Origin of the sequence: Flavobacterium johnsoniae, assembly GCF_001879205.1 — a bacterium.
Lineage (GTDB): Bacteria > Bacteroidota > Bacteroidia > Flavobacteriales > Flavobacteriaceae > Flavobacterium > Flavobacterium johnsoniae_A.
Window position 1 is genome coordinate 633,269 of the sequence record NZ_MLFK01000009.1, and the last position, 57,671, is coordinate 690,939.

At 35.3% G+C, this 57,671-nt stretch carries 39 protein-coding genes, 4 tRNA genes and 3 rRNA genes (2 of these 46 running past the window's edge); 15 read left to right on the forward strand and 31 right to left on the reverse strand.

Features of this window, described 5'->3' with window-relative positions; all coding sequences use genetic code 11:
* The 5 genes from BKM63_RS18765 to BKM63_RS18785 form a co-directional block, all read right to left on the reverse strand.
* On the reverse strand, positions 1 to 28 hold the 5' end (the start) of the coding sequence (locus tag BKM63_RS18765; protein ID WP_071638081.1) for a M48 family metallopeptidase. The gene continues 782 nt to the left of window position 1, outside the view; the window shows 28 of its 810 coding nt (coding positions 1-28); the start codon lies at positions 26 to 28; its stop codon lies off the left edge, out of view.
* 83 nt (positions 29 to 111) lie between these two features.
* The gene (locus tag BKM63_RS18770; RefSeq protein WP_071638082.1) at positions 112 to 2,511 is read right to left on the reverse strand and encodes a glycoside hydrolase family 31 protein; all 2,400 of its coding nucleotides are present in this window, start codon (positions 2,509 to 2,511) and stop codon (positions 112 to 114) included.
* A gap of 199 nt (positions 2,512 to 2,710) precedes the next feature.
* Complete coding sequence (gene glgB / locus BKM63_RS18775; RefSeq protein WP_071638083.1) at positions 2,711 to 4,615, reverse strand: 1,4-alpha-glucan branching protein GlgB; 1,905 nt, start codon at positions 4,613 to 4,615, stop codon at positions 2,711 to 2,713.
* A 56-nt stretch (positions 4,616 to 4,671) separates the two neighbouring features.
* Positions 4,672 to 5,952 carry a glucose-1-phosphate adenylyltransferase gene (locus BKM63_RS18780; RefSeq protein WP_071638174.1) on the reverse strand — a complete coding sequence of 427 codons (1,281 nt, stop codon included), beginning with the start codon at positions 5,950 to 5,952 and terminating at the stop codon, positions 4,672 to 4,674.
* The gene (locus tag BKM63_RS18785) at positions 5,942 to 7,369 is read right to left on the reverse strand and encodes a glycogen synthase (protein WP_071638084.1); all 1,428 of its coding nucleotides are present in this window, start codon (positions 7,367 to 7,369) and stop codon (positions 5,942 to 5,944) included. The genes BKM63_RS18780 and BKM63_RS18785 overlap by 11 nt, the downstream gene beginning before the upstream one ends.
* 113 nt (positions 7,370 to 7,482) lie before the next feature.
* Between BKM63_RS18785 and BKM63_RS18790 the strand changes: the two genes are divergently transcribed.
* Both BKM63_RS18790 and BKM63_RS18795 read left to right on the forward strand, forming a co-directional pair.
* Entirely contained in the window at positions 7,483 to 8,349 is an 867-nt protein-coding gene (locus tag BKM63_RS18790; protein WP_071638085.1) for an alpha/beta hydrolase, read from the forward strand.
* 47 nt (positions 8,350 to 8,396) lie between these two features.
* On the forward strand, positions 8,397 to 9,047 hold the full coding sequence (locus BKM63_RS18795; RefSeq protein ID WP_071638086.1) for an endonuclease III domain-containing protein: 651 nt from the start codon (positions 8,397 to 8,399) through the stop codon (positions 9,045 to 9,047).
* On the opposite strand, the gene BKM63_RS18800 is transcribed toward BKM63_RS18795, so the two are convergent.
* The 10 genes from BKM63_RS18800 to BKM63_RS18845 all read right to left on the reverse strand — a co-directional run bounded on the left by BKM63_RS18800 (position 9,048) and on the right by BKM63_RS18845 (position 17,186).
* Entirely contained in the window at positions 9,048 to 9,482 is a 435-nt protein-coding gene (locus BKM63_RS18800; RefSeq protein ID WP_071638087.1) for a nuclear transport factor 2 family protein, read from the reverse strand.
* A gap of 14 nt (positions 9,483 to 9,496) precedes the next feature.
* Positions 9,497 to 9,949 carry a DUF1569 domain-containing protein gene (locus tag BKM63_RS18805; RefSeq protein ID WP_071638088.1) on the reverse strand — a complete coding sequence of 151 codons (453 nt, stop codon included), beginning with the start codon at positions 9,947 to 9,949 and terminating at the stop codon, positions 9,497 to 9,499.
* 162 nt (positions 9,950 to 10,111) lie between these two features.
* Positions 10,112 to 10,197, reverse strand: a tRNA-Leu gene (locus BKM63_RS18810).
* A gap of 6 nt (positions 10,198 to 10,203) precedes the next feature.
* Positions 10,204 to 10,276, reverse strand: a tRNA-Phe gene (locus BKM63_RS18815).
* A gap of 69 nt (positions 10,277 to 10,345) precedes the next feature.
* Positions 10,346 to 10,455: ribosomal RNA gene (rrf, locus tag BKM63_RS18820) — 5S ribosomal RNA — on the reverse strand.
* Between the two features lie 160 nt (positions 10,456 to 10,615).
* Positions 10,616 to 13,499: ribosomal RNA gene (locus BKM63_RS18825) — 23S ribosomal RNA — on the reverse strand.
* Positions 13,500 to 13,656: 157 nt separating this feature from the next.
* A tRNA-Ala gene (locus BKM63_RS18830) sits at positions 13,657 to 13,730 on the reverse strand.
* A 107-nt stretch (positions 13,731 to 13,837) separates the two neighbouring features.
* Positions 13,838 to 13,911, reverse strand: a tRNA-Ile gene (locus BKM63_RS18835).
* A 121-nt stretch (positions 13,912 to 14,032) separates the two neighbouring features.
* Positions 14,033 to 15,546 (reverse strand): 16S ribosomal RNA (locus tag BKM63_RS18840).
* The 16S, 23S and 5S rRNA genes sit together here with 4 tRNA genes alongside, the layout of an rRNA operon.
* Positions 15,547 to 16,502: 956 nt before the next feature.
* Positions 16,503 to 17,186 carry a DUF4294 domain-containing protein gene (locus BKM63_RS18845; RefSeq protein ID WP_071638089.1) on the reverse strand — a complete coding sequence of 228 codons (684 nt, stop codon included), beginning with the start codon at positions 17,184 to 17,186 and terminating at the stop codon, positions 16,503 to 16,505.
* Between the two features lie 81 nt (positions 17,187 to 17,267).
* On the opposite strand from BKM63_RS18845, the gene BKM63_RS18850 reads away from it, so the two are divergent.
* The 6 genes from BKM63_RS18850 (at position 17,268) to BKM63_RS18875 (ending at position 25,992) form a co-directional block, all read left to right on the forward strand.
* On the forward strand, positions 17,268 to 18,356 hold the full coding sequence (locus BKM63_RS18850) for a M42 family metallopeptidase (RefSeq protein ID WP_071638090.1): 1,089 nt from the start codon (positions 17,268 to 17,270) through the stop codon (positions 18,354 to 18,356).
* A 62-nt stretch (positions 18,357 to 18,418) separates the two neighbouring features.
* Positions 18,419 to 19,099: a response regulator transcription factor gene (locus tag BKM63_RS18855; RefSeq protein ID WP_071638091.1), complete on the forward strand. Its 681-nt coding sequence runs from the start codon at positions 18,419 to 18,421 to the stop codon at positions 19,097 to 19,099.
* Positions 19,096 to 20,457: a HAMP domain-containing sensor histidine kinase gene (locus tag BKM63_RS18860; RefSeq protein ID WP_071638092.1), complete on the forward strand. Its 1,362-nt coding sequence runs from the start codon at positions 19,096 to 19,098 to the stop codon at positions 20,455 to 20,457. The genes BKM63_RS18855 and BKM63_RS18860 overlap by 4 nt, the downstream gene beginning before the upstream one ends.
* 87 nt (positions 20,458 to 20,544) lie before the next feature.
* Positions 20,545 to 21,792 carry a TolC family protein gene (locus tag BKM63_RS18865; RefSeq protein WP_083572282.1) on the forward strand — a complete coding sequence of 416 codons (1,248 nt, stop codon included), beginning with the start codon at positions 20,545 to 20,547 and terminating at the stop codon, positions 21,790 to 21,792.
* A 12-nt stretch (positions 21,793 to 21,804) separates the two neighbouring features.
* Positions 21,805 to 22,890: an efflux RND transporter periplasmic adaptor subunit gene (locus tag BKM63_RS18870; protein ID WP_071638093.1), complete on the forward strand. Its 1,086-nt coding sequence runs from the start codon at positions 21,805 to 21,807 to the stop codon at positions 22,888 to 22,890.
* Positions 22,891 to 22,893: 3 nt separating this feature from the next.
* On the forward strand, positions 22,894 to 25,992 hold the full coding sequence (locus BKM63_RS18875; RefSeq protein WP_071638094.1) for an efflux RND transporter permease subunit: 3,099 nt from the start codon (positions 22,894 to 22,896) through the stop codon (positions 25,990 to 25,992).
* A gap of 255 nt (positions 25,993 to 26,247) precedes the next feature.
* On the opposite strand, the gene BKM63_RS18880 is transcribed toward BKM63_RS18875, so the two are convergent.
* The 6 genes from BKM63_RS18880 to BKM63_RS18905 form a co-directional block, all read right to left on the reverse strand.
* Complete coding sequence (locus tag BKM63_RS18880) at positions 26,248 to 26,628, reverse strand: ankyrin repeat domain-containing protein (protein ID WP_071638095.1); 381 nt, start codon at positions 26,626 to 26,628, stop codon at positions 26,248 to 26,250.
* A 317-nt stretch (positions 26,629 to 26,945) separates the two neighbouring features.
* Entirely contained in the window at positions 26,946 to 28,073 is a 1,128-nt protein-coding gene (locus BKM63_RS18885; protein WP_071638096.1) for a glycoside hydrolase family 26 protein, read from the reverse strand.
* Positions 28,074 to 28,105: 32 nt separating this feature from the next.
* A complete protein-coding gene (locus BKM63_RS18890; RefSeq protein ID WP_071638097.1) occupies positions 28,106 to 29,059 on the reverse strand; it encodes a phosphoribosylaminoimidazolesuccinocarboxamide synthase in 954 nt (317 codons plus the stop codon).
* 226 nt (positions 29,060 to 29,285) lie between these two features.
* Positions 29,286 to 30,110: a Cof-type HAD-IIB family hydrolase gene (locus BKM63_RS18895; protein ID WP_071638098.1), complete on the reverse strand. Its 825-nt coding sequence runs from the start codon at positions 30,108 to 30,110 to the stop codon at positions 29,286 to 29,288.
* A gap of 138 nt (positions 30,111 to 30,248) precedes the next feature.
* A complete protein-coding gene (locus tag BKM63_RS18900; RefSeq protein ID WP_071638099.1) occupies positions 30,249 to 30,611 on the reverse strand; it encodes a DUF1801 domain-containing protein in 363 nt (120 codons plus the stop codon).
* Between the two features lie 199 nt (positions 30,612 to 30,810).
* Positions 30,811 to 31,761 carry a PhoH family protein gene (locus BKM63_RS18905; protein WP_071638100.1) on the reverse strand — a complete coding sequence of 317 codons (951 nt, stop codon included), beginning with the start codon at positions 31,759 to 31,761 and terminating at the stop codon, positions 30,811 to 30,813.
* A 325-nt stretch (positions 31,762 to 32,086) separates the two neighbouring features.
* Here BKM63_RS18905 and BKM63_RS18910 point away from each other — a divergent pair, with 325 nt between their 5' ends.
* The 6 genes from BKM63_RS18910 (at position 32,087) to BKM63_RS18935 (ending at position 38,472) form a co-directional block, all read left to right on the forward strand.
* Positions 32,087 to 32,914 carry an SAM hydrolase/SAM-dependent halogenase family protein gene (locus BKM63_RS18910; protein ID WP_071638101.1) on the forward strand — a complete coding sequence of 276 codons (828 nt, stop codon included), beginning with the start codon at positions 32,087 to 32,089 and terminating at the stop codon, positions 32,912 to 32,914.
* A 290-nt stretch (positions 32,915 to 33,204) separates the two neighbouring features.
* Positions 33,205 to 33,501, forward strand: coding sequence for a putative quinol monooxygenase (locus BKM63_RS18915; RefSeq protein ID WP_071638102.1), 297 nt, complete (start codon positions 33,205 to 33,207; stop codon positions 33,499 to 33,501).
* A gap of 306 nt (positions 33,502 to 33,807) precedes the next feature.
* The gene (gene gldF, locus BKM63_RS18920; RefSeq protein ID WP_071638103.1) at positions 33,808 to 34,533 is read left to right on the forward strand and encodes a gliding motility-associated ABC transporter permease subunit GldF; all 726 of its coding nucleotides are present in this window, start codon (positions 33,808 to 33,810) and stop codon (positions 34,531 to 34,533) included.
* On the forward strand, positions 34,533 to 36,218 hold the full coding sequence (gene gldG / locus BKM63_RS18925; RefSeq protein WP_071638104.1) for a gliding motility-associated ABC transporter substrate-binding protein GldG: 1,686 nt from the start codon (positions 34,533 to 34,535) through the stop codon (positions 36,216 to 36,218). The genes gldF and gldG overlap by 1 nt, the downstream gene beginning before the upstream one ends.
* Positions 36,219 to 36,324: 106 nt before the next feature.
* Positions 36,325 to 37,443: a DNA polymerase III subunit beta gene (gene dnaN, locus BKM63_RS18930; RefSeq protein WP_071638105.1), complete on the forward strand. Its 1,119-nt coding sequence runs from the start codon at positions 36,325 to 36,327 to the stop codon at positions 37,441 to 37,443.
* 399 nt (positions 37,444 to 37,842) lie between these two features.
* Positions 37,843 to 38,472, forward strand: a complete 630-nt coding sequence (locus BKM63_RS18935) for a DsbA family oxidoreductase (RefSeq protein ID WP_071638106.1) — start codon at positions 37,843 to 37,845, stop codon at positions 38,470 to 38,472.
* 88 nt (positions 38,473 to 38,560) lie between these two features.
* Here BKM63_RS18935 and BKM63_RS18940 read toward each other — a convergent pair whose 3' ends face one another.
* The 10 genes from BKM63_RS18940 to BKM63_RS18990 all read right to left on the reverse strand — a co-directional run bounded on the left by BKM63_RS18940 (position 38,561) and on the right by BKM63_RS18990 (position 57,487).
* Complete coding sequence (locus BKM63_RS18940; protein WP_071638107.1) at positions 38,561 to 39,460, reverse strand: ROK family protein; 900 nt, start codon at positions 39,458 to 39,460, stop codon at positions 38,561 to 38,563.
* 24 nt (positions 39,461 to 39,484) lie between these two features.
* Positions 39,485 to 40,948, reverse strand: a complete 1,464-nt coding sequence (locus BKM63_RS18945) for a glycoside hydrolase family 125 protein (RefSeq protein ID WP_071638108.1) — start codon at positions 40,946 to 40,948, stop codon at positions 39,485 to 39,487.
* A gap of 4 nt (positions 40,949 to 40,952) precedes the next feature.
* Positions 40,953 to 43,235 carry a GH92 family glycosyl hydrolase gene (locus BKM63_RS18950; protein WP_071638109.1) on the reverse strand — a complete coding sequence of 761 codons (2,283 nt, stop codon included), beginning with the start codon at positions 43,233 to 43,235 and terminating at the stop codon, positions 40,953 to 40,955.
* 95 nt (positions 43,236 to 43,330) lie between these two features.
* A complete protein-coding gene (locus BKM63_RS18955; RefSeq protein ID WP_071638110.1) occupies positions 43,331 to 45,607 on the reverse strand; it encodes a GH92 family glycosyl hydrolase in 2,277 nt (758 codons plus the stop codon).
* A 175-nt stretch (positions 45,608 to 45,782) separates the two neighbouring features.
* Positions 45,783 to 47,774, reverse strand: a complete 1,992-nt coding sequence (locus BKM63_RS18960) for a beta-mannosidase (RefSeq protein ID WP_083572283.1) — start codon at positions 47,772 to 47,774, stop codon at positions 45,783 to 45,785.
* 447 nt (positions 47,775 to 48,221) lie between these two features.
* Entirely contained in the window at positions 48,222 to 49,736 is a 1,515-nt protein-coding gene (locus BKM63_RS18965; RefSeq protein WP_071638111.1) for a SusD/RagB family nutrient-binding outer membrane lipoprotein, read from the reverse strand.
* 11 nt (positions 49,737 to 49,747) lie between these two features.
* Positions 49,748 to 52,840 (reverse strand): SusC/RagA family TonB-linked outer membrane protein, encoded by a 3,093-nt coding sequence (locus BKM63_RS18970; RefSeq protein ID WP_071638112.1) that lies wholly within the window; start codon positions 52,838 to 52,840, stop codon positions 49,748 to 49,750.
* A 311-nt stretch (positions 52,841 to 53,151) separates the two neighbouring features.
* Positions 53,152 to 54,162, reverse strand: coding sequence for a LacI family DNA-binding transcriptional regulator (locus BKM63_RS18975; RefSeq protein ID WP_071638113.1), 1,011 nt, complete (start codon positions 54,160 to 54,162; stop codon positions 53,152 to 53,154).
* A 649-nt stretch (positions 54,163 to 54,811) separates the two neighbouring features.
* Positions 54,812 to 56,584 (reverse strand): MutS-related protein, encoded by a 1,773-nt coding sequence (locus tag BKM63_RS18985; RefSeq protein ID WP_071638115.1) that lies wholly within the window; start codon positions 56,582 to 56,584, stop codon positions 54,812 to 54,814.
* Positions 56,585 to 56,653: 69 nt separating this feature from the next.
* Complete coding sequence (locus BKM63_RS18990) at positions 56,654 to 57,487, reverse strand: universal stress protein (RefSeq protein WP_071638116.1); 834 nt, start codon at positions 57,485 to 57,487, stop codon at positions 56,654 to 56,656.
* A gap of 183 nt (positions 57,488 to 57,670) precedes the next feature.
* Between BKM63_RS18990 and mnmE the strand changes: the two genes are divergently transcribed.
* Position 57,671, forward strand: partial view of a tRNA uridine-5-carboxymethylaminomethyl(34) synthesis GTPase MnmE gene (gene mnmE, locus BKM63_RS18995; protein WP_071638117.1) — a 1-nt sliver only. It continues 1,400 nt past the right edge of the window; just 1 of its 1,401 coding nucleotides falls inside the window; only part of the start codon is in view: it crosses the right edge, with 1 base visible at position 57,671; the stop codon falls past the right edge of the window.

Genomic DNA, 57,671 nt, shown 5'->3' on the forward strand with positions numbered 1-57,671 from the left:
AAATTCCTAAGAATAAATATTTTTTCATATTTTAAGCTATTTTAAAACAAAAATACAATTATTAAAAAATAATATTTTACACAATACGTCAAAAAAATATCAAAATTATGCTTATTCTCCAATAATGTGAAGTTCATTAAACTCTTTATCGACGATTAAAAAATTATTTAGTTCGAAACCAATTTTATCAAATTCAATTTTTTCATTGTCGATTTCAATTTCAGTTACTTTAAAAGGCAGTCCGATTAAATTAATCTTGTATTTGCTGTATGGTGTATCGTATTTTCCTTCTTTATGAAGCTGAATTATAAGTTCTTTTTCTTTTCCAATTGTTCTAAAAGATAAAAAGCTGTAACGTCCTTTTTTGTAATCGTAACCATCTTGAGCATCTTCATATACAACAGATTTTTCTTTTCCGTTTTTAAAATAAACATCAAGTGTAAGTTCATCAAACTCTAATTCGCCTACATACTGCTGCACGGGATATTTTGGAATAATAGCACCTGCTTTTACAAAAACCGGAATTTCATCAAATTTAGTATCAATCCAAATCTCTCGGCCGCCAACAAACAAATCATTTGTCCAGTAATTATACCATTCACCTCTAGGAATATACATACGTCTGCCTACTGCATTTGGTTCAAGAATTGGGCACACTAAAATCTGATTTCCAAAGATGAATTCATCATTGCGGTAATGTGTTTGTGTATCGTCCTGATCATAATAAACCAAAGGTTTTAACATAGGCAGTCCTTCTTCAATATATTGCCAAAACATGGTATACAAATAAGGCAATAATTGATAACGAAGACTGACAAATTTCCTGGTGATGTTGATTACTTCTTCATCAAAAGCCCAAGGCTCCTGGTTTCCGTGATCTCCGGAAGAATGCGTTCTACAAAACGGATGAAAAACGCCCAGCTGAATCCAGCGCGCATACAATTCGCCTGTTGGCTGCTCGGCAAATCCTCCAATATCAGAACCTGTAAATCCCATTCCGGAAATTGACATTCTCTGTACCTGAATATTAGCAATCCATAAATGTTCCCAAGTTGCGACGTTATCCCCTGTCCATGATGATGTATAACGCTGTGCTCCGGAATATGCTGATCTTGTAATAACAAATGGACGTTTAGGATACGTAAAACGTTTTACTCCATGGTAAGTTGCCCTTGCCATTTGTGTGCCGTATATATTATGGGCTTTTCTGTGACTGCAGGGATTTCCGTCGTAAACGTGTCGAACATCCATTGGGAAAGTTTTATTTGGAACCTCCATAACGGCTGGTTCATTCATATCGTTCCATACTCCTTTAACCCCAATATCTGCAACCAATTCTTTAAATAATCCGGCCCACCATTCTCTTACTACGGGATTTGTATAATCTGGAAAATTACATTCTCCCGGCCACACTTTACCTTTCATATAAGGTCCATCAGCTCTTTTGCAGAAATAATCTTTTTCTAAAGCTTCTTTATAAACCCAGTAATCTTTATCTATTTTAATTCCGGGATCAATGATTACAACTGTTTTAAAACCATCTTCGGCTAATTCAGCCACCATTCTCTTTGGATCTGGAAAATAATTCTTATTCCATGTAAAACATCGAAATCCCTCCATATAATCAATATCGAGATAAATGGCGTCACAGGGAATTTTAAGTTCTCTAAACCTGGATGTAATTTCTTTTACTTTACTCTCCGGATAATAACTCCATTTACATTGATGATATCCCAAAACCCAAAGCGGCGGTAATTCCGGTTTCCCGGTCAAATCAGTATATGTTGTCACGACATCCTGCATTTGCGGACCGTAAATGAAGTAATAATTCATTTCTCCGCCTTCAGCCCAAAAACTGGTGACATTTCGTCTTTCCTGACAAAAATCAAAGAAAGTTCTAAAAGTATTATCGAAAAAAATACCGTAAGATTGTTTGTTGTGTAAACCAATATAAAAAGGAACTACCTTATAAAGAGGATCTTGCTCTTTTTGATAAGCATATTGGTCTGTGGCAAAATTTTCTACTCTTTTGCCTTTTAAATTCATTTGTGTGGCTTTATCTCCAAGACCGTAATAACATTCTCCATCTTTAGAGAACTTGCTCATTTTTACGATATTGCCGCCATATTCATAGCTTTCCTCCCAATGAAAACCAAGTTCATCTTCCAGAATTAAAAAATCATTTAAATCGTAAATGGCAAGACGAAGATCTGCTTTTTGGATTTTACATATAACTTTACTGGTTCTTATCTGGAAATAGGTTTCTTCTTCTGTTAATTCAAGAAAATTATAACCGTGAAGCTGTGTTTTATCTATGGCATACGAAAAATCGTTACTGAAGTATCCTTTAGTCGTGAAGCGAAATCGAATTAAACTGTCTCGAAGTATAGTAACTTTTAAGATTACTTTGTTATCAGTATTAAAAAAAATCGAATCGCCTTCATGCTCATAAGAGACAATTTTTGATGGATATAAATCGCCCTTGTATTCTAATGATGTGTTTGTAATCATATCGCTAATGAATTAATTATATAACGCAAATGTCTATTCCAAACATACGAAAAAAGTTAGTAAAGCCCTATGAATAAAAGGTTTATTCACGAAAACGTTTTTTCTGAATAACTTTATATTTACACAGCCAAAAAACTGCAAATCGATAATTTATACTCGATAATTTAACAAAATGGCACTTTACTGTAATTGTCTATTTTTAAGAGAAAGAATAAACGGTAACACTTAAAGGAGGTAAAATTAATTCAACAGAATAATCACGACTATCATAAGATATTGATTCAACTTTTAATGATTTTCCATTTCCAACGCCTCCACCACCATAAATAACGGCATCACTATTAAAAATTTCTTCTAATTTTCCCTGCTTCGGAATTCCAATTCTATAATTCTCTCTGATAACCTGCGTAAAATTGCAAACCACAATTAGATTTTCATCTTGATTATTTCCTTTACGGATAAAAGATAAAACCGCATTTTGATGATCTGAATAGTTTATCCATTCAAAACCGTCTCCTGTAAATTGCTTTTCATACAATGCAGGATGTGCTTTATAAAGCTGATTTAAATCTGTTATCAATCTCTTTATTCCCGCATGAAAATCATACTGCAGCAAATGCCAGTCTAAACTTTGTTCGAAATTCCATTCGCTGGTTTGTCCAAATTCGGCTCCCATAAACAATAATTTTGTTCCCGGGTGAGTAAACATATAACCGTATAATAATCTCAAATTAGCAAATCGCTGCCATTCGTCGCCCGGCATTTTATAAATAAGAGATTTTTTTCCATATACTACTTCGTCGTGAGAAAACGGAAGCATAAAATTTTCGGTAAAAGCATAGGTCATTGAAAAAGTCAAATCATTCTGATGGTATTTTCGATAAACCGTTTCTTTTTGAAAGTATTTTAAAGTATCGTGCATCCAGCCCATCATCCATTTCATCCCGAAGCCTAAGCCACCTGTAAATGTTGGTCTTGATACCATAGGAAAAGAAGTACTTTCTTCTGCAATAGTCTGTACTCCATCAAAATTAGCATAGATTACTTCATTAAATTCTTTAAGAAAGCTTATACTGTCCAGATTTTCTCTTCCTCCAAAAATATTAGCTTCCCACTCCCCTTCATTTCTTGAATAGTCGAGATATAACATTGAGGCCACAGCGTCAACTCTTAATCCGTCAATATGATAATTCTGGAGCCAGAAAACGGCGTTGCTGATTAAAAAAGCACGGACTTCATTTCTTCCATAATTAAAAACCAAACTTTTCCAATCAGGATGATATCCTTTTCGGCGATCCGGATGCTCGTATAAATGGGAACCATCAAAATAACCCAAACCGTGTGCATCATCAGGAAAATGCGATGGAACCCAGTCGAGGATTACACCAATCCCTTCCTGATGCAGTTTATCAACCAAAACCATAAAATCCTGGGGTTTTCCAAAACGCGAAGTCGGCGCGAAGTATCCTGTGAGCTGATACCCCCAAGAAGGATCATAGGGATATTCCATAATAGGCATAAACTCTACATGTGTAAAACCGGTTTCTTTAACGTATTGAACCAAATCATCTGCCAGTTCTAAATAACTCAAAAAACGATTATGTTCCCCTCTTTTCCAAGATCCTAAATGAACTTCGTAAACTGAATAAGGTTTATCTAAAGCATTATATTGCTGGCGATGCTGCATCCAGTTTTCATCTTTCCACTTATAATCCAAATCCCAGACTACAGATGCTGTGTGAGGCGGTTTCTCGCAGTATAAAGCAAACGGATCTGCTTTTTCGGTTACAATTCCGTCAATATTCGATTGGATTTTATATTTATAAAGCGATCCTTTTGAAATCTCAGGAATAAATCCCTCCCAAATTCCCGAAGAATCCCAGCGAACATTTAGGAGATGTTCTCCTTGTTTCCAGTAATTAAAATCGCCTACAACTGAAACAGAATGTGCTGTAGGTGCCCAAACGGCAAAGTAAACCCCTTTAACTCCATTAACTTCAATTAAATGCGCTCCTAATTTTTCATATAATTTGAAGTGTTTTCCAGCTTTGAATAAATCTATATCAAAATCTGTAAATAGAGAATGTGTAATTACTTTTGTCATATTTGGTTTTTAAGGCAATAATTGAAAATTGGAATTTGAAGTTTTATTATTTGATTTTATTCAATTCTAAAATTGTCAGATAACGTAACTCCTTTTTTAATTACAACAATTCCATCTTTTATGCTGTATAATTCGTTGGTAAAATTATCCAGATGTTTACCGCCGCAAATATGAACATTGTTTCCAATTCGTACATTTTTATCGACCAAAGCATTTTGGATAAAACAATTTTCGCCAATACCAACATGAATTTTATTTATACCGCTCTCATAATTTAGTTCATCAAGGTCCTGATAGAAATCATTTCCCATTACATAACAGTTCTCTAAAACAGTACCTTCACCAATTCTGGAACGAATACCAATTACAGAGCTTTTTATTTCTTTGGCATTAATAATACAGCCTTCTGAAATTAAAGATTGATTGATGATGGAGTTTCTAAATTTTGATGGAGGCAGTAATCTTGGTCTTGTAAAAATTTTATTTTCATTATCAAACAAATTAAACTCTGGAATATCAGCTGTTAAACCAATGTTAGCCTCAAAAAATGATTCTATATTTCCAATATCTGTCCAATAACCTTCGTATTGATAGCTTAATATTTTATGCTTTCCAACGGCTTGCGGAATGATTTCTTTTCCAAAATCTTTTGTTTCCTGATTGGCCATTAATTCTTCCAATAACGATTTATTGAAAATATAAATTCCCATTGAAGCAAGATATTTTTTCCCTTTTTCCTGCATTTGTTCGCTCACTTCAGATTCCCATTCAGGCAATAATGAAGCGTCAGGTTTTTCTATAAATGCGTGGATGTTATTTTCATGGTCGGTTTTTAGAATTCCAAATTCCGGTGCGTCTTTGGCATTGACAGGTAAAGTGGCAATCGAAATTTCAGCGTCGGCAGCAATATGCGCTTCAAGCATTTCATTAAAATCCATTTGATATAACTGATCCCCCGAAAGAATTAAAGCATGATCGAAATCGTGTTTTAAAAAATGCGACATACATTGTCTCACAGCATCAGCCGTACCCTGAAACCAGGTTGGATTATCGGGTGTTTGCTCTGCAGCCAAGATATCAACAAATGACTGACTGAAAATACTAAAATTAAAAGTGTTTTTGATATGTGCGTTTAAAGATGCGGAGTTAAACTGTGTCAAAACAAATATTTTAAATATATCAGAATTGATACAATTAGAAATTGGAATATCGACCAAACGATATTTTCCTCCAATCGGAACAGCTGGTTTTGATCTTGTTTCTGTTAACGGAAACAAACGTGATCCCTGTCCTCCTCCTAAAATAATAGCAACTACGTTTTTCTTTTTAAATTTCATTTTTCTCAATTATTAGGTTGTATATCTCGATATATTCTTGGCAAACACTTTCCCAGGAATGGTCTGCTTCCATTCCTCTTTTTAAAACTTTATTGAAATTTATTTTATCATCATACAATTTAACTGCACGATTTATTGAATAACAGATATCTCCAACCGAAGCCTGATCATGGCAGATTCCGTTTCCTTCATCTCCAAAATCAATAACAGTATCTCTTAAACCTCCCGTTCTCCTGACAATCGGAATTGTTCCGTAGCGCATAGCATACATTTGATTTAAACCACAGGGCTCCACTCTGGAAGGCATTAAAATATAATCCGAACCTGCGTAAATCAAATGTGCCAATTCTTCATTATAACCTATAAAAACATTGTAATTTCCTTTATAATCATTGCGCAATTGTGTTAATTGCGATTCAATTTCTGTATTTCCAGAACCCAGAATTAAAATATTAATATTCTCAAAATTTTCAGATAATGCTAAAGCTGAAGCCTGAGGAAGCAAATCTCCTCCTTTTTCTTCAAACAAACGTCCAATAAAACTAAACAAAGGTTTAGAAGGATCAAGTTCAAATTGCTCGCATAATCTTTCTTTATTTTTTTGTTTCCCAGTTTCAAAGCCCTCTATTGAGTAGTTTTCCGCAATCATCTGATCTTTTAACGGATTCCAGACTTCGATGTCAATTCCGTTTAAAATTCCTTTCGATTTATTTCGAACAGAATTAAACAGAGATTCTAAGCCATTCGCACTCTGATTAATTTCATTTAAATAACTCGGAGAAACCGTAGTAACGGCATGAGCGCATTTTACACCAACAGCTAGTGAATTTATTGAATTGTTCCATTCTAGAAATCCAACGTGCTTTAAATCAAATTCTGGCAGATAATGCAGTTTATCAAATCCAAACCAGCCCTGATATAAACCATTATGAATCGTTATAATCGTCCTTAAATCTTGTAAGCTTTCATATTTATATGCAAACTGAGTCAGAAACGGAATTAACCCGGTGTGATGATCATGGCAGTTAATTATATCTGGTACTTTATTTCGAGCAACGATCCAATCTAGGGCGGCGATCTGAAAAGATAAAAACCGTTCAATATCATCTTCGTAACCGTACACATTTTGACGATTGAATAATTCATTTATTTCTATAAGGTACAACTCATAGCCTAATTTGTCTGTGCTTTCTTTTAAGATACTAAACGGAAAATTGAAATTTCCTAACTTAACCGTTCCCCAATGGACACAATCAAAATTATTTTCCCTTTTAAATTTTGTATCATACGCGGGAACCACAACCCTAACATGATGTCCTGCATTACTTTGGTATTTGGGTAAAGCTCCAACCACATCGGCTAAACCGCCAACTTTTGCCATTGGATAACATTCTGCACTAATATGAAATATTTCCATTCAGAAATTTATTTGTGATTATTTTCAGGAGCAATCATTAATATGCTACTTTTATGTTTTTTAAATTTAGCAAAAAATAAGCAAAGTTCTGCTTTAAAATAAGTTTTATTAAAATGGCAAAAAAGGCAATTAATCCTACTAAATCATTAAAAATTCCACAGATTATTATAATATCTGCCAAAATTTGTGCTTTTATCTCTACGAAGCTGGTTACAAAATTTGCTGCAAGAATATTTACCACTCCCATAAAACATAAAGTTCCAAAAAGAGAGTTTGAAATGGATCGCAAAAGCTCTCAAAAAACTATCTACATTCCCGCCATAGACAAAAGTGTTGTTACCTATGAATATGGAAAAAGTAACCGCAAAATATTATTAGTTCATGGCTGGTCAGGCCGAGGAACACAGCTTTTCAAAATAGCCGATGAACTTTTATTGAATGGTTTTTCAACGGTTAGTTTTGATGCACCTGCACACGGAAAATCCGAAGGAAAAACAACAATAATGTCTGAGTTTATTGCTTCCATTCTTGAAATTGAAAAACAATTTGGACCTTTTGAAATTGCAATTGGACACTCATTAGGAGGAATGTCTGTTTTAAATTCAGTCAAAGATGGACTTAAAGTAAATAAAGCCATTATTATTGGAAGCGGTGATATTGTACAGGATATTTTAGATGAATTTACTTTTAAATTAGGTCTAAAAAAAGAAATCAGCAATCATCTAAGAGATTTTTTTGAAGAAAAATATAAAGTAAAAATGGATGATTTTTCGGCTTATCGTGCTGCACAAAAAATTAAAATTCCAGTTTTAGTAGTACATGATCATGATGATCCCGAAGTTTTGGTTAAAGCAGGAATACATATTCATCAAAATTTGGAAAATGGAACTTTGTTTTTGACTGAAGGTCTTGGACACAGGAAAATATTAGGAAATCAAAATGTAATTAAAAAAACATTAGAATTCATTAAAAACAATTAACTTTATAATAGTTAACAACTTAATTATCAAACATAAAGAAAACCAAAATGGATTTATTTGGAGAAACATTAAACTGGGAAACTAGATTAAAACCCATTTTACAGCAATATAAAGGAAAAAAGCATCCTCTTGATTATCAAAATACTTATCAACTATTGGTAATGGTTGTTCTTTCAGCTCAAGATTCTGATGCCAATATCAATAATATTGCTCCAGTTTTATTTGAAAAATATCCAACTTTAAAAAGCCTTTCTAAAACAGATTTAGAAACATTTATTCCTTATATAAGTAAAGTACGTAATCATTCAACTAAAGCACAATGGCTTTTAGAAATTGCGAAGACCATTCAAAATGATAAAGACATTCCATTAACAATGGAAGGATTGACAGCATTAAAAGGTGTTGGAAGAAAATCTGCTAATGTTATTTTAAGAGAAACAAATCAACCAGCAGAAGGAATAATTGCTGACTTACATGTAATACGTGTTGCGCCAAGAATTGGAATAATAAAAGAATATAAGGACGGGAACAAAGTTGAAAAAGAATTGATGCAGGTACTGCCTAAAAAAATCTGGTCTGAGATTGGAATGGCAATTTCTTTTTTAGGAAGAGAAATATGCAGGCCAAAACCTAAGTGCAAAGAATGCCTGCTGACCGATATATGCTTATACTACAATACTGTTGTACTTCCACAGTAATTATTTCCGTCTTGTATCTATCAAGTAAATTATTTTCCAGGATTTTTTTTCTTTAAATAGTGTAAATGTATTTACTCCGGTGTGACTTAATTTATCATTAAGATAAAACTCATAAGGAGCCCAAACATGAGCCATTGTGCCATCAATCTGAATATTATAACTCAATATTTTTTCCTCAAATTTTATATTAGACGGAATAGAAGCAATAGATTTGTAAAATTCTTTTGCAGTTTCGTCAGACAATTTATTCCCTTTAGTAGAACTTTCACTTATAGATTGCAGAATCATCTTATCAGCACAAACTGATTTTATTTTTATTGAATCTCTTTGATGAAAACCTTCAAAAAACATTTCGATACTTTTTTGCACTTCCTGTTTCTGCGCAGTCGAAGTTAATCCCAGACATAAAAAAAATAAAACAAAGTAAGTTTTCATATAAATGATTTTAGTTACACCCCAAATTGTCGAAAATGATGATCCAAATGCTTTGCAAACATATTATTCCACTCCTTTGATGTTAATTTCCCAAAAGAAAGAGATTCTTTACCATCAAATTCTTTTTCCCCTAATTCTTGTGTCTTAGAAATATAAGAAATCAACCTATTTTTTTCCAGTTCAAAATTACAATCTCCTTTGATAATAAATTGTGGCGCTGTGCTAAGATTTCTTGGATAAGGAGTTTCGCTTACTACTTTCTTTTTAGCTAATAGTTTCAGAAGAAGTTTTATAAAAGCATTTGGTTTAGAATGGATATTATCATAAACCATTTCATATGTAACATTACAATGCGCCAGCATTTGGTCAACAGACATTTTACCCCAAAGTGGCTGAGAATCTGGTTTAAGCTCATTCATTCTATTGATAAACTGTTCGCAATCTTCCTTAAGAAAAACATTTTGCATGGATGAAAATAATATTTAAGATTAAATAAAGACGTAAAAATATAAAATTTCTGATTAAAAGATTTTTAAGCAACAAATATTTTACATCATTGTCTTCAAAAAGTATTATTTCAGTTTAGATCAAAAAAAAACTTCAATTAGCAAAGCCAATTGAAGTTTTAGTACTCAGAGCGGGACTTGAACCCGCACGAACATTGCTGTTCACTGGATTTTAAGTCCAGCGTGTCTACCAATTTCACCATCCGAGCATTATGTGGTACCTCCAGGGATCGAACCAGGGACACATGGATTTTCAGTCCATTGCTCTACCATCTGAGCTAAGGTACCTTATTTACCTAACAAATAAGTAAATGTTTGAATAAAAAACCCTATTCGTTGGAATAGGGTTTTTCAAAAGAAAGGCGACGACATACTCTCCCACATAACTGCAGTACCATCTGCGCAGGCGGGCTTAACTACTCTGTTCGGGATGGGAAGAGGTGAGCCCCGCCGCAATAACCACCTTAAGAAGTTATAATTGCTTTGGGCAATCTGTTTTAATTAACAATTGATAATTCACAATTCATAATTAAAACCAATATCTTAACATACTGAGATAAAGAAAAGTATTTTTATTTAGTATTTCTAGAAAGTTTCTCCCCCCGACTTGCATCGGGGGAAAAGGGTGTACATAAGCTTACGGATTATTAGTACTACTCGACTATGACATTACTGCCTTTACATCTATAGCCTATCAACGTGGTCATCTTCCACGATCCTTAAAAGAAATCTCATCTTGTGGTGGGTTTCGCGCTTATATGCTTTCAGCGCTTATCCCTTCCAAACGTAGCTACTCTGCGGTGCCCCTGGCGGGACAACAGATACACTAGAGGTTTGTCCAATTCGGTCCTCTCGTACTAGAATCAGATCCACTCAAATTTCTAACGCCCACAGTAGATAGAGACCGAACTGTCTCACGACGTTCTGAACCCAGCTCGCGTGCCACTTTAATGGGCGAACAGCCCAACCCTTGGGACCTTCTCCAGCCCCAGGATGTGACGAGCCGACATCGAGGTGCCAAACCCCCCCGTCGATATGAGCTCTTGGGGGAGATCAGCCTGTTATCCCCGGCGTACCTTTTATCCTTTGAGCGATGGCCCTTCCATGCGGAACCACCGGATCACTATGCTCTACTTTCGTACCTGATCGACCTGTATGTCTCTCAGTCAAGCTCCCTTATGCCATTGCACTCTACGCACGGTTACCAAGCGTACTGAGGGAACCTTTAGAAGCCTCCGTTACTCTTTTGGAGGCGACCACCCCAGTCAAACTACCCACCAAGCAATGTCCCCCACAATATGGGGTTAGGCCTCAGATAAACAAAGGGTTGTATTTCAACAATGACTCCACAACGCCTGGCGACGCCGCTTCATAGTCTCCAACCTATCCTACACATCATTTATCCAAGGTCAATACTAAGCTATAGTAAAGGTGCACAGGGTCTTTTCGTCCCACTGCGGGTAAACGGCATCTTCACCGTTACTACAATTTCACCGAGCTCATGGCTGAGACAGTGTCCAGATCGTTACACCATTCGTGCAGGTCGGAACTTACCCGACAAGGAATTTCGCTACCTTAGGACCGTTATAGTTACGGCCGCCGTTTACTGGGGCTTCAATTCAATGCTTCTCCGAAGATAACATCTCCTCTTAACCTTCCAGCACCGGGCAGGTGTCAGGCCCTATACTTCATCTTACGATTTTGCAGAGCCCTGTGTTTTTGATAAACAGTCGCCTGGACCTCTTCACTGCGGCCCTGATTGCTCAGGGCGACCTTTCTCCCGAAGTTACAGGTCTATTTTGCCTAATTCCTTAGCCATGAATCTCTCGAGCACCTTAGGATTCTCTCCTCAACTACCTGTGTCGGTTTACGGTACTGGTACTAATTACCTGAAGTTTAGAGGTTTTTCTTGGAAGCCCTTAGGCGCACTATCTCTTTGTCCGAAGACTCCGAGTACTATCGTATTTCACCAGTCTCTGCGGATTTGCCTGCAGAGCCTATAGCTAGGTACTTTAACGAACTATTCCGTCAGTTCGCGGCGCTTTCATCACTCCGTCACCCCATCACAGTAATTAGTAGTACGGGAATATTAACCCGTTAGCCATCGACTGTCCCTTTCGGGTTCGCCTTAGGACCAGACTAACCCACAGCTGATTAGCATAGCTGTGGAAACCTTAGTTTTTCGGTGTGCGGGTTTCTCGCCCGCATTATCGTTACTTATGCCTACATTTTCTTTTCTAACCAGTCCAGCCCTCCTTACGAAAAACCTTCAACCCTGTTAGAATGCTCCCCTACCACTTAGAGTAATCTCTAAATCCATAGCTTCGGTAATATGCTTATGCCCGATTATTATCCATGCTCGTCCGCTCGACTAGTGAGCTGTTACGCACTCTTTAAATGAATGGCTGCTTCCAAGCCAACATCCTAGCTGTCTGGGCAGACAAACCTCGTTCTTTCAACTTAGCATATATTTGGGGACCTTAGCTGATGGTCTGGGTTCTTTCCCTCTCGGACTTGGACCTTAGCACCCAAGCCCTCACTGTTAGTGAACATTATACAGCATTCGGAGTTTGTCAGGAATTGGTAGGCGGTGAAGCCCCCGCATCCAATCAGTAGCTCTACCTCTATATAACTTTATAACTAACGCTGCACCTAAATGCATTTCGGGGAGTACGAGCTATTTCCGAGTTTGATTGGCCTTTCACCCCTACCCACAGGTCATCCGAAGACTTTTCAACGTCAACCGGTTCGGTCCTCCACTGTGTGTTACCACAGCTTCAACCTGCCCATGGGTAGATCACACGGTTTCGCGTCTAACACTACTGACTAAAGCGCCCTATTCAGACTCGCTTTCGCTGCGGATCCATGGCTTAACCACTTATCCTTGCCAGCAACGTTAACTCGTAGGCTCATTATGCAAAAGGCACGCCGTCACCCCACGAAAGGGCTCCGACCGCTTGTAAGCGTATGGTTTCAGGATCTATTTCACTCCGTTATTCACGGTTCTTTTCACCTTTCCCTCACGGTACTGGTTCACTATCGGTCTCTCAGGAGTATTTAGCCTTAGCGGATGGTCCCGCCAAATTCAGACAGGGTTTCACGTGCCCCGCCCTACTCAGGATACCACTATCTATTACATTTATTACCCATACGGGGCTATCACCCTCTTTGGCGTCACTTTCCAGTAACTTCCGGTTCTGCATGCATAAAATCTCGTGGTCCTACAACCCCAGCAATGCCGTAACATCACTGGTTTGGGCTAATCCGCGTTCGCTCGCCACTACTTACGGAATCACTTTTGTTTTCTTCTCCTCCGCCTACTTAGATGTTTCAGTTCAGCGGGTTTGCCCACCTATCGGTGTACTATGTCTTCAACATAGTGGGTTGCCCCATTCAGGTATCTGCGGATCAATCGGTGTGTGCCCGTCCCCGCAGCTTTTCGCAGCTTATCACGCCTTTCATCGCCTCTGAGAGCCTAGGCATCCCCCATACGCCCTTATTTTGCTTATTGTACCAATCATAAAATCAATTATGACCGTTTTTTTTTGTTCTTTACAATAAATTATAAAAAACGCTTTCTACTTTTTATTATTTTCTTATCTCAATATGTCAATGAACTTTATATGCTTCGCGCTTTACGCACTAGGCCTCAGGCTTACAGCCTTTTGTGGAGAATAACGGAGTCGAACCGTTGACCTCCTGCGTGCAAGGCAGGCGCTCTAGCCAGCTGAGCTAATCCCCCATTTTAAATCTTAGATTTTAGAATTCAGATTTTAGATTTCTAATTCTTCTCTAATTTCCTTTGGTGAATCCCAGCTTCCAGAATTTCCTTTTTCTTAAGTAATTTAGTAGTCCCGGGCAGACTCGAACTGCCGACCCCTACATTATCAGTGTAGTACTCTAACCAGCTGAGCTACGAGACTCTGTTTTACTTAAAAATTTATTATTTGAACTAACAGCAAGAGTAATATTATCCCTAAATCCTAAAACCAATAGAGCATCTTTTTCCCCGGCGTGTGTTTCCACTAACACTCAGGGCTCTAGAAAGGAGGTGTTCCAGCCGCACCTTCCGGTACGGCTACCTTGTTACGACTTAGCCCTAGTTACCAGTTTTACCCTAGGCAGCTCCTTGCGGTCACCGACTTCAGGCACCCCCAGCTTCCATGGCTTGACGGGCGGTGTGTACAAGGCCCGGGAACGTATTCACCGGATCATGGCTGATATCCGATTACTAGCGATTCCAGCTTCACGGAGTCGAGTTGCAGACTCCGATCCGAACTGTGACCGGCTTTATAGATTCGCTCCTGGTCACCCAGTGGCTGCTCTCTGTACCGGCCATTGTAGCACGTGTGTAGCCCAAGGCGTAAGGGCCGTGATGATTTGACGTCATCCCCACCTTCCTCACAGTTTGCACTGGCAGTCTTGTTAGAGTTCCCGACTTGACTCGCTGGCAACTAACAACAGGGGTTGCGCTCGTTATAGGACTTAACCTGACACCTCACGGCACGAGCTGACGACAACCATGCAGCACCTTGTAAATTGTCTTGCGAAAGTTCTGTTTCCAAAACGGTCAATCTACATTTAAGCCTTGGTAAGGTTCCTCGCGTATCATCGAATTAAACCACATGCTCCACCGCTTGTGCGGGCCCCCGTCAATTCCTTTGAGTTTCATTCTTGCGAACGTACTCCCCAGGTGGGATACTTATCACTTTCGCTTAGCCACTGAGATTGCTCCCAACAGCTAGTATCCATCGTTTACGGCGTGGACTACCAGGGTATCTAATCCTGTTCGCTCCCCACGCTTTCGTCCATCAGCGTCAATCAATTAGTAGTAACCTGCCTTCGCAATTGGTATTCCATGTAATCTCTAAGCATTTCACCGCTACACTACATATTCTAGTTACTTCCTAATAATTCAAGTTCAGCAGTATCAATGGCCGTTCCACCGTTGAGCGATGGGCTTTCACCACTGACTTACTAAACCGCCTACGGACCCTTTAAACCCAATGATTCCGGATAACGCTTGGATCCTCCGTATTACCGCGGCTGCTGGCACGGAGTTAGCCGATCCTTATTCTTACGATACCGTCAAATTCCTTCACGAAGGAGTGTTTCTTCTCGTACAAAAGCAGTTTACAATCCATAGGACCGTCATCCTGCACGCGGCATGGCTGGATCAGGCTTGCGCCCATTGTCCAATATTCCTCACTGCTGCCTCCCGTAGGAGTCTGGTCCGTGTCTCAGTACCAGTGTGGGGGATCTCCCTCTCAGGACCCCTACCCATCGTAGCCTTGGTAAGCCGTTACCTTACCAACTAGCTAATGGGACGCATGCTCATCTTTCACCGTTGTGACTTTAATTATATCTCGATGCCGAAACATAATACTATGAGGTATTAATCCAAATTTCTCTGGGCTATCCCTCTGTGAAAGGCAGATTGCATACGCGTTACGCACCCGTGCGCCGGTCTCTATATCCGAAGACATATACCCCTCGACTTGCATGTGTTAAGCCTGCCGCTAGCGTTCATCCTGAGCCAGGATCAAACTCTTCATCGTATATTTTTATATTATATTGCGATGCTTTATTCTAGTGGTCTTTTTCGAATCAAACGATTCTATTACTCTTTATTATTTGTTCTGAGATCTCTCTCAAAACGGCTGTCAATTCAATATGTCTACGAACGTGCTTCTTTTTGTTTTCGCTTGTGTTTCAAAGCGGGTGCAAAACTAAAACTTTCTTTTTAAATGTGCAAGAAAAAATTAAAAAAAATTGAAACTTTTTTTCAGCCTCTATTTCTTATTTTTTCTTATCACTATATCAAGGAACTTTCCGTGTTTTGCGGGGTGCAAATGTAACATCCGTTTTCCATTCTCACAAGCTTTTTTTAATCTTTTTTTGAAAAAATTTCTTCATCCAAATCTTATAAGCTTGTCAGTATTTCAGGGAACGTCTGTCGCTGTTGCGGGTGCAAAAGTACCACCTTTATTTACATTTACAAGCCTTTTTTTTATATTTTTTCCATCTTTTTTATAAATCGCTGGTTATGCGTTTTTTACAACCCAAAGTTTTTTTGAGTCTTTTTGCGTTATGTTTGTTTTGGCGTGATTTTACCGCTGAGACACCAAGACATGATCTTCTTCGAACCTATTGCACAAAGAACACTGGACTGGATTTTATTGAGATTTTCTTCCGCTCTCACCTATCCTTCCTTGTTTGTTCTTCTCAAAACATCCATTGCTCTCTGGGTTTTATTCTGAAAACCCACACGCCTGGCTCCGACAAAAGCGGAGTAAGCTCCCTGTTAAAATGACAAATTTGAAATTCCAGATTCCAAAACTGCATCAAAAGGCTTCAGCTTAGCTCAGCCTGACAATAGAAATTTTCTGCTTATATATTATAGTATAGTTTTCTACTTATAGGATAGGCTTATTTTCCACATATATATAGGTACAAAAAACAAACCCGACAGATTTTGAAAACTGTCGGGTTTGTATATTTAATATAAGGTATACTATTTTTTATTAAGTTCTTTAGCTTTTGTTTCCCAATGCGCCATAAGGTTATTGTAATTAACCGGGGCGGCTGGAGGCTGATTTATCAAGCGGCCTGATTCAAATCCTCTAATCAGGATTGTTTCTATTAAATAATCTTCGTTGACTTCGTAAGGTTTGTATTCAGTCTTTAAACTTATATCAAAGAGATTGGCTGTTGTATTTGATACAAACGCCTTGAAACCACTTTTTAAAGTTCTTATTAACTCATAAGTTGTTTTTCCTGTTTGACGATGTACCAATTTAACCAAAATCTGTCCCTGCTTTCTGGAAAGTTTTTTAAGTCTGTCCTCAAATTCATTATTAAGATAGTCTTCAACGATTTTGAAATACTTCTTTTTTTCGCGATTCGTTTTTAATCGCGCCATTCCATTATTTAAGGCGGTTAATCTATCTGCAGCTAATCTTGCATAAGGATAGACTTTATAAACCCTGTTCTGCAGAATCTGGAACTGCTTCATTTCTTCGGCATTCATCTTCTCTCCTTTTGAAATAATAATCTCAGGCAACTGAATCGTATCATTCAGAATAGAATCTTGCTCGGTTAGGATATAACCCATTTCCTGATTTTCTTTTGGAGTAACTTGGGCTTGACTTGTAAATGAAATCAATAATAAAAATAAAATGCAACAGGTAAATCTCATGGAGTCTTAATTTAAATGTAAAATTATATATTTATACACAACTCTAATACCAAATTTATAAATTAGCGAAAAAATATTTTTATGAGTACAAAATCTATCTTAAACGAAACTTCTATAGCTTTTCTGGAAAGCTACCTAAATAATGCTTCGCCGACGGGTTATGAAAGCGAAGGACAAAAACTTTGGATGAATTATCTGCAGCCTTATGTGGATACTTTTATTACGGACACCTACGGCACAGCGGTGGGAGTTATTAACCCTGATGCTCCTTTTAAAGTTGTTATTGAAGGACATGCTGATGAAATTTCATGGTATGTCAACTATATTACTGATGACGGTTTACTATATGTAATTAGAAATGGAGGTTCAGATCATCAAATTGCGCCATCAAAAAGAGTAAACATACATACTAAGAACGGAATTGTAAAAGGTGTCTTTGGCTGGCCGGCTATTCATACTCGTTTACGCGATAAAGAAGAAGTGCCTAAATTGAGTAATATTTTTATTGATTTGGGTTGTGAAACAAAAGAACAGGTCGAAGCAATGGGTGTTCATGTGGGGTGTGTAATTACCTATCCTGATGAATTTATGATTTTAAATGAAAATAAATTTGTTTGTCGCGCAATAGACAACAGAATGGGCGGTTTTATGATTGCCGAAGTTGCCCGTTTACTTCACGAAAACAAAAAAACACTTCCTTTTGGTTTATATATTGTAAACTCTGTTCAGGAAGAAATTGGTCTTCGTGGTGCAGAAATGATTGCGCATACTATTAAACCAAATGTTGCCATTGTTACTGATGTATGCCATGATACTAATACTCCTATGATTGATAAAAAAGTAGAAGGCGATTTAAAAATGGGCAAAGGTCCTGTAATTGCTTATTCTCCTGCAATTCAAAATAAACTTCGCGATTTAATTGTAGATACTGCCGAAGAAAATAAAATTCCATTCCAGCGTCATGCAACATCAAGAGCTACAGGAACAGATACTGATGCTTTTGCTTATAGCAATGGCGGTGTCGCATCTGCATTGATTTCACTGCCGTTGCGCTATATGCATACTACAGTGGAAATGGTTCATAGAGATGATGTTGAAAATGTGATTCAGCTTATTTATGAGTCTCTATTGAAAATTGAAAACAATCAGACGTTTTCTTATTTCAAATAAAAATATTAAATTCATAAATCGGGCTGTTAAATAAACAGCCCGATTTATAATCAAAGTATAATATGAAAATTTTACTGCTCGAAGACGATTTTACTTTGTCTAAAGAAATCTCCACATTTTTTACCACTAAAGAATTCGAGTGTATACCTTATTATGACGGCTCGCTGTTATTAAAAAAATACTTTCCTTATGAATATGACTTAATTATTCTGGATATAAATGTTCCCGGAACAAACGGAATCGAGGTGTGCAAAGGTATTAGAGAGGTTGATAAAAAAACACCAATTATTATGCTGACGGCTTTTAGTGAAATTGAAGACAAACTCGCTTCGTTTGATAATGGTGCCGACGATTACCTGGTGAAGCCTTTTCATTTTGAAGAATTGTACGCCCGAATTTCGTCCTTACTAAGAAGAAAAGAGATTCCGCAGCAAATAGAAAAGAAAATTCTAATTGAAGATTTAGAAATCCTGGAAGAGGAAATGAAAGTTTTTCGTTCCGGAGAAGAAATTAAGCTTACTCCAAAAGAGTTTAAATTGATTTTAATTTTGGCTCATGCCAAAGGAAAAGTTTTATCTAAACAGTTTATTGCCGAAAAACTCTGGGATTATCATATTGAAACTAATCAAAATACAATTGAAGTTTATATTAATTTCCTCAGAAAAAAAATTGACAAGGATCACGAAACAAAACTTATCCGTACTAAAATTGGTTACGGCTATTATTTAAGTAACGAAGAATGACATTAAAAAACAGAATATCCCTTTTAGTTAGTTTGCTTTTTACAATCTTGTTTGGGCTGGCTTCTACTGTGATATTTGTTTTGTATTCTAATTTTAGAAAAGAAGAATTCAGGGATCGTTTAGAAATAAAAGCGCTTTCCAACATTAAGCTATTAGTAAATGTCAAGGAAGTTGACGAAGAATTACTTAAAATAATCGATCAGAATTCGATCAATAAATTATACAATGAGAAAACGTTAGTGTTTGATTCTCATTTTAAGCTTATCTACAGCAGTATAGATGATGCCAAAATCAATTGGTCTGTTGAAGACTTAAAATACCTTAAAAAACATAAAACTTTCTTTAAGCAGCAAGGAGATTATGAAGTGTATGGTGTTTTCTATGACACCAACGAAAAAGATTTCTACGCATTAATTTCGGCTACAGATGACTACGGAAAAAGAAAACTTCTTTTTTTAAGATATACCCTGATTGTATCTTATATTTTCTTTACTTGTCTCTGCTGGGTTTTAACCTCATTTATGGTTAAAAAGGCAATGAATCCGTTGAGTTTATTTCATCAAAAAATAAAGAACATCAACGAAAACAATCTTGATACCCGTATTGCATCAAAAAACAACAAAGACGAAATAGATTTGATTGCCAACGAATTTAATTTCATGATGGACCGAATCGAGATTTCGTACCAAAAACAAAAAGAATTTACTGCTCACGCTTCACATGAACTTCGCACTCCGTTATCGAGAATAACAGCTCAAATAGAAAACACAATTTCAGATCCAGAAACGTCACTAAAGGGAAAAAACTTTTTAAAAACCATTTTGCACGATATCAATCATTTAACTGAATTGATTAGTTCATTATTGATTCTATCGAAAATTGACAACAATAGAAACAGTGAATATGACGGCGTTCATAGAATGGACGAAATTCTGTTCTCGGCAATTGAAAACTTAAAGAAAAGTTATCCCGAGTTCACCATTTTATTTGAGATAGAAGAAAGTGAAAATCTCGACACAACCCTAGAAATTAAAGGTAACAAAAACCTGCTGGAGATTGCCATTAGTAATGTTTTAAAAAATGCCTGCATTTATTCAGATGACAAGCAAGCTTTGGTAAAAATAAGCACTCAGCAAGACCGCCTGGTTATTTCTGTCTTAAACAAAGGAAGAACTTTAAGCGAAAGCGAACAGCAAAATCTTTTTCAGCCTTTTATGCGAGGAAAAAACTCTAAAGGGAAATCGGGTTTTGGATTGGGACTTCCAATTATAAACCGAATCCTAACTTTGCACAAAGCTTCCATAACTTACAGTGTACCAGAAGAAAATGCAAATTTATTCCAATTATTCTTTCATTAATATTTTATTTTAAGCTAATTTTAAGGTAGATTTTAAGCCCTCTTAAAGTCTGGTGATAGCATATTTGTATAAAATAAAAATGATACAATGAGAAAACTATATGCATTTTTGCTACTTGTACTGCTTAATCAGGTAGTTATGGCTCAAAAAACAGTCACTCTTCAGGATTGTGAGAGCCAATTTCTTAAAAACAATCTTTTTTTGCTAGCCTCTCATTATAATATTGATGCTGCAAAAGCCATGACCATTCAGGCCCGAATTTGGGATAATCCAACTATTACTGCAGAATTAAATGCCTATAACCCCGAAAGAAATAAGTATTTTGACATTGGTAAAGAAGGTCAAAAAGCTTTTGGAATTGAGCAATTAATATATTTAGGCGGCAAAAAACGCAACGAAGTAAAACTGGCTCAGACCAATGAACAACTAGCCGAGCTTCAATTTAATGATTTACTAAGGACATTAAAACTTCAATTACGCCAAAGTTTCTATACCGTTTATTATAATACCAAAAGTCTTGAAATAACTGATAAACAACTTGTTCATATTGAAGACCTGATAAACTCCTACTCTATTCAGGCCCAAAAAGGAAACATTCCGTTAAGAGATGTGGTACGTTTACAATCGCTGTATCTTAATTTTAAAAACGAACGAATGGAAGTCGTTAATAGCAGCATCGAGGAACAAGCAAGTTTGAAATTACTTTTAAACTCAACTGAAACCATAATTCCAGATGTTTCTAAAGATGATTTCAATAAATACTTAAAAATAATTCCTTTTGATCTAAAATCTTTTGAAGACGAAGCCATTGCCAATCGTCCGGATTATTTAGCAAAACAAAAAGAAATTGAGGCAAATGAACTCAATGTAAAGTGGCAAAAATCACTTTCTATTCCAGATATTACACTGGGTGCCAATTACGATCAGCGAAGCGGCGCTTTCAATAAAGAAGCTAATGTTTCTGTTGGAATTCCGCTTCCTCTTTGGAATAAAAATAAAGGAAATATCAAAAATGCCCAAGCAGTTCTGGCACAATCAAAAGTTGAAAAACAAAACTTTAACCTGCAATTAGAAACAGAAATTACATCGGCCTGGAATAAATGGGATGAATCCCGTAAAAATTATGCCGTTATAAAACCAACTGTTAACTCAGATTTTGAAGCTGTTTACAATGGAATCCTGACGAATTTTCAAAAAAGAAACATCAGTCTGTTAGAATTTACCGATTTCATGGAAAGTTATAACCAGGCTAATATTCAGGTCAATGAATTAAAGAAAAAGCTGGCCTTATCAGGAGAAGAACTAAACACTACCATCAACAAGGATTTATTTTAAAACGAAATAATAATGAAACATAAACTAATTATAGGAATTGCAATTGTGGGTTTATCACTTACAAGCTGCAAAAAAGAAGTAGAAAATCCTCAAACTAATACTTCTTTCTCTTTAAGCGACAGCATGCTGAAAACAACCACTACAGCTGTTGCAGAAAACCAAACCTTAAAAAACGAACTGAGTTTTTATGGAAAAATCACAGCCGACAATAATAAATTAATAGACGTTTACCCTCTTGTAGGCGGTAATGTAATCAAAGTAAATGTTGAACTTGGTGATTATGTAAAAAAAGGCCAAGTGCTGGCCACTATAAAAAGTACCGATATTGCTGATTTTGAAAAGCAGTCTATTGATGCAAAAAGTGATTTACTGGTTGCGAAAAACAATCTTAAAGTAGCAACGGAATTATTTGACGGAAAATTAAATTCTGAGAGTGATGTACTGCAGGCTAAATCTGAAGTAAATAAAGCACAGTCTCAATTAAGCAAAATTCAGGAAACCTATAAAATTTACAACATAAAAGCAGGTTCAATTTATGAAGTTACGGCTCCAATAAGCGGGTTTGTTATTCAAAAAAGCATCAATCAGGATATGCTTTTACGTTCTGACCGTTCTGAAAATATTTTTGATATTGCCGAAATCAGTGAAGTATGGGCAATGGCCAACATTAATGAAATCGACATTAACAAAATTAAACTTGGGATTGATGCCAGCATTACTACTTTAAGTTATCCGGATAAAGTTTTTAAAGGAAAAGTAGATAAAATTTTCAACGTAATTGATCCGGAAACAAAAGCAATGCAGGCACGTATTAAACTTCAAAACCCGGGATTTTTGCTAAAACCTGATATGAACGCTAATATTAAATTATCATACAACGAAGATAAATCAATGATCGCCATACCAAGCAAGGCGATAGTTTTTGATAAAAGCAAAAATTTCGTGATGATCTTTAAAGACCGTCATAATATCGAAACAAGACAAGTTGAAGTTTATCGAGTAGTTGGTGATACCACTTACATCTCCAGCGGTTTAAAGGAAAATGAAAAAGTCATTACCAATAATCAATTATTTATTTATCGCGCTTTAAACGATTAACACATGAACAAATTCATACGAAATATAATTGCTTTTTCACTTAAGAATAAAGCATTTACCTTTTTTTGGGTTGGATTATTGGCTGTTGCCGGATTTATTTCTTTCAAAAATATGCCAATTGACGCTTTTCCGGATGTAACAAATACCCAAATTATTATCATTACACAATGGAATGGTAAAAGTGCCGAGGAAGTTGAACGTTTTGTTACTACGCCTATTGAGATTTCAATGAACTCCGTTCAGAAAAAAACAAGCGTACGAAGCATTACGATGTTTGGTTTATCTGTAATCAAAATTATTTTTGATGATGGTGTTGATGATACTTTTGCCCGTTTTCAGGTTAATAACCTATTGAAAAATGTAACACTTCCGGAAGATGTTGAGCCAGATGTACAGCCTCCATACGGACCAACGGGTGAAATCTTCAGATATATTGTAAAAAGCGACAGCAGAGACAGCCGCGAATTATTAACATACCAAAACTGGGTGATTGATAAACAATTGCGTGCCGTTCCCGGAGTGGCAGATTTAAACGTTTTTGGTGGTCAGACAAAAACTTATGAAGTTGGAGTTGATCCGGTAAAATTAGCCAAATACAATATTACACCGCTTCAGGTTTATAATGCAGTCGATGCCGGAAATATAAATGTGGGCGGCGATATTATCGAAAAGAACGGACAAGCATTTGTAGTTCGAGGCGTGGGGCTTATCAAATCGAGAAAAGATATTGAAAATATTATTGTAGACCAGGCTGGCGGTAATCCAATTTTGGTAAAAAATGTGGCTGACGTTTATGATAGTTCTATGCCAAGAGTCGGGCAAACAGGAATTGGTAATAATGACGATGCTGTTGAAGGAATTGTGGTAATGCGTAAAGGCGAAAATGCTCAGGAAACTTTGGCCTTAATTAAAGATAAAATAAAGGATTTAAATGAAAACATTCTTCCAAAAGATATTAAAATAGAAACCTTTTACGATCGTGATAATTTAATGAATTTCACGACTGAAACGGTTATGCACAATTTATTTGAAGGTATTATCCTGGTTACTTGCGTCGTGTTTCTTTTCATGGCCGACTGGAGAACGACTTTTACCGTTTCTATTGTTATTCCGCTCTCTTTATTATTTGCTTTCCTGTGCTTAAAAATGATGGGAATGAGTGCCAACCTGCTGAGTTTAGGGGCAGTCGATTTCGGAATTATCATTGACGGGGCGGTTGTAATGGTTGAAGGATTATTTGTAGTGCTGGATCATCGGGCACATCAATTAGGAATGATAGCTTACAATAAAATTGCAAAAGGAAGCATAATTAAAAAAACAGGAACAGAAATGGGTAAAGCTATTTTCTTTTCTAAATTAATTATCATTACCGCTTTACTCCCTATATTTTCTTTTCAGAAAGTAGAAGGTAAAATGTTTTCTCCTCTGGCCTATACTTTAGGTTTTGCCTTAATGGGAGCGTTACTTTTTACGCTGACTCTGGTTCCGGTTTTATCGCATATTTTATTAAATAAAAACGTAAAAGAAAAAAACAATCCTTTTGTAAACTTTTGGGATAGAAATGTTGCCAAAGGTTTTGCCTGGACATTCAAAAATAAAGTAAAAACTTTAATTGCTTCTGCAGGTATTATTGTGGCCGTATTCTTTTCTGCGTCATTTTTAGGAACTGAGTTTTTACCACAGTTAAACGAAGGTGCTCTTTGGGTTACGGCAGAACTACCTATGAGTACATCGCTGCCCGAAAGTGTGAAAACTGCTGCTATGATTAGAAAAGACCTTGAAACTTTTCCCGAAGTAAAAAAAGTGCTTTCGCAGACTGGCCGAAGCAATGATGGAACGGATCCAAACGGATTTGGATTTATTCAGCTTCAGGTTGATTTGAAACCTAAATCAGAATGGACACGAAAAATTACCATGGACGGATTAATTAACGAGATGGATGAAAAGTTAAAAGTCCACCAGGGAATTACGTATAACTACTCACAACCCGTAATCGATAACGTTGCTGAGTCTGTCGCTGGTTTTAAAGCTTCTAATGCCGTTAAAATTTATGGAGATGATTTAGATAAACTAGACGAATTGTCTAACGAAGTTTTGGCAAAGATTAAAAATATTCCGGGTATTAAAGACGTAGGAATTCTTAGAAATGTCGGTCAGCCGGAAATTAGCGTAATTCTGGATAGGGAAAAAATGGCTGCTTACGGAGTAACTTTAAGTGACGCACAAGCTGTTTTAGAATTGGCATTTGGAGGAAAAACAGCCACTCAAAAATATGAAGATGAAAAGAAATTTGATGTAAGAGTACGTTTTTCTAAAGAGTATCGTAAAGACGAAGAAGATTTAGCTGAACTTAAAGTTCCCACAATCAGCGGTGCAAAAATTCCGCTAAAAGAAATTTGTGATATTAAAACCATAACTGGTCCCGCTTTTATTTATAGAGATAATACAAAACGTTTTATTGGAGTAAAATTCTCTGTTCGTGATAGAGATTTAGGAAGTACAATTGCCGAAGCCCAATCAAAAGTGGCAGAGGTAAAAATGCCCCCGGGATATACCACAGGATGGACAGGAGAATTTGAAAATCAGGTTCGTGCAAGTGCGCGTCTTGCGCAGGTAGTTCCAATCAGTTTAATTGGAATATTTGTATTACTCTTTATATTATTCGGAAATATAAAAGATTCGCTGCTTGTTTTGGCCAATGTTCCGTTTGCTGTAATTGGTGGAATTATCGCCCTGCATTTAACGGGAATGAATTTCGGAATTTCGGCAGGAGTTGGATTTATTGCCTTATTGGGAATTTGTATTCAAAACGGGGTAATCCTGATATCGGAATTCCATCATAATATTAAAGCAAAATTTTCATTGGAAGAATCCATTTTTAGAGGAGTAAAAGCCAGAACACGAGCTGTAATTATGACGGCACTTATGGCATCTATAGGATTAATGCCGGCCGCTATTTCAACCGGAATTGGATCTGAGTCTCAAAAACCTCTTGCCATTGTAATCATAGGTGGTTTGGTAACAGCCACAATCCTGACCCTATTGGTTTTTCCAATTTTGTTCTGGATATTCAACCGCAGAAAACATGCGCCAATAGAATAGGCACATTTACGATAAAATTAATTTGGTTAGATTAATTTGGTTTAGAAAGAAAAAGCATCATTATTTTTTAATGGTGCTTTTTTGTTTTCAGGTGTTATTAACTATTAATTTAAGAAACAGAAACATAGACTTTGAAAACCTATGTTTTGTTTTTATGGGCTAAACATTTTTATTAATTACAAAGCATAAAAAAAACGGTCAACTGCTCAATGATGACCGTTTTATACTAACTCAAACTATTAAACTCTTAAAAGCTTATTTCAAACTTTTTAGTAATGCTACTGCATCAGCTGCGCCTGAAAATTCTGCATATTTAATGGCCGTATAACCTTTTTCATTTTTTTCGTTTATACGTGCACCATTTGCTATAAGAATTTTAATAATTTCTACTTTATTGTATCGTGCTGCAACCATTAATGGTGTCATATCCTCTGAAATCTGATTTACATCAGCTCCATATTCGATAAATTTTTTCACGATTTCGATATCTCCTTTACTAATGGCAACACTTAAAGGTGTAGATCCGTAAACAGATAATTCAATGTTTTCTTTCACTGAAGATTTGTGATTTGAGGCCATTGAAACATTGGCAAACGCGATTAACGCGGCTCCTAATAAAATAACTGATTTTTTCATGATGATTGTTGTTAATTGATTGATAATGATGATTTTTATTTTTTATGTAAATGTAATTCAATTTCTATATTATGTTTTACAAGGTGCTATGTCTTAATTATTTCCTAACATTCAATTTATAAAAGGTGATGAAGCTTTTCCAAAATGTTATTTAAAACTAATACCTACTACAATAGACGCTGTATTTCTAAAATTGTTACAAAATTTCTGAAAAAAAAATAAAATAAATTTGATTTAGATCTAAAAAACGAAAAAAAGAAACCCCTTAAATACTAGAAAACAAAGCTTTAGCTCACTTTTTTAAATTAGAAAAAAAATCAAAAATTCATTTGGTAAATATTTGTCAAGTCTTTCTCAAACAAAGTAAAAGGATCATTATAGAATTTAAGAAAATCGGGCACGCTTATTTGTTCCGGAAATGGAGCATAATAATGTGTTGGACTTATTGCATCGTTTCGCCAAACCAATACATACGATAATTTTAAATCATTTGATTTTAATGTTTTCAGCAGGACTTCTGTCCACCACTTTTCATTTGGAATAGATTCTAGACCCGTTTCAGTAAATGCTGCTAATTTTTTCTTCTTTTTACCTAAGTTAGATATTATTTCAAGCTTTTTTAAACCTGCTTCGAGATCATATTTTCCATCACGGCCAAAATCAGCATAATCATCCATTCCAAACATATCTACAAATTTATCACCTGGATAACGTTCCAAATATTCTGATTCTGAGTTGAAACGATTGTCTGGCGAAAAAGCATAAATAAAATTGTGAACGCCTAAAGTATCACGTAAATAAGAAACCGTGAATTGCCAGACTTCAATAAAATCTTCGCGGGATGTATATGGTTTTCCCCACCAAAACCAATCGCCGTCAAATTCGTGAAAAGGCCTGAAAATCATCGGAGAAAGTGTTCCGTCTTTTGCTTTTACAGAATTAGCAAAATCAGCAATTGTTTTTAAAATCTCCTTATACTGTTCGTGATGAGAACCGCCTGGTTTTATCAATGCCATTGATGCTTTAGAAATTCCTTCTTTCCAATAAAAACCACCATCGGAAGCGGGGTTATTAAAATGCCAGGAAACCGTAGTAATTCCTCCTCTTTCGTACGTATCAACTACATTTTTCCTTAAAACTTGTATTGACTTTTCTGTCTTTACTTTTGATTGTCCGGAAAAATCACTAAAATCAATCCCTACTACAGCCGGATGCGAACCGGTTACAGACTTTACGTCTGATTTATCTGGTTCATTGCTCCATCCATGTCCATATTCGAGCGCATGTTGATGACCAAAAAGTATGTGGCTTATTGAAATTGCATTTAGATTCCTGTATAGATTTTTGGTTTCTTTTGTTGCATTTTTATCAATCTGCGCAAAAAGAAAATGCCCTGCTGTAATACATACAAAAAGCAGGGCATTTTTTTGAGTTATAAAATTCATGGTTTAAATAGTTAGTTTAAACCCCAAAATTACTATTTAGAAGATAGGTATTCTAATACGTTTTTATCAATACGTTGGTCAATATTATCAATATCAGCTTTCACGAATTTTTCTCCTAAAATATTCTCGTATAATTCGATATATCTTTCAGAAACAGATTCGATATATTCATCTGACATATCCGGAATCTGTTGTCCGTCTTGACCTTGAAAACCGTTTTCGATTAACCAGCGGCGAACAAATTCTTTAGATAATTGTTTTTGCTCCTCCCCTTTTTCTTGTCTTTCGGCATATCCGTCAGCATAGAAATAACGAGAAGAATCCGGAGTATGAATTTCATCAATTAAAACAATAACACCGTCTTTTGTTTTTCCGAATTCATATTTAGTATCAACCAAAATTAAACCTCTAGAAGCTGCAATCTCAGTTCCTCTTTGAAACAATGCACGGGTGTATTTTTCTAAAACCAAATAATCTTCTTCTGAAACGATTCCTTTTGCTAAAATATCCTCACGAGAAATATCTTCGTCATGAGAACCATTATCCGCTTTTGTAGTTGGTGTAATAATCGGTTCAGGAAATTTGTCGTTTTCTTTTAAACCTTCAGCCATAGTTACACCGCAGATTTGTTTTCTTCCTGCTGCATATTCACGTGCTGCGTGTCCGGAAAGATAACCGCGAATTACCATTTCTACTTTAAAAGGCTCGCATAAATGTCCAACAGCAACGTTTGGATCCGGAGTTGCGATTAACCAGTTTGGAACAATATCCTGGGTTAATTCCATAAATTTTGTTGCAATCTGATTCAAAATTTGTCCTTTGTACGGAATTCCTTTTGGTAAAACCACATCAAATGCCGAAAGTCTGTCGGTCGCTACCATTACTAAAAGTTCGTCGTTAATATTATAAACTTCTCTAACTTTTCCGCGGTACACTGATTTTTGATTCGGGAAATTAAAATTTGTGGTTGTGATCGTATTGCTCATTATCTTAAGTTGTGTTGTTTTTTATGAATGCAAATTTAAAATTATTTCACAGAGTTTCATCATCAAAAGAAAGAGATATTTCGTTTGCCGCGAATTACACCAATTTGCAGAAATTATCTATCGCGGCAATTATCGTTAAATTCCGTAAAACGAGCTGATTTACCTAATTCGATCTGCTGTATAAATTTGTAAAAATTTGTGTGATTTGTAGCTTTAAAAAATAACTTTACACCAATTCTTTATCTAATATTTTTGAAGCAATGTATCTTGCTACGCCATCTTCGGCATTGGTTTTTATCACTTCTAAATCTGGTAAAGTTTCTTTTAAAATTGCAGGGGCATTACCCATAATTAAGCCTTTTCCAGACGCAGAAAGCATTTGAACATCGTTAAAACCGTCTCCAAAAGAAACAGCCTGATCTAAAGTATAACCTTCTTTTTCAAGGACCTGCTCTATTGAAACAGCTTTATCTATAGATTTATCCATAAACTCCAGGCAAGTTGGCAAACTGAAAGCATGATGTAAATGTTCTGAAGAATTGGCCAGAACAGCATCTTTTAGTTTTACTAATTTTTCGTGATCGTCACACGAAAAGAAAATTTTAATCGCTCCAAAATCTTCCAGATTCTTGTAATCTACTAATTCGGGACGGTATTTTAATTCGGCTTGAAAAGAGTTAAGCCTTTCATTCCATTTATTTGTCTGCCAGACATTTTCTTTAAATAAAACTACTGTAATGGCAGGATCTATTTCAACATTCAACGCTGCTTTCACCACATCGCTGTTTAAGTTAAAAGCAAAAAGTTCTTCTTTGTTTGGTGAATGTATTCTGGCTCCGTTTGAACTCACTAAATATACGGGAACTTCAAGCGTTTCGATAATTGCCATGGCATCAAGATGATGACGTCCTGTTGCCACTACAATAAGATAATTTTGATTGTGAAGTTCCTGAAAAATTGATTTGGTATAATCTGAAATTCTATGCTGGGGGTTGAGTAAAGTTCCGTCAAGGTCACTTACTACAACTTTTATATTTTTAAGTTTTGTCATGTTAATGTCAACTATTTATGATATGCAAATTTACGGCTTTAAGCCCAGTTGAGCAAAGTTTGCAAAGCCCGAAACCTATTATTGAGATAAGTTTATTATTTATTTAACTATTTGGTTAAATCTTGCGCTTTAAGTAAATTAAACTTTTATTAATCCTGATTTGTATAAATTTAGCGCTTTGTGAATTATCAATTTAATTTGTTCTAAAGGTAAATCTTGCTCAGAATTCAACATGAAAATTTTCATTCTCGAACGTTTTTCCTGAATTAAAAAAGGTTCATCAAAATGTTTACCTTCCACAATTCCGATGTAAGGCTGTTTTAGTTTTTTATGAATCCATAAATAGCAGAACATTTTTCCTTTATAACAAAAAAAGGGCATTCCATATTTTAGGACGTTTGTAATCTCTGGATCTTGTTTTAGAATAATTTCTTTTAATGCCAAAAATGCTCCTTTTTCGGGTTCATCTTGATTTAGGTAGAAATCATCCAGTTGTTTCATTTTCTTATTTATTCATAAGTTACTGCCGGGCTTCTCCCGAAGCCTCGGGATCGCTCAGCCTGACAAACAATACATTAAAACTAAAGCAAAAAAATATTCGTTTTACACTTTTTCAAAAGAAATAAATGCAAAACGAATATTAATAAATGTTAAAACACAATTCACGATTTACATTTAACATTTCGCTAAAAATTAAAATTTAGTCGTGGTTTTCTATTTGCTTATAAGCGTCGATTACCTTTTTCACTAATCTGTGACGAACGATATCTTTATCGTCGAGATAAATAATTCCAATTCCGTCAATGTCTTTCAGTACCAAAATAGCTTCTTTAAGACCAGAAATAGTACGTCGTGGCAAATCGACCTGACCAGGATCTCCCGTAATCATAAACTTGGCGTTTTTTCCCATACGGGTCAAAAACATCTTCATTTGCGAATGCGTTGTATTTTGCGCTTCATCCAAAATTACAAAGGCGTTATCAAGTGTTCGCCCGCGCATAAATGCCAGAGGCGCAATCTGGATAATTCCTTTTAAAATGTAATCTTCCAGTTTTTCGTTAGGTAACATATCGCGTAAGGCATCATAAAGAGGCTGCATGTACGGATCTAGTTTTTCTTTCATATCACCGGGTAAAAAACCAAGATTTTCTCCTGCTTCTACCGCCGGACGTGTTAATATGATCCTTTTTACTTCTTTGTCTTTAAGTGCTTTTACGGCCATTGCAACACCCGTGTAGGTTTTTCCTGTTCCGGCTGGTCCTATTGCAAATACCATATCATTTTTTTTAATGGTATCTACCAGTAACTGCTGGTTTGGTGTCATGGCTTTAATAATCTTACCGCCAACTCCGTGAACTAATATTTTGTCTTGATCGTATGCTTTTTTTTCATCCTGACCATCACTCATTATTACACGTTCAATTACATTATCATCAATGTTGTTGTATCTGGTAAAATGAAGCATAAGCCTCTGAAATCTCTTTTCGAATTCATCTAAAACTTCTTTTTCGCCAAAGGCTTTTAAAGTGGTCCCTCGCGCTACGATTTTAAGCTTTGGGTAGTACTTTTTTATTATTTCAAGATGAGAATCCTGCGCGCCCCAAAAGTCTTTTGGAGCGATGTCTATTAGCTCGATAATTCTTTCGTTCAAATGAGATAAATTTAAATTAAAAATAAATTTGTTTTGTAAATCTATTGCTGTCGGGTATTTTTTTCTTTTTTACTTTACAGTCACAGTATCCTGTTTTCAGTTCAAGATAAAAGCTGAAAACTGAGCCTCTTTTACAGTTTTAATTATCGAATAAAATCACTTTTTGTTAAAACACTGAAAACTGAAACTAAAAACTAAGACTACTATATATTTATTGTAAATTGTCTTTTCTTTCTTTCAATTTGTATTTAGTATTACTAGATTTGCATTTCTCAAATTTAATGAAAATTAGATTTAAATACTACCAATAGTTATAAACAAAATGATGTCAATAATTACCCTCACTACTGATTACGGCTTAAAAGACCACTTTGTTGGTTCGCTGAAGGGTAAAATACTTTCTGAGATTTCAGATGCCACCATTATTGATATTTCGCATGACATTGATCCGTTTAATACCGCCGAAGCAAGTTATGTAATCGGCGCTTCCTATTTGAGTTTTCCAAAAGGAACGGTACACCTCATTGGAGTTGATATTGAACGCAATAAAGAGAACCAGCATATTGCCATGCAATGGAACGATCATTACTTTATTTGTGCCGATAACGGAATTTTAAGTATGCTTACGCAGAAGATCTTACCACAGAAAATTGTCGAAATCAACATTCACGATCGGTTCCCTATTGAATTCAGTGATTTGGACATTTTCATTCAGGTGGCCTGCCATATTGCAAAAGGCGGTTTGCTGAACGTTATTGGTAAAGAAATTCCGGCGGTTAAAGAGGTAACAGAATTACAGCCTGTTCTTGCTGCAGATGGGAATTCATTAAAAGGGTACGTAATTTATATCGATCATTTTGGAAACGTGGTCACTAATATTTCAAAACAACAGTTTTTAGAAGTAGCAAAAGGCCGTCCTTATGAAATTGTCATGAAGCCGAAAAGCATCAAAACAATCCTGCCTAACTATTCTGATATTGCGACTTCTGATAAATATCCAATTAAAACTTATGAAGGAGAGAAACTGGCGATTTTTAATGAAGCCGGTTTTCTTGAGATTGCTATTTTTAGAAGCAACCCTTCGAAAGTAGGTTCTGCCAATAGTTTGCTGGGACTGAATTATCGTGATGTTATTACGATTAAGTTTTCGTAGAATTTTTTTAGATTAAACAGCTCACAGATTTTGCAGATTAAGCAGATCTAGACTGATATTGATTGTCTTTTTTTAAATAAGATAATCGTCCAATGCATTATCAACATAACCTGCGGTTTCAACCGTCGAATGCATAGTGTTCCCGAGGTTAAACCTCAGGCAATATTTGAAATCCCAATCCAAAAAACGATGATTTTATAATATTTTATTTTTTCCTAAAAAGAACAATCAAATTTGGTATTTTTGCGCACCTGTAAACGATTTTCAATCTAAAATCTAAAATTACAAATATGTTCGTAAGAATAGTAAAAATGAGTTTTCACGAAGAAAAGATTCCGGATTTTCTGGAGAATTTTGAATCGGTGAAAGACAAAATACGAAATGCCGAAGGAAATCGTTTTTTAGAATTGTATCAGGATAAAAATGACAAATGTATTTTCTTTACCTACAGCTATTGGGAAACCGAAGAAGATTTAGAAAATTACAGACAATCTGAATTATTTAATTCGGTTTGGAGTTTTACAAAGAAATTATTCAATGCAAAACCAGAAGCGTGGAGTGTTGATAAAGTGGTTTCTTTAGTTTAAAATTGTTTCAGGTTTCATGTTTCAGGTTTCAGCTGAAACTAAAAATTTGGGAGGATTTAACCGCAAAGAGCGCAAAGATTATATAAAAAAAGATTTCTATAGAAAATGCTAAGTTCGCAAAGCGTTGAAGAAAAAAAAGAAAAAAAAACTTTGCGAACTTAGCGTCAGCCTTTGCGTACTTTGCGGTTAAAAAAATACGCAAGCCAAGCAGCATGAAACAAAAAAACAAATACACGATAAACGATTAAACAATTACACGATTAAACGATTAAACAAATAAACAAATAAAACGAATAAACGTTATACATGAAATCAATCATTTTAAGAGAAATAAAATCCTTTTTTGGCTCTCCTATCGGCTATTTGGTCATTGCGATTTTTTTAATCAGCAACGGGCTGTTTTTATGGGTATTTGAAGGAGATTACAATATTTTAAATACCGGTTATGCCGATTTAACTCCATTTTTCACTTTAACACCGTGGATTTTAATTTTTCTGATTCCGGCGGTAACTATGAGAAGTTTCTCTGACGAAAGAAAACAAGGAACTCTGGAATTGCTTTTAACCAAACCATTATCGATTTGGGAAATTGTAAACGGAAAATTTCTGGGATCGTTTTTCCTTATCATTCTGGCTATTATCCCAACATTCATTTATGTAAGCGTTATTTCTAGTTTAGGTGCGCCTGAAGGAAATATCGATATGGGAAGTACTATTGGTTCTTATTTTGGATTATTGTTTTTAATTGCTTCTTATTCTGCAATTGGCATCTTCACTTCTACTCTATCGGAAAACCAAATCGTTGCGTTTATTATTGCAGTCTTTTTATGCTTTTTGTTTTATTTTGGTTTTGAAGGATTAGCTTCGATTATTCCGGGACAATCCAATATCATTTCGGCATTAGGAATGCAGGATCATTTTAAAAGTATGAGCAGAGGTGTTATTGATACCCGAGATGTTATTTACTTTTTAAGCATCAGTGTTTTGTTTTTATCTTTTACCGTTTATCAATTAAAATCTTTTAAAGCGTAATGAAAGCATCTAATAAATTAAATTTAAAAACATTAGGCATTACAATTTTTATTTTAATTGTTTTAAATGTTCTTGGAAGTTTGTTTTTCCAACGTTTTGATTTAACCAAAGACAAACGATATACTTTATCACCAACTTCCCTGCAGATTATAAAACAGGTTAAAAACCCGTTGTCGATTAAAATTTACATGCAGGGCGAACTTCCTGCAGATTTTAAACGTTTACAACAGGAAACCAAACAATTGCTGGAAGAGTTTCAGGCTTACAACAGCAATATTGTTTTTGAATTTGTAAACCCAATGGAAAACGAGGACGAAAGCATGGCTGTCGTAAAATCGCTGTACCAAAAAGGTCTTACTCCGGTAAATATTACGGTTGATGATAAAGGAAAACAATCACAGGCTATGGTATTTCCATGGGCAGTTGCGGTTTATAACAACAAAGAAGTTAATATTCCTTTGTTGAAAAACATTATGGGCGCCTCGACTACTCAAAAAGTAATTGGATCGATTCAGCATTTAGAATATTCTATTGCAGATGCAATCAATAAAGTTTCCAAAGACAGGCAAAAGAAAGTGGCGATTATAAAAGGAAATGGAGAATTGTCTGAAATTCATATTGGTAAATTATTGAGACAAATCAAAGAAAGTTACTACATCGGACCTTTTACTTTAGATTCTGTTGCCAAAGATCCAAACGGAACTTTAGATGCACTTAAAAAATACGATTTAGCCATTATCTCAAAACCAACTGAAAAGTTTTCTGATGAAGAAAAACAAGTTCTGGATCAATTTATCATGAACGGTGGTAAAACATTATGGTTAATTGATCAGGTTGCTGCTGATATGGACAGCTTATACAATCAGGCGGGTGCTACATTGGCTTATCCAAGAGATTTGAATTTGAACGATATGTTCTTTAAATACGGATTCAGAATTAATCCTGATTTGATTAAAGACGAAAATGGAAGTCCGATAAAACTGGCAACCGGCGAACAAGGAAGTGCAACTCAATATCAGGATTTTATCTGGAAGTTTGCACCACAGGTTTACCCAACGAGCCAGCATCCAATTGTAAAGAATTTGGGAGGAATACGATTTGATTTTGCCAGTCCGATTGATACTTTGAAAAACGGAATTAAAAAAACGGTTTTACTGCAATCGTCTCAGTATTCAAAAGTAATTGGAACACCATCCGAAATCAATTTGAATATTGTTACCGAGAAAACTTCTCCTGCAGATTATTTAAATAAAGGAAATCAAAATCTTTCGGTTTTATTAGAAGGAAGTTTTCATTCTGCTTTTGAAAATCGTGTACTGCCATTCAAAGAAAATTCATTTCTGGCAAAAGGCAAACCAACCAAAATGATTGTTGTTGCCGATGGGGATATTGCCAGAAACCAATTAGACAAAAACATGATGCCGGTTGAACTGGGTTATGATCAAAGAACCGGAAACCTATACGACAATAAAGATTTTATGATGAACTGCATCAATTATCTGCTTGATGATACCGGACTTATTAACATTAGAAGTAAAGATGTTGAACTGCCATTATTGGACAAAGAGAAAGTTTACGAAAATTATACCACAACGCAATTCATAACTATCGGACTTCCAATTCTTATTTTATTGGTTTTCGGCTTAGTATTTACCTTTATCAGAAGAAGAAAATACAGCAAATAGATGTTAATAAAAAAATTGCGAAACTAAGAATGTTTACGATATATTTGTAATCCGTATCTTTAGCGCCTAAATACTAAAGAATACTCTAAAAATAAAACAAAAGACGATGAAATTTATAGTATCGAGTTCGTACTTATTAAAACAATTACAAGTTTTAGGTAGTGTTATTAACAGCAATAATACACTTCCTATTTTAGATAACTTTTTATTTGAACTAGACAATAATGAGTTGACTGTGTCGGCTTCAGATCTTGAAACCACGATGTCTGCTACACTATCAATCGATTCTACAAGTAAGGGAAGCGTTGCTGTACCGGCAAAACTTTTACTTGAAATTTTAAAAACATTTCCAGAACAGCCTTTAACTTTTACAGTTGAAGACAATAATACAGTTGAGATTAGTTCTAACTCAGGAAAATATGCCTTAGCGTACGCTGCCGGAGAAGAATTTCCTAAATCTGTAAGTCTTGAAGAACCGTCTGTAACTTTGGTGCCTGCTGATGTTTTAGCTACTGCTGTAAGCAAAACGATTTTTGCAGCCGGAAACGATGATTTACGTCCGGTAATGTCTGGAGTTTTCTTCCAGTTCTCTCCGGAAGGATTAACTTTTGTTGCTACAGATGCTCATAAATTAGTAAAATACGCCCGTGCAGATGTAAAAGCATCTCAGGTTGCTGATTTTATTATGCCAAAGAAACCTTTAAATATCTTAAAAAGTATTTTAGGAAGTTCTGATGCCGAAGTGAAAATTGAATACAATGATTCAAATGCGACTTTCTCATTTGATAATTATATCTTAATGTGTCGTTTAATCGACGGAAAATATCCAAATTACGAAGCGGTTATTCCAAAAGAAAATCCAAATAAATTAATGATCGACCGTTCTTTATTTTTAAGTTCTGTTCGTCGTGTGGCAATTTTCTCAAATAAAACGACACACCAGATTCGTTTAAAAATTGCAGGAGCTGAATTAAATGTTTCTGCAGAAGATATCGATTACTCAAACAAAGCAGAAGAAAGATTGACTTGCGATTATCAAGGTGATGACCTGCAAATTGGTTTTAACTCTCGTTTCTTAATCGAAATGCTGACAAATCTGCAATCGGATATTATTATGTTAGAGATGTCATTGCCTAACAGAGCAGGGATTTTAACTCCTGCCGATGGTTTAGAAGAAGGTGAAACAGTTACAATGTTGGTAATGCCCGTAATGTTAAATAGTTAACATCAAAACTTCTTTTTGTTACAGGGATTTTTTTTAATTTCAAATTAAAGACATATCATTGTAAAAAAAAATATCGCTATTAACCAACCATTTTTTATACCTAGAAACCGCAATTCTTTTTTAAGAGTTGCGGTTTTTTAGTTTTAGTGTTTTTTTGTTTCAAGTTTCAAGTTTCAGGTTTCAGGTTTCAGGTTTCAGGTTGAAATGCGAATATGGATTGAGGTGATTTTTACCGCAAAGCGCCCAAATTTTTTTTGATATAGTTTGTATTTACAAACGCAAAGTTCGCAAAGCTTTGCGAACTTTGCGGTAAAAAAACAATACAGGTAAGCTTGAAACCTGAAACCTGAAACCTGAAACATCAAACCCCAAAAACTTTTTTTTCTTTAACTTTGTAAAATGAAAATAGAAATTTGGTCGGACATCATGTGTCCGTTTTGTTATATCGGAAAAAGACAATTGGAAACTGCTTTAGCTGAATTTCCAAATAATGACTTTGAAATTGAGTGGAAAAGTTTTCAGCTTGATCCCACTATTGAGCCACAATCAGGAAAAGACGTTTATACGTTTTTAGCAGAACGAAAAGGTATTTCTGTTGAACAATCCAGAGAAATGCATAAAGGTGTTGTAGAACGCGCTAAAAGCGTTGGATTAGACTATAACTTTGATAAAGCTGTTATCTCAAACTCTTTAACTTCGCACCGAATTATTCATTTAGCTAAAAAGAATAATTTAGGTGACGAAATGGAAGAAATCTTCTTTAAGGCTTATTTTACAGAAGGAAGAGATTTAAATGATGCAAGTACTTTAATTGAATTAGGAGAAAAAGCAGGTTTAAATGCTAATGAGGTAAAAGAAGTTATAGAAAACGAAACCCTTTATTTAAGCGATGTAAAAGGCGATATTAAGGAAGCACAGGAAATTGGTGTGCAAGGAGTTCCGTTTTTCGTTTTTGATCGAAAATATGCTGTTTCCGGAGCTCAGCCGGTTGAAGCTTTTGTACAGACTATTAAAGAAGGTTTAAAATAATTGAAAATAAATTATAAAAAGAAAACGGATGAGCATACTAACTCATCCGTTTTCTTTTGTAAACAAAGCTTGTTTTAATTTGCACAGCTTAATCGCAAAGAAAACTTACTGCTCCTAATAAAGCGGCAATTTCATTATCAGTAGAAATGGAGACCTGAACTTCTACCCCGGATTCTTTAAGTGTTTTATAAAATGAAGAAAGAAATAACTCGCTTGCATTGGCTATTTTTCCTCCAATAATAATATGATCTGCAGAAAAATTATTGAGCCATGGAATCACAACTGTCGCCAGATCTTCGCCCATTGTTTCAAATACTTTAACAGCCGATTGATCTCCATTAAGAGCTAAATTATAAAGTTCCAATCCGTTGTTAAGTTCAGCATCTTTTAAAGACTTATAATGCGACAAAAGACCGCGTACTGAAACATAGTCCTCGGCAATACCTTCGTTGTATGGAAGATTGTATATCTCGCCGTCTGCCGGTACTGAATTACCGGAACTTATCGATACACCTTTATCTATAAAACAAGCGCCTAACCCTGTACCCAAAGTAACGGCCATTACTTTTTTAGAAAGATTTTCCTGCTGCTTAAAAACTTCTCCTTTGCCAAAACAAACGGCATCATTTTCAAAAAGAACCGGAAAATCCTTAGACAAATTAAGGCTTTCTAAAAGTAAATCGCGAACATTCAATCCATAAAAATGTTCATATTTCGATTGGTCTTTTATCCAGCAAATTCCTTTTTCATAATCGAAAGGCCCCGGCATACAAACAGCCAGCCCTGTTATATCTGTTACTTTTGAATTTTCTATTGAAGTATTAATGACTCTTTTCCAGATATCCATTACCTGTTCTACTGGTAAATTAGAGTCAAATGATTCTTTGTATAAAGAGAAATCAATAACTTTCATTTCTGTTTTATTGATGACTGCCGCAGTAATGTGTGTACCTCCTATATCTAGCCCAATGGCGTATGATGTATTCATTTTTCCTTGTTTAGCTTACTAATTCTAGATATTTTTATCTTTTAAAATTTGAGGATAATGAATGCTTGTATGTACAATCATTTCTCCAAAAAGTGTATTGGCCCATGCAAACCATTTACGGGTAAATTTGTTTACATCGTCTTTATGAAATGATTCATGCATAAATCCGGTATCGGCATTGGTTTTAATCAAGCTGCTTATGCACGCTTTAATTTCTTTTTCGTCTACACTGGTAATAGCTCTTAACACAATACTCATAGGCCAGATGGTATCAACTCCTGTATGAGGCCCTCCAATTCCTTCTCCTGCTTTTCCTTTATAGAAAAATGGATTGTTTTCTGACAGTACCACTTTACGGGTATTAAGATATAAAGGATCATTAGGACCAATTGCACCCAAATAAGGCAGTGATAATAATGAAGGAACATTGGCATCGTCCATCATGTGAAAACTGCCGTATCCATTTACTTCAAAAGCGATAATTTTTCCAAATTTTGGATGTTCGATGATTCCGTTTTCCTTCAATCCTTTTTGCACCTGATCTCTCAGTTCTTTTGCTTTAGCGACTAAATCATTGTCTTTTAAAGCTGGTAAAGAGAAAATTTCGATTAAATAACCTAATATTTCAATCGCAAACATATTACTCGGAATTAAATAACCAAACAAAGTACTGTCGTCACTTGGTCTAAAAGTAGAAACTATCAAACCGCAAGGTTTCACAGGGTAACCATAACCGCCTAACGGAACTCCGTCTGTAGCCCAGGCTGTCTGGCGCTGAAAACTATACGGGCCGCCTTTTCCATCAAGTCTTTGCTGTTCTTTAAAAGTCTGCAGAATCAACAACATCGCTTCTTTCCACTTTGCATCAAACAAACTAATATCTCCGGTTGCTGCCCAATACCCGTGAGCTAAACGAACCGGGTAACACAAACTGTCAATTTCCCATTTTCTTTCATGAATTCCGGGCTGCATTTTAGTAAGGTCATTTTTCCATTCGCTTTCTTTTGTAAAATCTTTATAAAAAGCATTGGCATATGGATCAAGCAGAATACATTTTGCCTGACGATTAATTACCCCTTTTACCAATTCGGCTAATTTTGGATCTTCTTTTACAAAGGGTATATAAGGCCAAATCTGAGCCGTACTGTCACGCAGCCACATGGCATCAATATCTCCTGTAATTACATACGTATCGGGTTTTCCGTCAATGATTTCAAAATCGACTGTTGTATCGAGTGTATTGGGAAAACAGTTTTCAAATAACCAGGCCAGTTCCGGATTTGCTATTTGTTTTTTGATTCGTACAATGGCAGCTTCAACTGCTTTACTTGTAAATTTTCTTTCGGCCAGCGGAGGTCTTTTGGTAACAAAATCTTTTAAAGGAAACTGAAAAGAATCTGAATTGAGTCCGAAAACATCGGTTTGAATTGCTAATAATCCTGCCGAAAAAATCCCTGTATTTTTTAAAAATTTTCTACGTGACTGCATATTTTTATTTTGAAGTTGAATAAGAATACGGATACGACTCTGATGTTGTACCTCTTTGTAAGTTTGGAGAACTTGTCATATCAAAGTTTAGTTCTCCTCCTTTAAATACATCAAAATGATTGATATAGTTTTTATTGTAAACTGAATCATCCCATTTTAATTCGTTTACATATCTGCTTGTATCGGATGTATTTGGAGCATTGATAGTAAGCTGTTTTCCGTTTTCAAATTGTAATGTTACTTTCTTAAATAATGGTGCACCCAGTACATATTCTTCTGTACCCGGGCAAACCGGATAAAATCCCATTGCCGAGAAAATATACCAGGCCGAAGTCTGCCCATTGTCTTCATCACCACAATATCCGTCAGGAGTTGGTTTATACAAACGATTCATTACTTCTCTTGACCAATATTGTGTTTTCCAGGGTTCTCCGGCATAATTGTACAAATAAATCATGTGCTGAATAGGCTGGTTTCCATGTGCATATTGTCCCATATTCATGATCTGCATTTCTCTGATTTCGTGGATAACAGCACCATAATAACTATCATCAAAGACCGGAGGGGTTGAAAATACAGCATCTAATTTTGACGTAAATTTTTTCTCACCGCCCATTAAATCAATTAAACCCTGAATATCATGGAATACGCTCCAGCTGTAATGCCAGCTGTTTCCTTCTGTAAAGGCATCTCCCCATTTAAAAGGATTAAAATTAGGAGGAAAGCTTCCGTCTTTATTTCTGCCGCTCATTAATCCGATCGAAGAATTATATAACTTTTTATAGTTCATCATTCGTTTTTCAAGCAGGCTGATTTCTTTTTTCGGACGGTCTAAAGCTTTTGCTAGTTTCCAGATTGCAAAATCATCATAAGCATATTCCAAAGTTCTCGCTGCATTTTCATTTATATTGACATCATAAGGAACATATCCCAGAGTATTATAATATTGAACTCCTTTTCTGCCTACAGCATCCATTGGTCCTTCATTGTTAGCTCCGTGCTGCAATGCTTCGTAAAGTTTATTGATATCGTAACCGCGTAAACCTTTCATATAAGCATCTGAAACTACTGATGCCGAATTATTCCCTACCATTACATTTCTAAAGCCCGGACTAGACCATTCTGGTAAAAAACCGCCTTCTTTGTAATCGTTTATTAAGCCTTCCTGCATTTCTGTATTTATCGAAGGATAAAATAAATTGAGTAAAGGATATAAGGCACGGAATGTATCCCAAAATCCTGTTCCTGCATACATATATCCCGGTAAAACTTTTCCGTTATACGGGCTGTAGTGCACAATTTTGCCGTCTTTATCTATTTCATATTGTTTTTGCGGAAAACAAACCGTGCGGTATAAACACGAATAAAAAGTTTTTAACTGCTCTTCATTAGTGTCTTCTACTTTAATTTTTCCTAAAACTTTGTTCCATTCGTTTTTAGATTGCTCAACATTTTCCTCGAAAGATGCTGTGCCTAATTCCTTTAAATTCAGCTCCGCCTGCTCCGGACTTATAAATGAAGAAGCTGTTTTTACATTTACTTTTTCTCCTTTTTTTGTTTTAAATCCAATTACTGCGCCTGTATGAAGTCCTGCTGCTTCCAGTTTATCTTTCGTCAGGATTTTATCAATCCAGGTAGCATTAGTAGAGAATGGTTTATCAAAAACCAATACAAAATAGTTTTTAAAATTCTCTGGTACACCGCCGCTATTACGTGTAGTATATCCAATAATTTTATTTTCTGATGGAATTATTTTGATATAAGACCCTTTGTCAAATGCATCAATTACGATTGAAGATTTCTCATTTTCCGGGAATGTAATCTGAAAATGTGCTGCTCTTTCTGTCGTTGTAATTTCGGTTTTTACGTCGTAATCTGCCAAATAAACGCTGTAATAATAGGGTTTCGAAACTTCTGCTTTATGGCTGAACCAGCTTGCCCGCTCGTCTTCGGCGAAAGCCAATTTACCTGTTACCGGCATAATCGAAAACTGCCCGTAATCGTTCATCCACGGCGAAGGCTGATGCGTTTGCTTAAATCCTCTGATTTTTTCTGCCGTATAAGTGTACGCCCATCCATCGCCCATTTTTCCTGTTTGCGGTGTCCAGAAATTCATTCCCCAAGGTCTGCAGATTGCGGGATAAGTGTTTCCGTTTGAAAGATTATGCAGTGACTGCGTTCCCATTAAAGGATTTACATATTCTACAGGATCTAAGGATTTTACCTGCGCGTTTAAAAAAAGACAGGATTGTACTATTCCTAAAAAAATTAAACTCTTTATTTTCATATTCTTGTGATTTGTGAAATGTGAGATATGAGATGTAAAATGTGATGTGTTCAATTACGCTTTGCATTTTACATCTCACATTTTACTTTTCACTACTAAATTGGCCTGTCTTCTTTCTTTACTCCAAAAGTTGTCGATGGTTTACTTCCCATAAATAATTTCAGTTCTCCTCCCTTAACAATCATATCATGCGTGATATACGATTTTGTATAGGGTTTTCCGTTATATTCTGCTTTTTGGATATACATATTTACTGCGCTGTTGTTTATAGCGTTTACTGTAAATGAAATATCTTTTTTATGATGGATAATAGAACTGTTTACCAAAGGACTTCCCAAAACGTAAATTCCGTTTGCAGGATTAACAGAGTAAAATCCCATTGATGATAAAACATACCATGCCGACATTTGACCTAAATCTTCGTTTCCACACAATCCGTCCGGTTTTGTTGAATAAAATTTATCGTCAATTTCGCGAATTAGTTTAGCCGTTTTCCAAGGCTGTCCTGCATAAGCATACAAATACGGAATATGATGGTTGGGTTCGTTGCCCTGAGCATACTGCCCTATTAAACCGCTGATATCCGGCGAGACTTCCTCTCCCTCTACTTTATCTGTAATTAAAAATAAGGAATCGAGTTTGGCTAAAAATTTAGCATCGTTTCCAAACAATTCAATTAAGCCATAAGGATCGTGAGGCACAAGCCAGGTATACTGCCAGGCATTTCCTTCGACATAATCGTCTTTACGATGTGCAGATGACAGCGGATTAAAAGGTGTTCTCCACTTTCCATCTGTTAACTTACCTCTCATAAAAGTGGTTTCTTTATCAAAATAAAGTTTATATAAATTGGCTCTTTTGGTAAAATAAGTATAATCGTCTGTTTTGTTTAATGCTTTTGCCATTTGAGCTACGCAATAATCATCGATTGCATATTCCAATGCATTTCCCACAGATTCCAGCATTTTATCGGCTGGAATGTATTCTAGTTTTTGAACATAATCCATTCCATCACGGGTTTGCATGGCAGTTTTTTTGATTGCTTCGTAAGCTAATTCGGTATCATAATCACGATATCCTTTTAAGTAAGCATCGACGATAACGGCAATCGAATGGTTTCCGTTCATTGTATTGGTTTCGTTACCCATTAAATGCCAAACGGGTAATCGGCCCTGCTGTTGGTAAATAGCCAAAAATGATTTAACGATATCGTTAATTTTTTCGGGTTGTGTAATGGTGTATAAAGGATGCAGACCGCGGTAAGTATCCCAAAGGGAAAAAGTAGTATAATTGGTAAAATTGGCTTTTTCGTACACTTTTTTATCGGTTCCTCTGTAATCCCCGTTGGCATCATTAAAAATAGACGGTGCAAACATGGTATGATACAATGAGGTATAAAAAACTTTCATTGTTTTTTCGTTTCCTTTTATCTGGATTTTAGTAAGCTCTTTATTCCACTTTGAATTGGCTTTTTTTACCACATTTTCAAAATCCCAATTCGGAATCTCTGCTTTTATGTTTGCTGCCGCATTCTCTGAACTTACCGGAGATATCCCCACTTTTACTAAAACCTGTTTGTTTTTTAAGGCTTTAAAATCTAGAACGGCTTTCATTTTCAGACCTTCACCTTCATTGCCTTTAACTACTGATGTGCTGTCATATAAAGTAATATTAGCAATTGGTTCAGAAAATTCCATTGTAAAATAAATACGCTGATCGGTCGCCCAGCCAGCCGAATAACGGTAACCTGCAAAAGTGGTTTCGTTTATTTTCTTTATAAACGTTTTTACAGGTCTGTCCCATCCTATTCCGTCTGCAAGGTCTACTAAAACATGATTATCATCGGCTGCATTGAAAGTATATTTATGAAAACCAACTCTCTCACTTGCCGTTAATTCAGCCTTCACTTTATATTTATCCAATAAAACACTGTAATAGCCAGGTTTAACGACTTCGTTTTTATGAGAGAAATAAGAACCGTAACCGTTTAACATATCTTCTTTTGTTCCTTTGGTAAGGGCCACTTTTCCTGATACGGGCAACAAAAGAATATCGTTTAAATCGCCAATTCCGGTACCGCTTAAATGCGTATGTGTAAAACCTAAAATAGTATTACTGGCATAGTTATAACCACTGCACCAATCCCAGCCTTCAAAAACATTTACAGGTCCTAATTGTACGGCTCCAAAAGGAACATTCGCACCAACAAATACGTGACCATGTCCCGCAGAACCAATAATCGGATTTACATATTGTGTATAATCTAAACTAGTTTGTTTTGCTTTTTTATCCTGTGAAATCACAGGATTGGCAAAAAATAGGTTTAAAGCCAAAATGCCGCCTAAAGCCATTCTATTGTATTTTGTAACCATGTTCTTTGTTTTTATATTTTGTTGCGTATCGTTCAGCTCACTGAGGACACAGATTAAACTGATTTACGCAAGTATTTTTTTATTTCAATGTCTAGACGCACTGCGATGCGTCTCAAGGGAAAAACCTCTGTCCCTCTGTCCCTCTGTCCCTTTGTCCCTTTGTGCCTTTGTACCTTTATCTGTTTCTTTCCAAAACCTCAAACAAAGAGAAAACCCTAATATCTGGTTTAACGACCTTTCCTTCAAAGGAAATTATTTTTTCTTCTCCGGCAGCTAAATCTATATAATTATCACTCCATTTTCCTGTATATCCTTTCATGGAAATGTAAACATATTTTGCCTGCTTTTGGGCTTTTAAAATGACTTTGTTTCCTTTAATCTGCCAGCTTATTTTCGGGTCTTCCAGTTTTAAATCTATTGGGCGCGTAAAATCAATTTCTGGTTTTATATCGTCTCTGTACGCTTCGCGAATGGCATACCAGGCTGCTTTAGGCTGTCGGTTATCATAATCCGTGATACTCCAGCTTGCTACCGGCCAGCAGTCGTTAAGCTGCCAAACTAAAGTTCCCATATTATAAGGAGCTTTAGAGCGATGAATACCTACAATATTTTTAATGGCATAATGCTGCAAACATTGAGTTAGATAACTGTAATCTTCTACATTCATCTTTTTTATTTTGGTCGAATCGATAAAGTATTTATTCAAGTAAGCATTTAACTTTATAAATCCTTTCCCTGCTTTTTGATGCGCATTTAAAACATCTGAATATAAATAGCGGTCTTCCGGCAATGTAAATTTTTCTATAGATGAATAATTGGGCATAGCCTGCATTCCGTATTCGCTTACAAATCGTCCAGTTTTTTTCTTTACAGCTTCAATGTCTTCTAATCCCCACCAAATTCCCCAATAATGACCGTCTCCTTCGGTCAAACTTTTTTGTTTTGACCAATGATGCATCGGCGAAGAACTTAAATACGGACGTTTATCATCGACTTCTTTAACCCATTTTGGAATACTGTCGTGAAACAAACGAACGTAATCCTTCCATAATTTGGTAGAATCTTGTTTGGACAATTTCATGCTTTTCATCCAGCCCCAATTTTTAAAGGCTTCATCAGATTCGTTATTACCGCACCACAAAACAATACTTGGATGATGGCGCAGTCTTTTTACCTGATACTGAACTTCCTGCTTTACGTTATCAAAAAAAGCATTGTCTCCTGGAACCATTGTGCCGGCAAACATAAAATCCTGCCATACATTAATTCCGTATTTATCGCATAAATCATAAAAATAATCGTCTTCATAAACGCCGCCACCCCAAACGCGAAGCATATTCATATTGGCATCCTTAGCCAGAGAAACTACTTTTTCATATTCTTTTTTTGTCACTCTTGAAAGAAACGCATCTGACGGAATATAGTTAGCTCCTTTCATATACACCGGCTTTCCATCGATCTTAAAATAAAACGATCTGCCGAGGCTGTCAGGCTCTTGTATTAGCTCAATTTTGCGATTCAGAACATAAGGTTTCTCAGGAGCTTTTTCGTCATAAGCTTCTAAGCGCGGTGTTTTCCAGATACCGCAGGTTGTGAATTTTGGTCCCCAATCCCATCCAAAATGATATTGTGCTTTACGAACATAAGCCCGCGGATTATCCGGAATTTTAAAAGGCAAATCTCTTTTTGCTAATGAATCCACCACATTTTGTGCCGATTGAAATACAATAACCAAATTATTATTTCCTGATTTCAGTATTTTTTTAACATCAACCCGCCATTGACGGAACATATTATCGGCTTTTAAAACCAGCTTATCGTTAAGATATACAGATGCATAAGTATCTAATCCGTCAAAAACCAATTCGGTATTTTTCTTTTTCAGCAATGCAGCCGTAACCTGAAATGTAGTTTTGTATTCCCAGTTTTTACGTTCGATCCACAACAGCTTCTTTTCGTTGTCACGATAAAATGGATCCGGTATCAATTTATTTCGCAGCAAATCGGTATGAATTTCTCCGGGAACTGCCGCTGGATACCACTTTTGTGTTTTTGCTTCACGGTAAGTCCAGTTGTTCTTCAAATCAACATTTTGAGCAATGGAGATCGAAGAAAAATTTGCAAGACAAATGAAAATCAGCCAATGAAGTTTTGTTACATAATTCATTTTACGGAGTACTAATATTAATCTCTTTAAAAATACTAAAAAGATAAAGCAACTTAGTTATTTGGCAGCTTAGAGAAGGAACAGCGCTTACTTATCATTCCTTCTCTTCAGAATTTATTTTTCGTTATTAACTCAAAAAAACAACTGGAAATATTTTCTTTACCACTGCCGTATATTTTATTTTAATCTGAATTGGGTATTTCAAATCTGCTTATTACTAAAGTTAAAAACAATTTTATCGCTCCGTACATTTTTCAATTTATTGAGGCAATGCCATCTTTTTCAGCAGAAGCACTCTTTGCTGCCACGAAAAAAAGGGGATTTAAATCATGAAATTAAATAGATTCAATAAGTACTGCTTTATTCACTTAATTGATAAAAAGATTTAAAAATAAGCCGGGTATGGATAACACCCGACTTATTCTAACTAACCAACCAATTTAAAAATTATTTATCCCACCAGATTCTAGTGGTCATTAAATCTAAACCTTGACGTTGAATTGCTTCTTTATAATTAGCCGCATTCGTGATAAGCTCTGACTGATCGTAGATTAATCTTCTTGGAATAGTTCCTTTTGTATCTCCCGTTGGGTCATTAACAGGAACTAAAACCGGATATCCTGTTCTTCTGTATTCTGAAAATGCTTCAAAACCGTTAAATAATAGGACAATCCATTTTTGAGTAATAATCTGTTCGATTTTTTCTGCTTCTGTTCCAGCTGTTTTGAATGGATAAGTGGTGATGTAAGTATTGTATTCTGCTGGAGATACAGCAGGCACTTTGTCTCCAAAAATCACTAAAATATTCATAGCAGCTCTAACTCCGTTTTCGTAATATTGCTGTGCCGATCCGCCTACATTCCATCCTTTAACTGATGCTTCTGCCAATAAAAACTGTACTTCTGCATAAGACATAATTAAAGTTGGTGCGTCTAAACGTAATACAGTAGATGTATTAGGATCTGAGAAAAGTTTTTTATCTCCTCCCGGAAATTCTTTTGCATCATTAGCCAAACCTTGCTGACTTGCCGGATTGTTATCTCCAGTAGCTTCTAATTTTGCGTAAATTCTTAATCGAGGATCTTTTGTGTTTTTCAATAAATCAATAAAAGTTTTACTGAATTTAATATTCGATTCTCCTCCGTTCAAATCATTTCTAACCCACGAAGAAGTAATTGGATTTGTTTTAACTCCTGCAGGTCCAGCATCATGTCTCAACACCAGACTGTCATCATTTGAGGTGAAAACACCTTTTGAATAGGCTTTTTCTACAAATTCTTTTGCTTTTGCAGGATTTACTTTAGACAAACGCATAGCTACTCTTAACATCAATGAGTTGGCTAATTTTTTCCATCTTGTAACGTCACTTTGGTAATACAAATCTGCGTTGCCTACAAATGGTTTTCCGGCATCTAAAGCCGTTCCAGCTTCATCTAATTCCTTTAAAAGATCATTGTAAATAGCTTCCTGCGTATCATATTTAGGAGCAAAAACGTTTCCGTTATATCCTTTTCCTGCTTCAAAATAAGGAACTTCTCCATAAGTATCTGTAAGCTTTTGAAACAAGAAAACCTTCATAATTCTACAAGCCTGAATCATGTTTGAGTTTTCTGGAGTATTGTCTATTACAGATAATAACTGGAAAATTTGATTTAATCCTTTACCATAAGTTTCTCCAAAAAGAGCCGCAGAATACTCAGAAGAATAGGTGTATTTAGAACCTGGTCCCCCTAGTGACGAAAACTGCTGAACGATTTGAGCCGCGTATAAGTTGTTTCCTCTTGTATTAGAAAAATCCTGTCCGTCTACATAGATCTCAGCAAGCGTAAACATCGATTTTACAGCCGGATCTGTTAAAGCATTTGGATTCTTATTCATTTCTTCGAACCCTTTATCGCAAGAAGTCAATGTCATAGCACTAACAATTGCGGCACAAAATATTTTTATATATCTATTTTTCATCTTATTTCGTATTAGAATTTGACATTAAGTGCAAAACCGTAATTTCTTGTCAAAGGCATTGAAGCTCTCTCCATACCTTGCGCATTACTATTAGAGTAGTTTGACTCTGGATCGATGTTTGGAACTTTGTCATAAATAGTCCATAAATTATGAGCAGAAAATGCTAAACTAACAGACTGAAATGGTGTTTTTTGTAAAAATGCTTTCGGGAAATTATAGGCAAAAGAAATCGCTCTTAACTTAACAAAATCTGCATCGTATACAAAGTTTGATGTTACATCACTATAACTTCTCCAGTAATCGTATGCCGAAACTGTTGTGTTAACCGGATTTCCGTTAACATCTGTACCTGAAACTGCTACACCGCCCTCACGGCCAGGAAGCGTAATTTGAGATAATCCGTAACGTGTTCCTAACTGATTTGTCGCAGAGTAGATTTCTCCTCCAAATTTAGCATCTACAAAAATTGAAAGTGTAAAGTTTTTATAAGAGAAATCATTTGAAAGTCCCATTGAAGTTGGCGCAACACCTTGTCCTGCAATGATTAAATCTCCTCTCATGAATTTTCCATTAGTGTCGATTACGATATTTCCTTTTGAATCTCTTAAATAATCATACGCTTTAATTACTCCAAAAGGCTGTCCTTTTTCTAAAACTACAGAAGCTCTTCCATCTCTGTTGCCTTCTAGTGATTTTGTTGTAATTTTATCCGAAAGACTAATAACTTCACTGTCATTATAAGCAAAATTATATCCTACGTTCCAAGAAAAACTTGGTGTTTTAATTGCTTTTACATTAATCGCAAACTCCACCCCTTTGTTCATGATTTCACCTACGTTGATTTTTGTAGTTCTGTAACCAGAAGCCTGAGAAACGTCAGCATCAGTAATATCATTTGTTGTTTTTTTCTGGTAGAAAGTCAAATCTGTACTTACTCTGTTATTGAAGAATGTATTCTCAAAACCAAACTCAATTGTACTAACGTTATACGGTTTTAAAGTTCTGTTTGGAATTGTTTCTCCATTTACACCCAAAATTGGCTGTCCTAATGAATCCGTTTGTCCGTCTGGCGTAGTATAAGTTAAAGCTAAAGCATAAGCTTCAGGCAGTGCACCTCCAACATTACCCCATCCTGCTCTAAGTTTACCGTAAGACATCCACTCCGGAAGACCAATTACTTCAGAATAAATAAAACTCGTACTTACAGATGGATAAAAAGTACTGTTATTTGCAGGGTCTAAAGTAGAAAACCAATCTTCACGACCTGTTAAATTCACATATAAGAAATCTTTGTATCCAATATCTGCTGAGTAAAATAAAGAGTTTACTTCACTTTCTGAGAATAGTTTTTCTGTTTTATCAGGCTGTGTATTTCCATAGAAATATTCGTAAGGAACGATAAAGTTATTTCCTTTCATTTTGATACCGCTGTATCTGTTATGCTGACGGTTTGCACCAATAAATGCGTCTAACGAAAGATTTTTAACGATGTCGCCTTTGTATCCTAAATAACCCGAAGCATTTACCTCTGAACGGCCTTCAACTCTGTTTTCATAAGATCCGCCAGGGCTGTAATTGATTCCTGTTGGTTCAATTTCAGTGTATTCATAATTGATATCATCAATTCCTATTACAGCTTTTGCATAAATTTTATCTGTAATATTATAATTTACTTTTGCAGAACCAATGAAACGTTTTCTAAGATCGTCGTTTAAAGGTGATTGTGTTGCAAAGTAAGGGTTTGTATGATATACGTTTGCACCTAAGAAATCTTCTTCACCGCCATTTGCATCAAACGGATTGCTTAACCATCTGATATCTGTACCCGGCGTCATAAACGTAGTTGGGAAAGATGGATTTCTAGGCGAGTCATTCAAATAAGGTCTGTTATGGCTTTTCTCTGAAATATACTGCGCATTCGTTTCTATGCTGATTTTTTTATTTGGAGCCGAATTTAAGCTTAAAGCCACGTTGTTTCTTCCAAAAGTAGTTCCCGGCATAATCGATTCGTCTTTTGTATTTCCGAAAGACAATCTGAAATTTGTTGTTTCGTTTCCACCAGAAATTGCTAATGTATTACTGAAAGAATATCCAGTTCTGTAGAAATTTTCAACGTTGTCTTTTCCGTAAGCCTGATAAGGTCTTGTCTTACCATCAAGAGACAAAGAAGGCGATCCGTCGTATTTGTCACCCCAAGCAAAGTAGTAAGAATCTCTAAGTTCTTGTAAATTAGTGAATCTTGTAGGTACGCCGCTCGCATTTGGAGCTCCGGCACCATATTGATCCTGCCAGTTTAAAAGACTTGCCGGCGTATTAAAAGTTGAATTTGTACTGAAATCAACTCCAATTCCAGTTGAACTTTTACCTTTTTTAGTTGTAATCAAGATAACTCCATTTGATCCTCTGTATCCATAAAGAGCAGAAGCAGCACTGCCTTTTAATACGGAAAGTGTAGCGATATCATCTGGATTGAAAGAAGACATACCATCTCCTTTATCAGCTCCTCCCCACATTCCAGCATTTCCTTGTTGTGTATTATCGATAGGAATTCCATCGACTACATACAAGGGCTGATTTAAACCAGAAGCCGAAGTAGCACCTCGAATTACAACACGGCTCGAACCAGATGGCCCAGTAACCGGAGCAGAAACGTTAACACCGGCGATTTTGCCCTGGAGTGCATTTCCTAAGTTAATTTCTTTATTTTTAGTCAGGTCTTCGCCTTTTATTTCACCAACTGCGTAACCTAAACTTTTCTTTTGTTTTTTAACCCCAAATGAGGTTACAACAACATCTTTTAATTCCTGCGTATTTTCAATTAATACAACAGAAACTCTTGTTTCGTTTTCCTGAAGTACCACCTGTTTTGACTGAAATCCCATAGAGGATACATTCAAAGTAACTTTTCCTGAAGGAACATTCATTTTAAATCGCCCTTCGGCGTCTGTAATTGCACTAAATGGTTTTCCTTGAACCTCGATTGATGCGGCAACAATTCCCTTGTTCTCTGCATCTGCTACTATGCCTGTTATTAATCGATTTTGCGCAGCAGCACTTAAGCTGCCCAGCAATATCACTCCTAACACTGCTAATATTCGTTTCATAAGCATTTTTTTTGGTTATTAGTTTTGATTTCGTTTTGTTTTGTGTTTTGTTTTGTGTTTTGTGTTTGCTTTAAATAATTAATAAAAAATTGAACTTAATTCTAAATATAAAACCTGACTTGCAGCGCAATGAATACTCAAAAAACGCAGTTATTTCAAGGTTTATGCTAAATAAATAATCTTCCAAACTTTGAGCTACTCATCAAAAAGTCGAAGAATACTTTTACTAAAACGTTTTAGTAAAATGGGTAAAAAAAAGTCTAAACTTTTTCTATTCTTTTTTATTTCCCATTTAAAATTTTAATTGTGATCTATACTGATTCCCTTACAATCAAGGTTCCTTTTTTCAGGACTTTTTCTACTTTAAAGTCCGTAAAATTTGTCATCTGGCTCATCAATAACTGAATCGATTTAACGGCAATATCTTCTATAGGCTGTGCAATAACCGAAACTGTTGGAGTATGCAGCTTAAAACTATCATGATCATCAAAGCTGATAACCGAAACCTGTTCCGGAATCTTGTATTTTAAAGTCCTAAAAGCCTGAAGTCCCGCAAGTCCTAAATAGTTAGCACAAAATAATACGGCATCAATCTCTGGGTTTTTAGTAAAAAAGTTTACAATCGCTTCAATTCTGCTTTGTTCACTTGCGTGATAATCAATATGCAGTGTAAGTTTTTCATTGTAAATCCCTTGCTCTTTTAATGCTTCAACATATCCTTTTTCTCTTAATTTCATCTGAATCATTCCAGACTTATTATTAACAACAGCTATATTCTTTCGGCCTTTATCCATCAAAAATTTAACTGCCGAATAAGAGCCCTCATAATTATCCATTACAACGTGACTTACTTTTTGATTGGCAAAATACCTGTCGATTAACACAACTGGCTTTTGTAATTTTAAAAGCTGGCTTATTGTTTTCTCCAAATTACGAGTCGGAGTAATAATAAATCCTTCAACATTTGCCTGTAAAAGACTCTGAATTAATTCTTCAGATCGATCATTATCATCTCCTGTACTGCAATAAAAAACCCTGTAGTCAATATTCTTTGCTTCGTCTTCAATTACACGGGCCAGATCTGCAAAAAACTGATTGGATATATCTTCTACAATAAGACCAATCGATCTTGTTTTTCCGGTTCTTAAACTGCTGGCGATCATACTTGGTTTATATTGCAGTTTTTGTGCAACATCCTGAACCTTTTTGATAACAGCCGGACTAATCGCCATTTTTTCGCCTTTTCCGTTAATGACAAAAGACACGGTAGATATAGATACTTCTGCCTGTTTAGCAATATCTCTAATTGTAATCTTTTTCATCAGGTAAGCAATTTATTAAGAATATTTTAGTACTTCGCAAATATATAGAAATGTCGCTTACAAAAACGTTTTAGTAAAATTTATTTTCAATAAATCATTTTTTTATTGCCAAAATAAAACGAAATAATCAGTAAATATTGGTTTTTACCTAGTTATTGTCATTTTGACTTTTTATGCAATATTGATGGTTTTTCTTCTAATTTGATTGGTTTTTGATGTGTTTAGTCGCTTTTTTAACTTTACTTTTTTAAAAAAATCAGCTTAAATTTTACTATCAGCTTAACCTCAATTTTTAAAAATAAAGCAATACTGACAAAAAAAAAATCGTCTTGAGAATATTGTTTATTCTCAAGACGATTTTTAAAGGTTACAAAATATAAATTCTTAATTTCAATCTTTGAATTAAGTAAGCTTTGCCAAAGTTTTAAAATATAAATTCCAAATTCCAATCTTTGGGATAAGTAAGCTTTGTAAAAGTTTCAAACTTTGACAAAGCTGCCAAAATTGCTATTATTATCAATGTTTGTCGATTAGCGAGTGGAATCCCTCGGAATGATAAGATTGCACAGAGACCATCAACCATCAACCATCAACCATCAACCATCAACTATCAACTATCAACTATCAACTATCAACCATCAACAATTATCTAAATAACCCCCATTTTCTGCATGAGGAAAGTAGCACTTCTATTTTGACAGATTCCTTTGCGGAGTTTATAATCAAAATGAAGTTCGTTGTTTTGAATTTCAACTTCAAAACATTGATTGGTTAAAACATCCGGATATTCATTTGTAGTTAAGCAGACTTCGATATCGTGTGTTGCAATTGCTCCAATAGCTTTTTTGGCAATAACCTTTTTTACCACTTCTATCGTTCCATTACGTTTATCATCAGAATTTGTTCCTCGTAAAATTTCGTCCAATAAAACAAAAGCCGGACCTTCTTCTAAAGCATCCATTATTTGTTTTAAACGTTTAATTTCTGCAAAGAAATACGATTCACTGTCGGCTAATGAATCAGATAAACGCATTGAAACTAAAACTGGAAGTGGATGAATGTTAGCTTTTGAGGCACAAACTACTGAACCAATTCCGCCTAAAACCATATTTATTCCCAAACTTCTTAAAAATGTACTTTTTCCGGACATATTAGAACCCGTTAAAATCATAAAAGATTGGGGATAAAAATGTGTGTCGTTCCCTACTCTGCTTGCCGGATTTAATAGTGGATGGCTCAAATTTTCAAATCCAATTTTATATTCAGAATTAATTTTGGGGAAAACAAAATCAGGATTATTGTATGAAAGATTTGCCAGACTATTTAAGGTTTCAAATTCTCCAATTATATTAATCCACTTTTCAAGTTCATGTGAGTAATCCTCTTTCCATTTTAAAAGTGCTCTTAAAACATGAAGATTAAATAAGAATGATCCATTAAATAAAGTGGCTGTAACAAAATTACTTATCGTATCCATTCTGGAGAATAACTCTGATAATTGTTTTAAATGAGAACTTGCAGTTGCATTTTTAGAAATTAGCTGTTGTTGCAGTTCAATTAACTTCTTAGATTCAAATTTTTCTGTTTCAATCTTTTCAACCAATAAACTGTAAAATTTAATTGTTTTATCAATATTATCAGCCTGGGCAATTTCTGATTGAATGCGTTTAATCGATCTTCCCAAAACAATTAAGTTGGCAATAAAAATATAAGTTACATACGATAAAAGAATTGTTTTTAAAGTAATAAAATAAGCAATTACAAAGCCAAAAAATAAGACTGGAAGAATAATTGACAGCGCAACTAAAACTTTAGGTAAAGAATTATTTTTAAATGAAATCCAATGAATTAAAGAATCATAAGATTTCTTACTGTCTGTACTGACAATTGCAAGTGATTCGAAATCCTGGCGCCAGTCAATTTTAGTTTTTAATTCGTTTACTGCTTCCTGATTTTCCAGAATTGTTTCATTAGAAAACAGATTCAATAATTTATGAGCTAATGTTTTTTTACCTATAAAAGTCGCAGTTCTGTTTAAATTTTGGAATAAGGAATGTTCTCCAAAAATATCTAAATCGTAAGCATAAGGATGATGAAAATCGTTAAATTCTATTCCGTTTTCAAAAGAAAGTTTTTCTCTTCTTAAATAAGATATTTCATCCTGATTAATTTTTAAAACCGCTTTTGTCAATTCTCTGTCAAAAGACAATTTTGAATGGATTCTCATTAAAAAAAGAAAACCAACAAAAGATAGAAAAGCGAAGACTATGAAGAGCGTTTCATTAGTTTTGATGTAGTAAAACAACATAAACAAGCAGAAAAACACGCTTAAAATTCTTAAAATACTTATGCTATTATATCTTTTGTTGATTTTATTAAAAACCTTTGAATAGTGTTCAACCTTACTTATGTATGCTTCCATTTTTTTTATTTATGAAATACAAATATAGGTCTTACACTTTCAAAAAAACTATTCATTTAAATTTCAATTTTATTTCTCGTGCATTATTAACACCGGAATAGAAACTTCTTTTGTGATTTTTTTACTAAAACTGGAATCAAATATAGATTCAAAGAAAGATCTTTTATGCGTAATGGTTGTCAAGATATCAATGTCTTTAAAAAGTATAAAATCCAGAATTGTTTCTTTTACTTCATCGCTTGGCAGAACCAAAAATTCTACATTTTCATCAGCAAATTCTCGTTCCCATTCTTTAATCGTATTATCAGTAACATCTGTATTTGTAGTCTTAACATACAAACTTTTCACTTTAGCATTTGTTTTTTTTGCGATCTTCAGTACTTTTTTAAGCAGGTCTTTATCTTTTTCACGATATCTGGTAGTAAACCCAATCGTTTTGATTTTCTTAAATTTAGCCTCAATTGGAATACATAAAACCGGTACATTTACTTCTGAAATAACAGAATTGGTATTGGATCCTGTAAAGAATTTTGTCCAGTCAGAAGAGCCCGTGGTACCCATTATTACAAAATCGATCTGGTCTTCTTCTACTGCATTTCTTAAGTTATAAACCAGGTCACCGTCCATTAAACGATGTTTTATCACAATATCATCCAATTTACGTTCTGCGGCAATTGCACGAAGTTTTGGAATTTCGTCTTTAAACATTTCAAACTTTGCTAATTCTATTGAACTGTATATCGATGCATAGTTCTCTGGAAAAAACTGACTGTCATAAACCGGAATCTCAAATGTATGCAATAACACAAGTTCGGCTTTGACAATTCTTGCAAATTCTAAAGCATGTACAAATGCATTTGTTGCAGCTTCAGAGAAGTCTGTGGGAAATAATATCTTTTTCATTTTATTGAGATTTTAGGTTTGTTACTCAAATTTAATCATTCTAAAAACAAATTGACGTGATAATTATCAGGAATTTAACAGTTAATAATTTCTTAATAAGTCGTTATTTATCGGTAGTTTACTGCGCAGCCGGGTCATCAATTATCAGTTTAAAATTTTCTGCTTTTTTCTTACCTTTGCGGCA

What these genes read in the sequence shown, in the direction of transcription:
- BKM63_RS18955 (WP_071638110.1), bottom strand. Translation starts at nt 45,607, where the DNA reads ATGGTTACAAAATACAATAGAATGGCTTTAGGCGGCATTTTGGCTTTA.
- BKM63_RS18875 (WP_071638094.1), top strand. Translation starts at nt 22,894, where the DNA reads ATGAACAAATTCATACGAAATATAATTGCTTTTTCACTTAAGAATAAA.
- BKM63_RS18785 (WP_071638084.1), bottom strand. Translation starts at nt 7,369, where the DNA reads ATGGAAATATTTCATATTAGTGCAGAATGTTATCCAATGGCAAAAGTT.
- BKM63_RS18880 (WP_071638095.1), bottom strand. Translation starts at nt 26,628, where the DNA reads ATGAAAAAATCAGTTATTTTATTAGGAGCCGCGTTAATCGCGTTTGCC.
- BKM63_RS18945 (WP_071638108.1), bottom strand. Translation starts at nt 40,948, where the DNA reads ATGCAGTCACGTAGAAAATTTTTAAAAAATACAGGGATTTTTTCGGCA.
- BKM63_RS18870 (WP_071638093.1), top strand. Translation starts at nt 21,805, where the DNA reads ATGAAACATAAACTAATTATAGGAATTGCAATTGTGGGTTTATCACTT.
- dnaN (WP_071638105.1), top strand. Translation starts at nt 36,325, where the DNA reads ATGAAATTTATAGTATCGAGTTCGTACTTATTAAAACAATTACAAGTT.
- BKM63_RS18890 (WP_071638097.1), bottom strand. Translation starts at nt 29,059, where the DNA reads ATGAGCAATACGATCACAACCACAAATTTTAATTTCCCGAATCAAAAA.
- BKM63_RS18860 (WP_071638092.1), top strand. Translation starts at nt 19,096, where the DNA reads ATGACATTAAAAAACAGAATATCCCTTTTAGTTAGTTTGCTTTTTACA.
- BKM63_RS18845 (WP_071638089.1), bottom strand. Translation starts at nt 17,186, where the DNA reads ATGAGATTTACCTGTTGCATTTTATTTTTATTATTGATTTCATTTACA.
- BKM63_RS18770 (WP_071638082.1), bottom strand. Translation starts at nt 2,511, where the DNA reads ATGATTACAAACACATCATTAGAATACAAGGGCGATTTATATCCATCA.
- BKM63_RS18970 (WP_071638112.1), bottom strand. Translation starts at nt 52,840, where the DNA reads ATGAAACGAATATTAGCAGTGTTAGGAGTGATATTGCTGGGCAGCTTA.
- BKM63_RS18985 (WP_071638115.1), bottom strand. Translation starts at nt 56,584, where the DNA reads ATGGAAGCATACATAAGTAAGGTTGAACACTATTCAAAGGTTTTTAAT.
- BKM63_RS18960 (WP_083572283.1), bottom strand. Translation starts at nt 47,774, where the DNA reads ATGAATTATGTAACAAAACTTCATTGGCTGATTTTCATTTGTCTTGCA.
- BKM63_RS18975 (WP_071638113.1), bottom strand. Translation starts at nt 54,162, where the DNA reads ATGAAAAAGATTACAATTAGAGATATTGCTAAACAGGCAGAAGTATCT.
- BKM63_RS18965 (WP_071638111.1), bottom strand. Translation starts at nt 49,736, where the DNA reads ATGAAAAATAGATATATAAAAATATTTTGTGCCGCAATTGTTAGTGCT.
- glgB (WP_071638083.1), bottom strand. Translation starts at nt 4,615, where the DNA reads ATGACAAAAGTAATTACACATTCTCTATTTACAGATTTTGATATAGAT.
- BKM63_RS18795 (WP_071638086.1), top strand. Translation starts at nt 8,397, where the DNA reads ATGGATTTATTTGGAGAAACATTAAACTGGGAAACTAGATTAAAACCC.
- gldG (WP_071638104.1), top strand. Translation starts at nt 34,533, where the DNA reads ATGAAAGCATCTAATAAATTAAATTTAAAAACATTAGGCATTACAATT.
- BKM63_RS18780 (WP_071638174.1), bottom strand. Translation starts at nt 5,952, where the DNA reads ATGAAATTTAAAAAGAAAAACGTAGTTGCTATTATTTTAGGAGGAGGA.
- BKM63_RS18915 (WP_071638102.1), top strand. Translation starts at nt 33,205, where the DNA reads ATGTTCGTAAGAATAGTAAAAATGAGTTTTCACGAAGAAAAGATTCCG.
- BKM63_RS18805 (WP_071638088.1), bottom strand. Translation starts at nt 9,949, where the DNA reads ATGCAAAATGTTTTTCTTAAGGAAGATTGCGAACAGTTTATCAATAGA.
- gldF (WP_071638103.1), top strand. Translation starts at nt 33,808, where the DNA reads ATGAAATCAATCATTTTAAGAGAAATAAAATCCTTTTTTGGCTCTCCT.
- BKM63_RS18990 (WP_071638116.1), bottom strand. Translation starts at nt 57,487, where the DNA reads ATGAAAAAGATATTATTTCCCACAGACTTCTCTGAAGCTGCAACAAAT.
- BKM63_RS18885 (WP_071638096.1), bottom strand. Translation starts at nt 28,073, where the DNA reads ATGAATTTTATAACTCAAAAAAATGCCCTGCTTTTTGTATGTATTACA.
- BKM63_RS18865 (WP_083572282.1), top strand. Translation starts at nt 20,545, where the DNA reads ATGAGAAAACTATATGCATTTTTGCTACTTGTACTGCTTAATCAGGTA.
- BKM63_RS18900 (WP_071638099.1), bottom strand. Translation starts at nt 30,611, where the DNA reads ATGAAACAACTGGATGATTTCTACCTAAATCAAGATGAACCCGAAAAA.
- BKM63_RS18895 (WP_071638098.1), bottom strand. Translation starts at nt 30,110, where the DNA reads ATGACAAAACTTAAAAATATAAAAGTTGTAGTAAGTGACCTTGACGGA.
- BKM63_RS18940 (WP_071638107.1), bottom strand. Translation starts at nt 39,460, where the DNA reads ATGAATACATCATACGCCATTGGGCTAGATATAGGAGGTACACACATT.
- BKM63_RS18800 (WP_071638087.1), bottom strand. Translation starts at nt 9,482, where the DNA reads ATGAAAACTTACTTTGTTTTATTTTTTTTATGTCTGGGATTAACTTCG.
- BKM63_RS18910 (WP_071638101.1), top strand. Translation starts at nt 32,087, where the DNA reads ATGTCAATAATTACCCTCACTACTGATTACGGCTTAAAAGACCACTTT.
- BKM63_RS18850 (WP_071638090.1), top strand. Translation starts at nt 17,268, where the DNA reads ATGAGTACAAAATCTATCTTAAACGAAACTTCTATAGCTTTTCTGGAA.
- BKM63_RS18790 (WP_071638085.1), top strand. Translation starts at nt 7,483, where the DNA reads ATGGCAAAAAAGGCAATTAATCCTACTAAATCATTAAAAATTCCACAG.
- BKM63_RS18935 (WP_071638106.1), top strand. Translation starts at nt 37,843, where the DNA reads ATGAAAATAGAAATTTGGTCGGACATCATGTGTCCGTTTTGTTATATC.
- BKM63_RS18950 (WP_071638109.1), bottom strand. Translation starts at nt 43,235, where the DNA reads ATGAAAATAAAGAGTTTAATTTTTTTAGGAATAGTACAATCCTGTCTT.
- BKM63_RS18855 (WP_071638091.1), top strand. Translation starts at nt 18,419, where the DNA reads ATGAAAATTTTACTGCTCGAAGACGATTTTACTTTGTCTAAAGAAATC.